Below are 57,671 nucleotides of genomic sequence, written 5' to 3'. Positions count from 1 at the left end.
AAGCGTTAGAAGAAAAAAAGAAAAAAATTCTTGCCGATAGAGAAACAGCGCGAAAAGCACAAGAAGAAAAATTAAAAGAAAAGAAAAATTAAAATTAATACACTAATAAATACTAAAATGATGAAACAGGTTAAAACTTTACTTATTGCAGCAATAATGATGTTAGGAGCAAATTCAATGAACGCTCAAGCTAAAACAGCGCATATAGATGTTCAAGAATTGTTATCTAAAATGCCAGAAATGACGACTGCAAAAGCGCAATTAGAAACGTTAAACAAAACTTTTGATGGTGAGTATTCTAAAATGGTGACAGAATACCAAACAAAAATGAAAAAATACGAAGGTGAAGCTGCTACCGCTGGTGATGCTGAAAATGAAAAGCGTGCGAAAGAAATGCAAGATATGGGGCAACGTATTCAACAATACAGCGAATCTGCTAGAAAACAATTATCTGATAAAGAAGCTGAAATCGTAAAACCAATCATGGATAAAGCAAAAGCAGCTATCGTAAAAGTGGCTAAAGCTAAAGGATTTCAATATGTAATGGATGCTTCTTCATTAATCGTTGCTGACGGTCCAAACTTATTCGAAGATGTGAAAAAAGAATTAAAATTCTAATTTTTACACAATAAAAAATTAAAAAACTGTACTATTATTTAGTGCAGTTTTTTTTTACATTTGTTTTATGAGTAATAACAATCCTATCGGTTTATTTGATTCGGGAATAGGCGGAACTTCCATCTGGAAAGAAATCCATCAATTACTACCAAACGAGAACACTATCTATCTGGCCGATAGTAAGAATGCACCCTACGGAAAAAAATCAAAGGAAGAAATCATCCAACTTTGTTTCAAAAATGTCGATTTTCTATTAGCTCAAAATTGCAAAATGATTGTTGTGGCTTGTAATACGGCTACCACGAATGCCATCAAGGAAATGCGAGCCAAATACGATATTCCCTTCATCGGAATCGAGCCAGCTATAAAACCAGCAGCGAATCAATCGGAAACGCAAACTATTGGTATTTTAGCCACTAAAGGCACTTTAAACAGCGAATTGTTTAACAAACAAGTAGAAAATTATTCCAACGTCAAAATACTGGAACAAGTAGGTTATGGTTTAGTCGAATTAATTGAAGACGGAAAAATCGATTCGGAAGACATGCGCAATCTACTCAAACTCTACCTTCGTCCTATGGTAGCCGCCAACATGGACTATCTGGTGCTAGGTTGTAGTCATTATCCATACTTGATTCCTGAAATCAAGAAAATCATCCCGGCACACGTCAAAATAATCGATTCTGGAGAGGCAGTTGCCAAACAAACAAAAGCCGTTTTAGAACATTTTAATCTTCTAAATACTTCCAAAAAAAAAGCCGAAACAGTTTTCTTCTGCAATAGCGACGACGAAGTGCTAAAGAATATTTTGGGGTTTTCCGAAAATGTTTTTGAAAAAGATTTTTAGGAGCACTACCCTGTTGATTCCCAAAACCACTTACCCGCTGTTGTTTCAATCTTTTCATTATGAGCTTGCAAAGCAAGCACATGCATAAAAAGGATTTACACTCCCATCAGGGCTAAATAAGCCGTTTATTTAAACCAACTAGAGTACATCACGTAATTATTGGAAATACGCTCTATTTCGCCAGCAAAATCACTCTGATCGATATCTTTTACCTTCTTAGCTGGAATACCTGCATAAATCGTTCCCGATTCGACCACGGTGTTTTGTGTCACCACCGATCCTGCTCCAATAATTGCATTGCTTTCAATCACACAACCATCCATCACAATAGCGCCCATCCCAATGAGTACATTGTCATGAATCGTACAACCATGCACAATGGCATTATGACCAATAGAAACATTATTTCCAATAATAGTTGGATGTTTTAAATAAGTACAATGAATGACAGCACCATCTTGGATATTCACTTTATTGCCAATTTTAATAAAGTGCACATCGCCACGCACCACTGCATTAAACCACACACTGCATTTCTCACCAAAAGAAACATCACCAACAATTGTGGCATTTTCAGCAACATAACAATCACTAGGAATTTGAGGTGCTTTTCCGTTTACTTCTTTTATAACCATAGTAGATTTCAAAAAAAATCCCGAAAAAATCGGGATGTTTATATTAATTAATTGCAGGACAATTACAATCGTATTTCTCTTTCTTACAACCAAAGTCGAACCCTAGTGTAAGTTGGTGATAACCACCAGTATCAAATTTAATATCACCCATTACATTCGAATAAGTATAAGCAAACATGAATTTTTTATAATTCACCCCAACTAAAGGCGTAATGTATTGTAATTTTTGATTTTTTAATTGATTACCATCAATATATTGCGAACTATCAAAACTTCTTCTGTAAGATAAACCACCCCAAATTTTTCCAAAATCAACAGCTTTGTACACTTTTAAGTTGGCATCAATTGATTTTTCTTTAGTTCTTTCTGTCAATTGGAACATTACAGATGGTTCCCATAATAATTTTCTAGAATCGCCCAAAGTATAACCAGCACTTAATAAATATTTTCTTAAGTTATCCGATTCGTACTCTGTATATAAATCTCTACTTCTAAACAATGCATTTTTTACCGTTGCATGCACATTGAAATCTAAAAAGTTATAGGATGCACCAAAATCAACATTAAAATAGGATGCCTTTTGTAAAATTCCAGCAATAATCGGATCAAAATCGTTCAAATCAAAACTAGTTTCATCCAATTGATTTTGAACTAATCCAGCACTTAAACCAAATGACAATTGATTTAAATCCACCGTACTTCTTGAGAACATAATGTGGTGCGCATAAGTAAGTTTAGCACCTTTTTGCGAATGGTACCCATTTTTATCATTAAAAAGGATAACCCCTAAAGCAGATCCTTTCTCACCAATTTTACCGTTATAACTTAAGGTCTGTAACGCAGGCGCATCTTCATTACCAAACCATTGCTGGCGAGCAGTTAATCTAATCTTAGAACAATTAGACGCTCCTGCCATAGAAGGGTGTAATAAATAGTAATTATCAGACAAATAATCAGAATAAACCGCTATACCCTCCTGAGAGATAGAAATTTGCGTTACAAAAAAAGATAACAACAAAAATATTTTCTTAAAATTCATGCTTTAGAAATTATTGCCTTCAAATGAAGACCATTTTTTTAATGTTTGACTCCAAAGATATAATTTTTTACATTTAATTAAACTCTTATGCAAACAATTTTAAAAAAAAATCAAAAAAGTTAATTTTAATGCAAAAAAACAATCTAAACAAGTAATGACAAAATTGTTTCTTAATTTTGAAGCAAAATTAAGATCATGAAACTTATCACCATAAAAGAAACTAATAATCCAAGCATATTAAAATTTGAATTCTCTTACTTTATTTGTCCAAATCAAAGTTATGAGTATAAAAATATAGACGAATGTGCCGATTCTCCATTAGCACAACAATTATTCTATTTACCGTTTGTAAAAACCGTTTACATTTCAGGAAATTTTATCGCAATCGAAAAATTCAGCATCGTAGAATGGGACGATGTAAAATTTGAAGTTGCCGAACAAATGGAAGCTTACGTAAACGCTGGCGGCGAAGTAGTAAAAGCGAAAGAAAATCCAAAAAAACTTCCTTTTACAGTATATGCCGAAAGCACGCCAAATCCTTCGGTAATGAAATTTGTGGCCAACAAAGCGCTAACAAAATCCATTGTAGAATGTAAAAACATCGACGAAACTGAAGCTTCTCCTCTAGCCAAAGAACTGTTTAAATTCCCTTATGTGAAAGAAGTTTTTATCGATGAAAATTATATTTCGGTAACCAAATATGCGGTAAATGAATGGCAAGAAATTACCAATGAAGTACGAACTTTCATAAAAGAATTTCTAGAGAACGGAAATATCGCGGTCGATGAAACCAAAGTAGCTTCTTCTGCAAATATTGAAAAACAACAAATTGCTAATTTTGACAATTTAGATGTCACTTCTCAAAAAATAATCAATATCATTGAAGAATATATCAAACCTGCTGTCGCTGCAGATGGTGGTAACATTCTTTTTGACTCTTTTGACGAGCAAGAAAAAAGAGTGAAAGTAATTTTACAAGGGGCTTGCAGTGGTTGCCCTTCTTCTACTTTTACGTTAAAAAACGGAATCGAAAACATGCTAAAAGAAATGCTTCACGACCAAGAAATTAAAGTGGAAGCACTCAATGGATAATTTTGTTTTGAGGTTTATAATTATTAACTTTAATAGCTAATAATCAATAAACTAAAAAACATGTCTGTATTAAAAGTAATCGAAGTACTTTCTAGTTCTGAAAATAGCTGGGAAGATGCCACAAGAAAAGCAGTAGAAAAAGCTTCAAAATCATTGAAAAACATTCGTTCTGTGTATGTGCAAGATCAAAGTGCGCAAATAAAAGATGGAAAGGTTACCGAATTTAGAGTCAATTTGAAATTGACTTTCGAATTGGAATAACACCATAAATTTATTTAAAAGTGGTGCGATGTACACCATTTTTTTTGCCTTCGACGCAAATATTTTGTAATATTACATTTATTAACAAATCAAAAAACAAATAAAATGGGAATTGGAAGTTTTATAAAGAACATCTTTGGTTCTAAAAAAGTAGACGAAATAGTTGACCAAGCAGAAACCTTTGCTGATGATGCCATTGCAAAAGCAAAAGAAAGCGCCGCACCACTTGTAGATAAAGTAGAAGAATTTGCAGAACAAGCGGGTGAAAAAGTAAAAGAATATGTTCCTCAAGCAGCGAGTGCCATCGACAGCGTTGTGGAGACGGTAAAAGAAAAAGCAGAAGTTGCAATTGACAAAGTAGAAGAAATAGCACACAGTGCTGTAGACTCTGCCAAAGAAAAAGCAGCGGAATTTGCAGATTCTACTGAAGAAGCAGCAGAAGAAACCACAGAAGAAACTAAATAATTTCACTATTATTTTTACCATACAAGGTTAGGGACATCCCTAACCTTTTTTATACTTAAAAAAATGGAAAATAAAGAATACTATATCAATACCCTTAAAAAATTCTTATTCGATTATTCGGCAAATATCATTACAGCACTCATCATTCTTTTTGTAGGGCTTTGGCTTTCCAAATTTATTGCCAAAAGTTTTAAAAGAATACTCTTAAGCCGTAATGTAGAACTCACTTTAGTAGAATTCCTAGAAGACTTGGTGTTTTGGGGAATTAGAGGACTAGTTTTTATTTCCGTAATTTCCAAACTAGGTGTCGAAACTTCTTCATTTGTAGCCATATTAGGGGCGGCTGGACTTGCAGTTGGCTTATCCCTTCAAGGTTCATTGGCTAATTTTGCAGGGGGTATCCTTATTGTTTTATTCAAACCGTTTAAAGTGGGCGATAAAATTGAAGTACAGGGTGAAATTGGCAAAGTAGAAGACATCCAAATTTTCTCCACAAAAATACTTACTGGCAACAACCACATGGTTTATATTCCGAACGGATTATTATCGAACGGAAAAATTAAGAACCTTTCCCAAAAACATACCTCGAGAACCGATTTCGAAATTGCCATTACCCACGAACAAAATGCAACCGAAATCAAATCGAAAATAGAACAATCTATAAAATCTAGTTCGATTATTTTAAAAGACCCGAAACCTGAAATTTACATCTCCAATTACTCCGAAACCGGCATTACGTATTTAGTGCGAGTTTGGACAGAAAACAACGATGTTACACAAGCCAAATCAGACATCTTGAGCGCTGTAAAATAATAATTGAGGCTGACATAGGAATAAAAAATCCGCTCACAAAACACGTGAGCGGATTTTTTATTTTCAGGTATTGAAGTAACTTAAAGCATCAACTAATTGGTCTAATTCCCAAAATTATAACGCAGGGTAAATCCTGCTCTAATAGTAGTTATAGGAAATGAAGTAGAGATAACTGCTTTCGTGAACGAATAATCAAAATAAAACAAAGTGGTTAAGTTATTACTAAACTTGTAATCCCCTGTTAACTTTGCCGAAATTAAGTTTTGCCCTCCTCCTAATTGATTGTTATCATAATCCAAGTTACGGACGATTGTTTTATTGTTCCGGAAGGATATATCTCCTCTTAAATTAATATCACTTTTAATAAGTCCTGTTGCATTATCAGCTATTCTTGATCGAATGGTTACGTCTTTGATTCGGTAACCTAACCCAAGCGTGTATTCCACTCCTTTTAATTCGGTTAGCAAACTATTATCGAAACTCAATGCTAAAGTTCTATCCTTTTTCATTTCGGCTAGTACTTTTATGGAATTTTTTAGTTCCATATCAAATCGCATTAATGGACTGAATTGCTCGGTTACATTGATATTTGAAATGATGTTTTTATTGTTAAAATTTCCGTTAGCATCTAAACCGTTCGGATTTTTATCGTATTCAAAATTGGAACGGAAAGAGTTAATCGTGTAGGCCGCTTTATACGTATGTTGCAGAGAAAATCGTCTGAATTTATCTTTGAAAAACTTATAACGCATCAATCCAGTGTATTTTACCGTCCAGTTAGGAATAGGCACACTTCTAAAAGCATCCAACGAAACGCCCGAAGCCTTAGTACCTGTATAAGCTGAAAGGAATGAAGGTAGTAAAACGGCTTGGCTATTTTTACTGTAACCTTCAGGGAATCCACTAGAGTCGAAAATATTCGGATTATAACTTGGGTCAAAAGCGGCTCGTTGTTGTGCCAATCTATTAGCAATTATGATTCTATTATCTCTAAAAGTTTGAAAAGCATCAGAAGTTGTTTCATCACTTTGTGAAAACGCTGTTCTAATTAAGTTAGTAGTAATCGAATAATTTCCAGTATTATATGGCGAGTGAGAATTATAAACTCCTCCCACAGCATCAAACTGTTCAGAAAAATTAGTTGCCATCGTTCTATCACCTACCAAATCAATTTTCAAATCAGGAAACAATTCAATATTTGCAGTAGCAGAAATTTGTTTGTTATTTATTCGGGTAAAATTCTGATTGAACTCCGGATAATTGGTTAACCAACCATTCCTAGCAGCTTCAAAACGTATATCATCTTGCATCCCAAATACAAATCCCAATGAAGGTTTTGAGGAGCCTAAAAAACCAATGGATGGCAAATAACCCGGCAACATGGTACCGTTGGTTTCGTTATAGATGATTTGTATGTTTTTAATACTCGTTGCCACCCCGATTAAACCATCCACTAGTACATTTGGCTTAATTTCCTTTTCTTTCGTTTTTGGTTTCGCCACAACTTTTTCTCCTGGTTTAGGGGCAACTGGTGGTGGAGGTGCTACAGCAGTTTTTGGTTTTTTCTTTTTCTCGCTTCTTTTTACAAATCCGATGTATTTATAAAAAGTATCCATAGTTAATGACGTATTCAATTTGTGCGTATTGGCATTTTGAATCGTGTTTCCTAAATTGTACACTGTCCCCAAATCATCTTCAATAGTTTGCAATGCTAAAGAAGCTTTTTGCCAACTATAATCCCCTGTATATGTATAATCCGATTTTACAAAGGACAAGAACGGTATTTTACTCAAAGGCAGTTCATAATTCACCGTTAATTGTTGTGCGTGTTGATTTGGCGTTCCAATGTTTAGATAATCATCCCAAATGGTAAAACTATCAATTGGATTGTTATTTTCATCCAAATAATTTCGAACCAAATTCGCCGAAGTGGCCGTATAATTCAGACGTAATGATTTGGCTAAATTGTAACCAAAACCATAATTATAATTGAACATATAATTACGTTTGTATAACGGATCTAAAGGAATCCCTTCCACTTCAACTTGACGGAATTGTTGTTTATTGTACTGACGTAAAATGGTCGAACTAAAATTAACATTGTTTGGTAAAAAGTTAAAATTGAAATCACTTAAAAGTTTCCAATAGGTACTTTTCTTCATGAATTTCGTTTTCTTGAAAGGCTCAATAGTTTTGGGTTTAAAGGTAAATGCATAATCGGCTGAAGTTCTTAACTGCTGGTCAATTAAACTCTCAATTTCAAAATCGTGGTGCTCTACTTCACTAAAGGAATATGACAACGTTAAGTTTTCAGGATCATAAAAATGCTGTTTTTGCTGAGCTGATCGTTCCCTTCTAACCCCTATTAAATTGAAACTAGTTCGCTTTGTAAAGTCTTGTGCTCTTTTCTTTAAATTATCTTTTTCAGCAGGATCGGCTGTAACTTCAATAAGTTGATCCAACTTGATATCCTGATTAAAAGGATCATATTCTGGTGTTATAACTTGTTCTCCAACAGCATAATTAAACGGCAAATTCATACCCCATTTTTTAGGCAATAATTTACCCACATTCACATTGGTAACGATGTCGTATTGCTTCATATCCTCACGACTTCTTTCGTTTGGTCCTTGCTCTAATGATCCAAAACCAATCGTTCCCATTCTTCCTGTAGCAGAAAGTGTAACTAAATCGGCCATATTGGTATCAAGACTAGCAATGGCTGCCATTCCGCCTTTGTTGTCCATATCAGCAAGACGCAATTCATTGAACCAAACTTCCCCACGAACATCACTAGAATGTCTGTTTTTTACCCCTACCATCAAGGTTCGTACTTGTCCAAAATTTGGATTACCTTTTATACCAAGTCGCAATTTATTTGGTTTCGTAGCTGCTGAAGGATCCAGTTCTTCTTCATTTCTGAAGAAAATACCATTGGCATCTACCGGTTGTGTCCCATTTAAATTTAAGATTTTAAGCTTGGTTAACATGGCCGTATTTAACTCTACTTCATTCGCCAATGGCCAAATTTGCTCAGCGGTGATAGCGGTTTGAGGGGTAACTTTTAAAGGAACTTCCACTTGGTAGAAGTTTTCAGTAAAATCATTTCCGAAACGAATAAATCCTACCATTTGGTCATCTTGAAGCGGACTTGTATCGCCTGGTAGAGCTTCTGCATGAAGGAACATTTTTAATTTATTGTACTGACGCATGTCTACGTCTACATTTTTGAAAGCCGCGCGCGAATCTCCTGATTCTAAACCTTCAAGCCCGGTTTCAGGATTGGTTTTATCGTAAACACGCAACGATAAAGATTGCTCGTTTTGATTTACTACCGAATTATTATTATACAATTGTTCTCTGGCTACTCCTGGAGGCATCACATAACGAATAGGAGTTCTATTACTGTTTTCTTCAAGATTTACTCCAACTACATCAAATCCAGTATTATCATCGGTTGGATCGGCATCTAGTGTTTCTAATGAAGCATTGAATCTTCTCCATTCACCACGCACTAAATCCAAAGCCCCTAAACGCAACGTAACTTTATCAGAAAAACCAGACATGAACATACGTATAAAACGAATCGACCTAAAATCGGAAATACCACCTTCTACATTGGCAGGTGTAATTTCTTGAATCGGAATTTTATACTGTATCCATCGCACGGTTGGCGAAGTGCCATCCGGTAATGGTGGTGAAACTTTGGTAGTTAAAATATTAGAAACGTATCGATCACTTTCAGTAACATTAGGTTTAATGTCAACCGAAAATTTATAATACGCATTAATGGTATTCATTGTATTGTCACGGTTAATATCTTCTACATCAGGAAGTACTGAATTTCCACGATTGGTATCTGACACTCCAATTGGTGAGTTTCCTTCTAAACCATTGTATTTTTTGTAGCGATCTAAAATAGTTCCAGTAGCACTTAAATAATACGAATAATTATCTTGAGCAGGGTCAACAACTCCCGAAAACGCAGGGTACTTGTTTGCCTCTTCTACGTCATTTAATCCATTCAAACCAACATCCTGAGTTGCTCTATTGGCTTCATTGGTATCAAAAGCATAAATAAGAGATTGTGAAGTCGGCACTTTACCCCAATTGGTACTTAATGTTGTCGTGGTTGAACCTGGCGTTGGCAATCCGTTTTCATATAATTTTCGCCCATCTTTTAAAACGTCTTCAGAAATTTCACCAAGATTGAAGGTCAATTCTCCCGTATTGGCTCCATTACTAATGACTCCATCTTTATAGTAAGGATCTTGCACCCAAAATTGAATGTACTCTACATTGGCTTGCTCAAAATTAGTAGAAGTAATCGGTCGCATAATTCCACCAAAATTAGTTTCCGGATTTGGCAATGTATTACTCACTCCCGCCGGATTAAAATTATAAGGACCTCTTTCTGTTGGATAAAACGTTAAATCTAATGTTGGCACTACAGTGGTTTCACCAATGGCAATATTCGTATTCGGATATAATTCTTGGCTGTAGACACGTCGGGCTTCTAAAGTAGAAAGATCATTATCATTCACTCCTGATGGGCGTTGGTTGGTATAAAATATCGGGTCTATACTGTACCAAGATAATTTGGCACGTTTGTAACCGTAGCTCAAATCTTCTTCTGGAATTTCTCCTCCAAAACCAATAGGTGCACTCGCTAAGGTCCATGCTAAAGGTGATTTCAAATCGATTGTAGATTGGGAACCTTCAAAATCATCTACATAAACCGTAGCTTCACCTTCAAATTGGTCATTTTTAGAAACGCCTGGCTTTAAGAAAGCAACTTCTCCTCTAAAAGATAAATTAGATGGGACATCGGTATCTACAAATGGTAATTTGTTAGCCATTCTGGTAAAAAATGGTACTTCTGTAGAAAAATTAGTATTGGCTCCGAAAATCGTATTATTGATGGACTCCTGACCGTAATTTGATTTTTGTGTAAAGGGACGTTCGGTCATTTTTAACCAGGTTGCTCCAATTTGAAATTTTTCCGAAAATTTATGTTCTACATTAATTCCCATGAAACGTCTGGTTTGTTGTCCGAAAACTGAATTATTTTCAACAGAAACCTGAATTGGCACCCCTGATGCTTGAATAGAGGGATCTAAAATTTGAACCCTACCCGCTTGATAATTAACACTATAATCAATTCCTTCTTGAAGTACTCTACCGCCTGCAGTTACTACTACTGAACCTCTTGGCACATTCGATGCCCCAAGCGAGATACCATCACCACTAGATGATTTAAATTTCCCTTTTAATAAGAACTTATTTTTTTCACTTTCTTGCAAGGCTAAGGCTTGTGTCTTTCTATATAAACTGGTAAAAACGTACTTCTTTTGGTTGTCATTATAACCCGAAATTGGATCAGAATAATCTTGAAGCGGAGAAGTTCTTAATTTTTCAAATAAATGCTTCCCGAATGGTTCTACCGTAGTAAAAATTAGTCGACCATTTTGAGGATCAACTGTCATTCCTGGAATAAAATCGAAGAAACCATCACCCCCATTTTGCGGATCATTATTCGCATTTAATTTATCTACATTAAATACTTTTAACAAAGGCGTTTCGGCCACACCTACTGGCAATGGACTAGAAACATTGGCAGGTGTAATATAATTTAAAGGCGAAGGATCGGTATAAACAATATTAAATTTGAAACCATCAGCTTCTAACTGATAAGCCCCAGGAATTTGATAAATATTTTTCATCATCAAGTTCCAAGAGGGTTTTGTGACACTGGTCAAATTCCCTTTCAGCATTTTTAAAATCAACGCTTGCGTAGTGGGTGTATTTGCAGTATTTACTACTGTTGCATCTACACCATCGGTACCGAACTCTCCTACTTGATATACATCGTCACCAATGGTATATTGATAGGCAACAGCCAATACTTCATCATTGGCTAATCGTTGGTTTAATGAAATGTACCCTAACTGTGGATGAAAGGTAAAATCGTTGGGTGTTAATTTTCTAGCGTTCTCTAGTTTGGCATAATCAGTACCTTCTGACATTATTACCCCACTAAAACCAGCTCCAGAAGTAGCAATTTCTCTAATTTGACTATTTAACAAACCAGTTCCTCCAGTAATTAAGGCTGGATCGAAACGGTTATTGGCATTTTTTGTCGGAGTATTTATAGGTGTAGTAAGGAAGAAGTTAGGGATCGATTGACCATAAACACCAACGGTCTGATCCGTAATATCGTTACCATTTTCATCAGACAATTCGGATTCTCCCAAATCCTGTAAAGCAATTATATTTCTTAAATTATTTCCTTCCGGAGATGTGTTAATTCTGTTTTGTCGGTTGGTTACCCAAACTTCCATTCTAGTAATTTGTACTCGAGAATTAATGAATGGATAATTTTTTAACGCTGCATCGTATCGATTTCTGAAGTACTGAGAAAGGAAGAAGTGACGATCCGCGTCATAATCTAGTCCGAACAAATCAAACTCTTGAATGGTTCCACCGCCTTGCGCTGTTACGGTTTTAGTTTGTGATTTTTGTTCCGAAAAAACACCCGTAAAAGTTGTTCTACCGAATTGAAATTGTGCTTTTACTCCAAATAAACTTTGTGCTCCTCTAATTAAGGTACTGTTTAGAGGCATGCTCACATTACCCACTTCAATTTTTTGAAGAATATCGTCTTCAGTTGGAGTATATTCTAATTTTATTAAATTTTGAAAAGCAAAAGTAGACTCGGTATCATAATTCGCTGTTACTTTAAGTCTTGTTCCTACTTGACCTAACAAACTAAGACTAATTCTTTGATCAAAATCGAAAGTAGTACTTTTTTGATTTCTTGGCGAAAAAGAGGGATTATCTTGTTTTGAAAAACGAACTCCTAAATCAATCTCAACAGATCCTGTTGGTTTTACATCGATGGTATTGCTTCCAAAAATAGATTCGAACAATCCTGATCGAATATAATATCGTGGCAACAAGTCTTTTTTCTTTTCTTCGGCATTTTTCTTTTGCCCTGCAACCGCATCCGATTTTTCTTTAAAGTATTTTTTTATCGATTCTTTTCGAATTAATTTTTCATATTCTTGAGGCGTTAAAACGATTGGATAATCAATATTAAATCCTTCAAAAGTCTTGGTGTAAATATAGCGATCTGTTGCCGGATCGTAAGTATAGGCTTCAAGTATACTGGTAGGGTTTGGAAGCTCTAAACTCCCGGTATTATATCCTTTTACAGTATCGGTAACTTCTTGCGCTTCAACATTATAAAAAACAAAGAAAAACAGCATAAAAAAACTGTTTTTTGAAAATATTTTTGGCAAGTTTCTATTAAAATCCTTCAATGTTATAAGTTTTTTAAGGCTTGTTTAATAATTGTTTCAACGGAAGCATCAGGCATAGCAGCTACGATTTTGTCGACTACTTTTTCGGAAGTTTTTCTAACAAATCCCAAAACCTCTAAAGCTGATAACGCTTCATCCTTGTTTGTATTGCTTTGCGAAAGGGAAACTTCTTCTAAGGCGTACAATTTTAACACTTTATCCTTTAAATCTAGAATGGCTCTTTGTGCTGTTTTGGCTCCAATTCCTTTTATGGATTGAATGGTGCCTACATCACCTGAGGCCAATGCGTTAATGATTTGCTTGGGTTCTATAGAGGAAAGCATCGTTCTAGCGGTATTGGCACCAATACCCGAAACAGAAAGTAATAATTTGAAAATTTCTCTTTCCGATTTTTCAATGAATCCATACAGGGAATGGCTGTCTTCTTTTACCAACATGTACGTGAAAAGCTTAATAAAATCGGTCGATGGTAATAATCCGAAAGTATGCAAAGAAATATTAACCTGATAACCCACTCCATTACAGTCTATTACAACTTCTGTAGGGCTTTTCTCTACTAATTTTCCTTGGATATGTGCAATCATAATACTCTCGTTAACCGCCAAATATAGTAATTTTCTTTAATTACGCTTCATTTCATAGACTAACTACTTGATTTTTCGATGAACATTAAATGTTTTTGTGAGTCTTTTGTCGTTTCTCTTTTTCTTGTGCATCAACAACCGCTACAGCAGCCATATTGACCATTTCCTCTACGCTGGCACCCAGTTGAAAAATATGCACAGGCTTATCCAAACCAAGCATAATTGGACCGATGGAATCTACCTTATACAACTCTTTAAGCATTTTATAGGTAATATTTGCCGATTCAAGATTAGGAAAAATTAAAGTATTGACTTTATGTCCCGCTAATTTAGAAAAAGGGAATTTGCTTTTTAACATCTCTGGATTCAAGGCAAAATCAGTCTGAATTTCACCGTCAACAATCAAGTCAGGGTAAAACTCGTGCAAGTGAGAAACGGCTTGACGCACCTTTTCGGCACTTGGCGTACTAGAAGACCCGAAATTAGAAAACGAAACCATCGCCATAATCGGTTCCATACCAAACAATCGAACTGTTTTAGCGGTCATTAAAGCAATTTTTGCCAAATCATCAGCTGTTGGATTAGGATTGATTGCCGTATCCGATAAGAACATAGGCCCACGGGTGGTCATCATCAAATTGGTTGTTGCAATGCGGCTTGCTCCCGGTGCTTTTCCAATCAATTCCATGATTGGTTTCACTACCGATGGATAACTTCGAGAATAACCAGTTACTAAGGCATCCGCTTCTCCTTCGTTGACCATCATGGCTGCAAAATAATTACGTTCTCGCATCCATTTTTGGGCATCTAATAAGGTAATACCACGACGACGGCGAGCTTTCCAATAAATTTCAGCAAAACGCAAACGACGCTCGTCTTCATCTTTAGTTTTTGGATCTAAAATAGCTACTTCGGCATCAAAGCCAAGTTCTTCTTTCAACTCCAATATAATTTCTCGATTCCCAAGTAAAATTGGAATTCCGATTCCTTCTTCGTGTACAATTTGAGCAGCTTTTAAAACATCGAAATGATCGGCTTCCGCAAATACAATTCGTTTCGGATTTGTTTTGGCTCTATTGGCCAACAAACGCACCATTTTATTGTCTGAACCCAATCGTTCCAGTAATTCTTCTTTGTATTTGTCCCAATCGGTAATTGGATTTAACGCTACCCCACTTTCCATAGCTGCTTTAGCAACTGCTGGCGCCACTTCCGAAATTAATCTCGGATCGAATGGTTTCGGAATGATATAATCCTTTCCAAAATTCAATTTGGTTTCTCCGTAAGCTACATTTACTTGCTCTGGAACTGATTGTTTGGCTAAACTAGCCAATGCTTTTACCGCCGCCATTTTCATAGCTTCATTAATCTTAGTCGCTCTTACATCAAGAGCCCCACGGAAAATATAAGGGAATCCAAGCACATTATTCACTTGATTAGGATAATCGGAACGACCTGTAGCCATAATGATATCATCACGAGTGGCAATTGCTAAATTGTAATCGATTTCTGGAACTGGATTAGCCATAGCAAAAACAATAGGATTTTTGGCCATTGTTAATAGCATTTCTGGCTTTAAAATATTGCCCGCCGAAAGACCTAAAAACATATCGGCTCCGACTAACGCTTCGGCCAGCGTTTTCGGGTTACATTCTTTTGCATACCTTTTCTGAAGGTCAGATAAATCTTCTCTGCAAATCGTCAACATACCCTCCACATCAAACATCGAAACATTTTCTGGCTTAATCCCTAATAAAACATATAAATTAGCACAAGCCAAAGCAGCAGAACCCGCTCCTGAAACAACTACTTTTACTTTGTCAATATCTTTTTCGGCAAGTTCTAACGCATTCAACAAAGCTGCCGATGAAATAATAGCAGTGCCATGTTGATCATCGTGCATAACGGGAATGTCAAGTTCTTCTACCAAACGTCTTTCAATTTCGAAAGATTCTGGCGCTTTTATGTCTTCTAAGTTAATTCCACCAAAAGTAGGTGCAATAGCCTTAACAGTTTCTACAAACTTATCGATGTCGGTAGCATCTACCTCAATATCAAACACATCAATATCAGAGAATATTTTGAAGAGCAAGGCTTTTCCTTCCATAACTGGTTTTGAAGCTTCGGGACCAATGTTTCCTAAACCTAAAACGGCAGTTCCATTAGAAATAACAGCTACCAAATTACCTTTGGCAGTATATTTATAAACTTTCGTTACATCTTTGGCAATTTCGATACAAGGTTCTGCCACTCCTGGTGAATAAGCCAATGACAAATCACGTTGGGTAGCATATTTTTTAGTCGGAACAACTTTTATTTTACCTGGAGTAGGCTTTGCATGATAAAGTAGTGCTTCTCTTCTTTTTTTATCGTCTGACATAAGTATTCTAAATAATTGGACTTACAAAGGTAAAACATGTAGCGTAAGAATGAAATTTTTAAAGGTAATCTTTTAGAAAGTTTACAAGATATAAAACATCAAACCAATATTCAATGTTTTCAAGTTTCCGTTGGGAGATAAAATGTCCTTATTAAAAATAGAGTTCAAACCGTAATAGGTATATAAATTCCAAGTATTGTATCCTGCTGAAATATAGGCTCCATATTGAAACTTATTAATATCTGGATTATTCACTACGGTATAGTTACCGTTATCCGCAATATATTTTGATCGGCTCATAATCACATAACTGGCTTTTATACCGGTATAAATTCTCCAAAACTTATGGGATTCAAATGTAGAAGTGCGCCATCGAAACTCAAGTGGCACATCAACCGAAAGAAAAGAAAGTTTATTTTTATCCAAAGCAACATCGGAAGCGATTAAACTATAACTGGTTGTGTTGGCCATTTCAGAAATCACCAAGTTTTGTTTGTAGTTGTTATAAGAAAATCCCAACCCGGGTGCAATGGCAACTGTTCTCTTTTTATTAATTGGAAAATCGCGGAGAAAACCTGTACTTAACCCAACGGAAAAGGAATTTTGTGACACTCCAGAAGGCTTTTTACTAAAAATATTATACGTAGTACTAAAATAAAATTGGTCTTCTCGATATAAAGAATCAATAGCTTCAAAATCTGGAACCGTTTGCGAATAAAAAGCACTCGCAAGCAGTAAGAGCAAAAATGAAAAAAGTTTTCTCATAATAAATTTTCAACGGAATAAAGGTAATAAAAAATGCCTTTCGTTACGGAAAGGCATTTTTTATAATTTATATGATTAAGCGTGGTGTAACTCTTCTTCTCCTTCTTTCATCGGAGTTGTCTGAGGCACAAAATCTTCATCATGACCTGGTTTACTATAATCATAAGGCCATCTGTGTACGTGAGGAATTTCTCCAGGCCAGTTTCCATGCATGTGTTCTACAGGCGCTGTCCATTCTAAAGTATTTGATCTCCATGGGTTTTGAACTGTTTTCTTGCCGTAGAAAATACTATAGAAGAAGTTCCACATGAACACTAATTGGAAAGCTGCACCGATTAAAGCAAACATTGTAATTAATACATTAACATCTGCTAAATCATCAAACAATGGGAAGTTAGTGTTGGTATAGTAACGACGTGGTAAACCAGCCATACCTATAAAGTGCATAGGATAGAAAACACCGTAAGCACAAACTGCAGTTACCCAGAAGTGGATATATCCTAAGTTTTTGTTCATCATTCTACCAAACATTCTTGGGAACCAATGGTACACACCAGCAAAGAATCCGTAAAGAGCAGAAATACCCATTACTAAGTGGAAGTGAGCGACAACGAAATACGTATCGTGAACATTGATATCTAAAGTAGAATCTCCAAGAATAATTCCTGTTAATCCTCCAGATATGAATGTAGAAACCAATCCGATAGAGAATAACATTGCAGGATTTAACTGCAAGTTACCTTTCCATAATGTTGTAATATAGTTAAATGCTTTTACCGCAGAAGGAATTGCAATTAATAACGTTGTAAAGGTAAATACCGAACCTAAGAATGGATTCATTCCAGAGATAAACATGTGGTGACCCCATACGATTGTTGATAAGAAAGCAATCGCTAAAATAGAAGCAATCATCGCACGGTAACCAAAGATTGGTTTACGTGAGTTCGTAGCAATAATTTCAGAGGTAATACCTAATGCTGGTAATAATACGATATATACTTCAGGATGTCCTAAGAACCAGAATAAGTGTTCGAATAATACTGGAGATCCCCCTTGGTAATGTAATACTTCACCAGAAATAAAGATATCTGACAAGAAGAATGACGTACCAAAACTTCTATCCATAATCAACATTAAAGCTGCTGATAATAATACTGGGAAGGAAACAATACCAATAACAGCTGTAATAAAGAAAGCCCAAACCGTAAGAGGCAATCTTGTCATTGTCATTCCTTTAGTTCTTAAGTTGATTACTGTTACGACATAGTTCAATGAACCCATTAACGAAGAAGCAATGAAAATCGCCATAGAAACCAACCATAAAGTCATACCTGTTCCAGAACCAGGAATTGCTTGAGGCAATGCTGATAATGGTGGGTAAATTGTCCATCCTGCAGAAGCGGGTCCTGACTCCACAAACAAAGAGCAAATCATAACAACTGAAGACAAGAAGAACATCCAGTATGAAATCATATTCATGAATCCAGAGGCCATGTCACGTGCTCCAATTTGCAACGGAATTAACAAGTTACTAAAGGTACCACTCAATCCAGCAGTCAATACGAAGAATACCATGATTGTACCGTGAATAGTAACCAACGCAAGATAAATATCGTTACGCATTACACCTCCTGGAGCCATTTTTTCACCTAATAAGAATTTAAAAATTCCAAAAGATTCCTCTGGCCAAGCAATTTGCATTCTAAATAGTAATGACATCACAACTCCAACGATTCCCATAATAATACCTGTAATAAGGTATTGCTTAGCAATCATCTTGTGGTCTATACTAAAAATATATTTAGTTATAAAAGTATCTTTATGGTGGTGTGCGTGATCGTGATCGTGTGCGTGATCGTGGTCATGTGCTGCTGCTGCCATAGTCTTTCTATTTATTTTTCTTAGTTCTTATTAATTATTTTTTCACAACTGTTGTATCCACAACTTCAGCTACAACGGTAGTATCTGCTTTTTTAGCTACTGGTACTACCACCGGAGTCGCCTCTGCATTCGCTTTCGCTTTCTCCTCTTTCACTGCATTTACAATCGTTCCTTTGTCTTTTAACCAAGCTTGGAAATCTTGTGGCGTATCTACCACAATTTTCATTTGCATGTTATAGTGAGAAGCTCCACAAATTTTGTTACATAACAATAGGTAATCAAAAGTATATGGGTCTAAAGGTGTTTTTCCTTCAGCTACTAATTGTGCGCTCTTTTTAGCTCTAATTTTATTGATAGTTGCTACTTTCTCTTGCATTTTAGCATCCTGACGCATTTCGTCAGTAGTCATAATTGGTTTGAAAGCAAACTCAGTCACCATTCCAGGAACACAGTTCATTTGCGCTCTAAAGTGAGGCATATACGCTGAGTGCAATACATCTTGAGATCTGAACTTAAAGTGTACTTTTTTCCCTTTAGGAATATGCAATTCAGAAACAGCAATATCATCTTGTGCATTTGGATCGTTAACATCAACACCCATCGTGTTAATTCCTTCGATTAAACGAACATTTGCTTTTCCTAATACATTGTCTTCACCTGCATAACGTGCTTCCCAGCTAAATTGTTTTGCATATAATTCGATTACAATCGTATCCTCGTCTTCATCAATAAACATGATGTTTGTCCAAGTATATAATCCGTAAAGGATTAAACCTGCTAAAACGATTACAGGAATAATTGTCCAAATGAATTCTAATTTATCATTATCAGCATAGTACAATGCTTTTCTGTCTTTATTTCCTCTATATTTAAACGCGAAATAGTGTAATAAAGCTTGTGTAATGGTTTGTACAAAGAAGATAATTGCGAATGAAATCCACATTAAATTATCATAATCTGCACCATGTTCAGAAGCTGGATTAGTTAACACTAAATGCCCCCATTTCAATAATCCGAAAATTATGAAGATGTTAAGGAATGCAAGAAAACCAAACATTAAATATCCTTGAACATTATTATCATTATCGGTAGCAACTTGCGAATCATCGCATTTTCTACCCACTTGAGTCAAGTCGAAAATTTTAGTCATTTGCCATACAGCAACTGATAATAAGACTAAAACTATAAGAACCAACAAAGTTGTCATCTGTTTTCTTGTTTAAATATTAATAATGAAAATGTTTACTTTCTTCGATAAGCGGATTACCTTTAGCTAATAATGGTGCTTTAGATAATGCTGTAAATACTACAAAGATGAATAATCCAGCAAAGAATGCTAAAGAACCTAGCTCAGCTGCACCAATAAACCATTGGTCACCTACTGTTGCAGGGAAAATCATATTGTGGAAATCTAAATAGTGACCTGATAGGATGATGATACCCGCCATAGTGATAATCCAAGGCACACGTTTGAAATCGGTGTTAATTAGGATTAAGATTGGGAATACGAAGTTCATCACTACCATTCCGAAGAAAGGAAGATTATAATGTTCAATTCTGAATTTGTAATAGGTTACCTCTTCTGGTATATTCGCATACCACATCAACATAAATTGAGAGAACCATAAATACGTCCAGAAAACTGAAATACCGAACATAAATTTAGCTAAATCATGGAAATGGCTGTTGTTAATATGTTCTAAATATCCTTTTGATTTTAAGTATAAAGTGATCAATGCAATAGTTGTGATACCACTTACAAAGAAACTTGCAAATACATACCATCCAAATAATGTAGAAAACCAGTGTGGGTCAACTGACATAATCCAATCCCAAGACATCATAGACTCAGAAACCAAGAAGAATGCTAAGAAACCGGCAGAAGCTTTAAAGTTCTTTTTGTAATACGTTTGATCGTTTGTTTCATCTAAAGCAAGCGAGTTTTTACGTGTGTACGTACGATATAACATCCAACCTCCTAAGAAAATAGCCGCTCTGATTAAGAAGAAAGGAACATTTAAATAACCTGATTTCCCTTGAATTAAATGATCTTTAGCCACTACTTCTGGGTCCATCCAAACAAATAAGTGGTTAATATGAACTCCTGATAATACTAATAATACAAACAAAATAATTCCTCCTGGAACAATGTATGCGGTGATCGCTTCCATTACTCTAAATAAACCTGGAGACCAACCTGCTTGAGCTGCCCATTGAATCGCATAAAATGCTAATACTCCTAAAGAAATTAAAAAGATAAACAAGGCACCAACATATAAAGCTGACCATGGTTTGTTTTGTAATTGATGAAAAACATGTTCCACATGTTCTTTGTGCTCGTCTGCATGTGCCTCTCCGTGAGCTGCTTCTACATGAGCTACTTCAGCATGTGCTTCCGTTGCAGGAGCCTCATGTGCTTCCGGTTTTGCAACTTCTGCTACATGAGCTTCTTCAACATGAGCTGCCACAGAATCTAATCCGTGTGCTGCTACTGCTGCAGAATCTTTAACGGCTTCAACCGCATGTTCTGCCTCTGTATGTGCAGCTGGAGTTGCTTCATGCTTTGCCTCACCGTGAGCGGCAGGAGCGGCATGATGTTCTCCATGAGCATCGGCTGCTAATATTTTTTCTACGTCCTCTGTATTTTTAGGTGCACTGAAAAAACCATAACCAATTCCTAATAGTCCTAAAACCATTAAGATGATCGCTAAGTTTTTTAATTTGCTTGAAAATGTATACATAACTTAATCGCGTATTTATTATTTTAATTCAGATTTAAGGCCTATTACATATTCAGCCACTTGCCATCTTTCTTTTTTAGTCAATTGGTTCGCGTGAGAACCCATTGCATTAAGACCGTAGGTTTCCACATGGAAAACACTTCCCACAGTGATTGCTCTGTCTTTATAGCTAGGAACCCCTAAGAATTTCTCTCTTTGTACTAATTTCCCTTTTCCATCCCCTTTTTCTCCGTGGCAAGAAATACAGTAAATATTGTATAACTCTTTTCCTTTTTCTACGTTAACAGAATCAGCAGCTAATGGGGAAACGTTCCCTTTTGACGCTTCATAACCTGCTGGTGTATTTGGCAATTCGTAAGGAACAAAACCTCTCTTGATAGAACCTTGAGCAGGCAATTGACCTTCTTTACCATTTTTAAAAGCATTAGATTCTGAATAAGTTTCATACGCAACCGATTCATACATGTTTGGGAAAAACTGATAATTCGGTTTCTTTGTATCTTGACATGAAAACAGCAATGAAGATAACCCCATTAAAGCCGTTAGTGTATATACTACTCTTCTCATAATTCTGATTAATGCTTTTCTACTACTTTAACTTCTACTGCACCTGTGCTTTGTAAAAATGAAGTTAATTCGCTTTCATTATTATTAACTGCTACTTCCATTAAGAAATGGTCATCAGTGGTACGAACATCAGGATTTTCAGCTTTTTTAAATGGCCATAATTTACTTCTCATATAAAAAGTAATTACCATTAAGTGAGCAGCGAAGAAAACAGTTTCTTCAAACATTACCGGCACGAAAGCTGGCATGTTTTGCAAATAACTGAAACTTGGTTTTCCACCAATATCTTGAGGCCAGTCTTGAATCATGATGTTATTCAATAACCAGATTGCAAAAGACAATCCAGTACAACCATACATAAATGCTGCAATAGCAATTCTTGTTGGTGCCAATCCCATCGCTTTATCTAAACCGTGAACTGGGAAGGGAGTATAAACCTCTTCAATATGGTGATGTGCTTTTCTTGTTTGCTTTACAGCATCCATTAACACATCATCATCATTATATAGTGCATGTATTACTTTATGACTCATGACTTATTAGTGATTATCGTGATTATGACCGTGTTTTTCTCTTTCTCTTTTGTAATTATCTCCTGAAGATTTCAAGATTGTTTTTACTTCTGCTTGTGCTACCACTGGGAACGATCTAGCATATAATAAGAACAATACAAAGAAGAATCCAATAGTACCTACAAAGATACCTATGTCTACAAATGTTGGTTGAAACATTGTCCATGAAGATGGAAGGTAATCACGGTGTAACGATGTTACGATGATTACGAAACGCTCAAACCACATTCCGATATTTACAACGATAGAAATAATGAAGGAGAACATGATACTTGTTCTTAATTTCTTGAACCACATGAACTGTGGAGAGAAAACGTTACAAGTCATCATTGCCCAGTACGACCACCAGTAAGGACCAGTTGCTCTGTTTAAGAAGGCATATTGCTCATACTCTACTCCTGAATACCAAGCTACGAATAACTCAGTAATGTAAGCACAACCAACGATAGAACCTGTAATCATGATTACAATGTTCATTAATTCAATATGTTGAATAGTGATATAATCTTCTAAGTTTGATACTTTTCTCATGATAATAAGCAAGGTATTTACCATCGCGAATCCTGAGAAAATAGCTCCCGCAACGAAGTATGGCGGAAGAATGGTTGTATGCCAACCTGGAACTACAGAAGTAGCGAAGTCAAACGATACAATAGTGTGTACAGAAAGTACCAATGGTGTTGCTAAACCAGCTAACACAAGAGAAACCTCTTCAAAACGTTGCCAGTCTTTTGCTCTACCTGACCATCCGAAAGATAGTATAGAATAGATTCTTTTGTTGAAAGGAGTTACCGCTCTATCACGAATCATTGCAAAGTCAGGTAATAAACCAGTCCACCAGAATACTAATGATACTGATAGATACGTTGAAATCGCAAATACGTCCCAAAGTAAAGGTGAGTTAAAGTTTACCCAAAGAGAACCAAATTGATTCGGAATAGGTAACACCCAGTATCCTAACCATGGACGCCCCATGTGAATAATTGGAAACAAACCTGCTTGAACTACCGAGAAGATAGTCATTGCTTCTGCAGAACGGTTAATTGCCATACGCCATTTTTGACGGAACAATAATAATACTGCTGAAATAAGTGTACCAGCGTGACCGATACCTACCCACCAAACGAAGTTAGTGATATCCCAAGCCCAACCTACTGTTTTATTTAATCCCCAAGTTCCAATACCTGTTGAGATGGTGTAAATCATACAGCTCATACCCCATAAAAAGGCTGCTAATGCTATATAAAATACTGTCCACCATTGTTTATTGGCTTTTCCTTCTACTGGCTTGGCTACATCAACTGTTACATCGTGGTAGCTTTTATCACCAAGAACTAAAGGTTTTCTAATGGGTGCTTCGTAATGAGACGACATAATCCTTTATCTTATTTCTTATTAATATTAATTTCTAACTTTTACGTGGTATACCACATTTGGTTTTGTTCCGATGTGCTCTAATAAATGGTAAGCTCTCTTATCTTCTGCTAATTTAGCTACGTGAGATTCTTTATCATTTACATCACCAAATACCATTGCTCCTGAAGTACATGCATTTGAACATGCCGTTTGGAACTCACCATCTTTGATTACTCTACCATCACGTTTTGCATCTAAGATTGTTTTTTGTGTCATTTGGATACACATAGAACATTTTTCCATAACCCCACGAGAACGAGCGTTCACATCTGGATTCAATACCATACGACCTAAATCATCATTCATGTGATAATTGAACTCGTCATTGTTATTGTATAAGAACCAGTTGAAACGACGTACTTTATATGGACAGTTATTTGCACAGTAACGAGTACCTACACAACGGTTATATGCCATTTGGTTTTGACCTTGACGACCGTGGGAAGTAGCAGCAACCGGACAAACAGTCTCACATGGAGCGTGGTTACAGTGCTGACACATTACTGGTTGGAAAGCTACTTGTGGGTTTTCTGAAGCATCTTCCATTCCTCTTAAAGTCGAAATAGAATCCATTAAACCATCACTAGCTGCTTTTGTTTTGTTATCACCTTCGAAAGTAGTTTCAGAAGAATAATATCTATCAATACGCAACCAGTGCATATCACGACTTCTTCTTACTTCCGATTTACCTACAACAGGAACGTTGTTTTCAGCGTGACAAGCAATAACACATGCTCCACAACCTGTACAAGCGTTTAAGTCAATTGATAAATTGAAATGGTGACCAATACTTCTATCAAATGACTCCCATAAATCTACTGAAGAGGCAGCCACTTCTTTGTGATCTAAAGATACTACTGGCATAATATTCCATTCTGCAGCATCTTTCGTATTGAATATTTCTAGGCTCGTTTCTTTGATGATATCACCACGACCCATTAATGTTTTTTGTAACTGAACACAAGCAAATTCATGAGAACCACTTTCTTTAGTCAACGATACTGATTGTACATTACTAAAGTTATTGTATAAAGTATAAGCATTTACACCTACTTGCATTTCTTCTTTCATAGCCGCTTTACGACCATAACCTAAAGCTAGACCAACAGTTCCTTTAGCTTGACCTGGTTGGATCATTACCGGAACATTTTCCAAAGTAACATTACCCACTTTTAAAGTTGCTAAACTTCCGTCAAGACCACCATTAGCCACATTCCAGTTTTCTAATCCTAATGCTTCTGCATCCGATTTAGAAACGGTAACATAGTTATCCCAAGAAGCTCTTGTAATTGGATCTGGAAACTCTTGTAACCAAGGATTGTTTGCTTGTTGTCCATCACCCATTCCGGTTTTAGTGTATAACACTAATTCCATTCCAGTTGATTTTGCATTGGCTAAAACAGCCGCCGCAGTATTAAAATCGGCACCAGCACCAGCTCCTGAAGCTAGTGTAGTAAATTCTACACCATCATGAACTAATTGATTCCAAGTTTTTGCACCCGCATAAGAAGAACGGATGTAATCGTAGTACGATTGAGTGCTTCCATTCCAAGACAATAAAGCATCTTGAAACTGAACCGTATCAAATAATGGACGAATAGTTGGTTGTGTGATAGCATAACTACCTTTCACAATACTTACATCACCCCAAGATTCTAAATAATGTGGAGTTGCCACAGCCACAGAAGAAGCTAAAGCAGTCTCATCTTCTTTCATAGAGAAAGTAGCGGACAATTTCACTTTTTTCAATGCTTCTGCAAATTCTTTACCGTTTGGCAAAGAATATACTGGATTCACTCCGTTCATAATTAAGGTATGCACAGCACCTGCTTTCATGTCAGCAATTAATTGCTTTACATCAGCATTGTTTCCTTTACGGATTTGACGTGTATTACCTGTATTGAAAGCTTCACTTCCTAAAGCACGGTTAATAGCTAGCACTAATAGTTGTGCATTTTTATCATCGATACCGCACACTAAAACTCCTTTGCTTCCGGCAGCTTTTAATTGTTGTGCTGCTTTTGCTACCGCTTCATCTTTGGCAGCACCAACAGAGGAACCTGTAACTACATTATATATTTGAACTAATGCTTGTTTTTGAGCTGAAACAGTCATTGGTACACGCTTATCAGCGGCAGCACCTGACAATGTCATATTCGCTTCGAATTGGAAATGACGAGACATTTTTCCATTTTGAGGAACACGTCCTTGCGCATAACCCGCATCGAAACCACCACCTTGCCAGTCACCTAAGAAATCGGCACCGATAGAAACAATTACATTCGCTTTTGAAAAATCATAATCAGCTAAAGCTCTTTCACCATAAACTGCTTGGAAAGCATCCAACGCTTCTGAAGAAGAAACCGCATCATATACTACATGTTTTGCATTTGCGTTAGCAGCTACAAACTGAGCAATTAAACGATCCGTTGATGGAGATGCAGAAGTATTGGTTAACACCACTACTTTTCCGCCTTTGGCTTTTGCTTCAGCTACACTCGCTTTAATTTTAGCATTAGCTTCAGTCCAAGAGGCATCTTTACCTGCAATTTTTGATGTTTTCAAACGAAGGCTATCATATAATGATAAAACCGACGCATGAACACGAGCATTTGCATGGAAATGAGCCCCTTCAATTTTGTTATTTTCAACTTTAATAGGACGACCTTCACGCGTTTTTACTAAAATATTAGCAAAATCGAAACCATCCGAAAATGATGTAGCATAATAATCTGCTATACCAGGAATGATTTCTTCCGGTTGAACTACATAAGGTATAGACTTATGCACTGGACCTTCACAAGCTGCAAGCGTAGCAGCCGCAGTACTAAATCCAACGTACTTAAGAAAGTCACGACGTGTTGTGTTAGAAGATGCCAATGAAGCAGCATCACCTAAGAATTCATCAGTAGGAATTTCTTCAACAAACTCGTTATTTCTAAGCGTCTCAACAATAGAGCTATTTTCGTTTAGCTCCTCAACACTTTTCCAGTATTTTTTGTTTGATGACATATTGTATATAAAAATTAGCTTCTTAATAATTTATTAGTAGTGACACTTACCACATTCAAGACCTCCCATTTGTGCAGCTGTTAACTTGTCTACACCATATTTCTTAGAAAGTTCGGCATGAATTTTTTCGTAGTACGCATTCCCTTCTGTTTTCACATTCGTTTCACGGTGACAATTAATACACCATCCCATCGTTAATGGAGAGTGTTGTTTCATGATTTCAAATGTTTCCACAGGTCCGTGACATGTTTGACATTCTAAACCAGCAACCGAAACGTGTTGTGAGTGATTGAAGTACACAAAATCTTGCAAATTGTGAATTCTAACCCATTTAACAGGTTTTTGTTTCCCTGTATATTTTTGCGTAGCCTTATCCCAACCTACAGCATCGTAAAGTTTTTGAATTTCAGCTGTGTAAAATTCTTTTGTATAATCTACATATGTAGAATCTTTATCGCCTTGGAATTCTGAAATGTTCTTATGACAGTTCATACAAACGTTTAATGAAGGAATACCTGCATTTTTACTTGTACGAGCCGCAGAGTGACAGTATTTACAGTCAATACCATTGTCTCCAGCATGAATTTTGTGCGAATAATGAATTGGCTGAATTGGCGCATAGTTTTGATCAACACCAACCTGCATAAAATATCCGTAGGCAAAATAAGCACTCATTAGCATTAGCAAAATCGTAGACACTAATACCAAAAATTGGTTTTTAGCAAACGATCTCCATAATGGCAATAAGGACAACTTACGATCTGCTACTTCTACACCATTGGCAGCCGAAATTTTTCGCAAGGTATTGTTCACCATAAACAATAAACCTACTAAAAGAGTAAGTATTACCGCTAACAGACCCAAAACCAAATTGTTTGAAATCCCCATAGCGTCACCCGCTTGAGCACCAGCTCCAGCAACACCAGCAACAGCTTTTGGCTCTTCTTTTGGTTGTGAAGTATATGCCAAGATATTATCTACATCAGCATCTGATAATTGAGGAAATGCCGTCATCGGCGTTTTGTTGAATTCTTCGAAAATCTTAACCGCATCAGCATCACCTGAAGCAATTAAATCTTTAGAATTCTTAATCCATTTCCCTAACCAAGCTCTGTCTCTTCTTTCTGCTACACCACGAAGCGCAGGCCCCGTCATTTTAGCATCTAGTTTGTGACAAGCCGCACAATTAGCATTAAACAAAGCTTTCCCCGCAGCAGGATCACCAGCGCCAGCAGCAGGAGCTGCAGCAACATCGGTAGCTGGTGCCGGAGCAGCAGCTTCTTGAGCGAAAGAACTTAAAGAAACAGATAATAAAAACGCTAGATTTAGCGTTATTACCTTTAAAATCGATTTATGGTTGCCCACTTTTTTCATACATTAAATGATTATCATCTAAATTTGGCACAGTATTTATAGTACTTCTAACATCAAAGTACAAGTAGCCATTTAAAAAACTCCGACAAAAATACGACTTATGAGCTATTCTCAAAACCTTAAATATATCTTAATTATTAATTTATATTTATTCTAAATAATATTTTTAAATTTCATAAGTCCATAAAATGTAATTTTGCTTAAAAATTAATTCATTATGAGAATTTTAACAAATTCAATTCGCCCAACACTAGCTTTATTTTTATTATTTATAAATTGGAATTCTTTTTCACAAGAAGCAAAATCGACCATTTCTCAAGACCCAAGATTTGAACAATTACTTTCAGAAAAAAGAAAAATCAACTCTTCTATAACGATTCACGATCGCTTTAAAATCCAAATCTTCACAGGAGATGCTGAAAACAGCAAAAAAACGCTAACAGAATTCAGAAAAACCAACAAAAGTGTAGATGCTACTATTGTTTTTCACACACCAATATATAAAGTATGGGTTGGGAGTTTTAAGACAAGAATTGAAGCTGAAAAAAAACTACAAGAATTGCGAAAAAAATTTCCTAATGCTTTCTTAATAAAACCCAACAAGTAATTAATTTTGTTATTTTTGATTCACAAATCTCATCTTATGAAAAACGCATTTTTTTTAGCTACTATAGTAGGTATTGCTTTCATTTCTTGTAAAGACGAATTAAAACCACAAGAAAGCTTTGTTGATTATTCTGCAAAAGCAAGCACGACTACAACTCAAAATCCAGCAACGAATGCTGGGTTAAATACCAATCAGCAAATAGCGACAACCACTTCTAAAGTGAACCCACCACACGGACAACCGGGACATGTTTGCGGCACTGAGGGACAACAACAAACCATTTCTACACAAGCACAACCAAATAACAATCAGCAATACACCATAAATCAGCCTGTTACGAAAACCATAACACCAACTCCGGCTAAAACGGCAAAAGGAATGAATCCGCCACACGGGCAACCGGGACACCGTTGTGATATTGCTGTTGGCGCTCCTTTAAATTCAAAACCAGCACCAGTAGCCATTAACAAAAGCTCGCAAGTGACTACCCAAACCAATACCACTCAAAATGGTGGTTTTAGCGTAACACCCGTAGATCCAACCAAACAAAACAATACTCCTGCATTATTAACACCAAATAGTGGGCAAACAGGCACAACTGATGTTGGAACAAATCCTCCTCACGGTCAACCAGGGCATGTGTGTGGCACACCAGCTACCACCACAACAACAGAAACTAAAGAGGTTAAATAAATAAAAGAAGAAAATAAATTCTATTTAAAACAAAAAACCATTCGTTTTCACGAATGGTTTTTTTTTAACAATATATAAATTTAGACTAGTATCTTCCTCCACCTCTATTGTTACCTCCGCCATAGTTTGAACCACCACCACGGTTGTTTCCTCCACCGTAACCTCCACTTGCTGGACGGCTACTGTTGAAACTTCTTCTTTCGCCTTCTGGTTTTGGTTCCGATTTGTTAACTACAATCGTACGCCCTTCAACAGTGGCACCATTTAATTCTTGAATTGCTTTAAGAGCTTCCTCTTCACTTGGCATTTCAACAAATCCAAATCCTTTACTACGACCTGTAAATTTATCAGTAATAATTTTTACTGATTCTACAGCACCATACACTGCAAAAGAATCTCTTAAGTCTGCTTCGTCAATTGAAAACGGAAGACTTCCTACAAAAATGTTCATATATAAATATTATAATTCGGCGTAAAGGTAAGCTATTTAAATGGTTATAAGAGTTTTATTATTTTCTTTTTTAAAAACACAAAAAAAGCCACCCTTTTAGGAGTGGCTCTTGTAATATTTAAAAAAACTATTGTAACGGAATTTTATAAAAAACACCTTGTCTACAACTTGCCGTTTGTTTAGTTACCTCATCGTACGCGATAAAACTAAAAGTTCCAGAAATAGTTACCCCAGTATTTTCTGTGATGGTCACTTTTCCATTACTATTAGCTACAGTATTAATTCTAACCAGTGCATCTTGATTGCCCCCAATAATAGTTACTATATCACCAGGCACATAACCCGTTCCAGAAGAAACAATAGACACTCCTGTAATTACTCCTGAAGCACTTACTGTCGTTTTTACTTTCAAACCAGTACCCGTTCCTCCGGTAGTAGATTCTGAATCAGAAGCTACATAATTTGAACCGCCAGCTGCCAAACTAATACTATTTGCAGGATTTGCATTTAGCCCAGTACCAAACTCGCTGCCTCCGTTTCCGATTTGCAAAAAGGTAACTTGATTGCTTTGATTAGTTGTTCCAAATTCATAAGTTCCAACATTAGCAGACGCTAAATCCAGTGTTAAATCACCAGTTTGTCCTCTTCCGTAAATTTTTAACGCTCCTGTAGCACTTTTAACCGCTGCAGTACTGTTCGATTTCCAGAACACATTATTAATAGAGGCTTGAAGTGCTGGATTATTAAACTCCACTTCGTTCTGACAAGAAGAAAAAGCCACTGCAAAACTCAATAAAAGAATTATTTTTTTCATTTTTAAAAACTTTAGTAAAGTACAAAAATAGAATTTTAGATAAAGTAAGCACTGTTTTTTTAAATTATTTACGTAAAAATCAATAGAATATCTTTTGATTTAAAAAAATAACTATATTTGCACCCTTAAATAACCGAGGTCGAGTACCTCAAATTAATCAATAAGATTATGTCAGTAAAAATTAGATTACAAAGACACGGAAAAAAAGGGAAACCTTTTTACTGGATCGTAGCAGCAGATGCTCGTTCAAAAAGAGATGGTAAATTCTTAGAAAAATTAGGAACTTACAATCCAAACACTAATCCTGCAACTATCGACTTAAATGTTGATAAATCAGTTACATGGTTATTCAACGGTGCTCAGCCAACTGACACTGCAAGAGCTATCCTTTCTTACAAAGGTGCTTTATTAAAACATCACTTAGAAGGTGGAGTACGTAAAGGTGCTTTAACTCCTGAGCAAGCTGAAGCTAAATTCAATGCTTGGTTAGATTCTAAAGCTGGACAAGTAGATGCTAAAAAAGATGGTTTAGCAAAATCGAAAGCAGATGCTAAAGCTGCAGCTTTAAAAGCTGAAAAAGAAGCGAATGCAAAACGTGTTGCTGCGCAAGCAGAAGCATTAAAAGCTGCGGAAGCTACTGAAGAGGTTGCTGAAGAAGTAGAAGAAGTTGCTGCAGATGTTGAGGCTACTGTAGAAGAAACTCCTGCTACTGAAGAAACTAGCGAAGAAACAGAAGCTTAATTATAACTAGCGGTGATGCGTAAAGACGATTGTTTTTATTTAGGTAAAATCGCTAAAAAATTTAGTTTCAAAGGAGAAGTTCTTATCTATTTAGATACGGATGAACCTGAAATGTATGAAGAAATGGAATCGGTTTTTGTTGAATTAAACAAAAACTTGGTTCCATTTTTTATTGTACACTCTCAATTACACAAAAACGACTTCCTAAAAGTCCGATTTGAAGATGTAGATACCGAAGAAGCGGCCGATGCCATCATGGGCTGTGAAGTCTACCTTCCGTTAAGCATGCTACCCAAATTAGAAGGTAATAAATTCTATTTTCACGAAGTCATAGGTTTTGAAATTGAAGACAAACGACTAGGTGTATTTGGAAAAATAGTTGCCATCAACGACAGTTCTGCTCAACCCCTTTTTGAAGTGTTAAACGGCGAAGCTGAATTGTTAATCCCAATGATTGACCAGTTTTTAGTTAAAATAGACCGCGCCAACAAAAAAGTCATCATGGATTTACCGGAAGGCTTGGTAGAAATGTACCTATAACAGATTTCTTAGACATCTCAGATTAGTTAGAATATTAGAAAAATTCATTTTTAAAAGATGTCCACTTTCAATTTCAAACAATTTACTATTACCCAAGACCGCTGCGCGATGAAAGTCGGCACTGATGGTGTTTTATTAGGCGCTTGGACTCCCCTGATTAACAATCCTTACAACATTTTAGATATTGGTACAGGAACAGGCGTTATCGCTTTGATGCTAGCACAACGCAGTCACGCCGAACAAATTGATGCGATAGAAATTGACGATGCTGCTTACGAACAAGCCACAGAAAATTTTGAAAACTCTCCTTGGAATGATCGTTTGTATTGTTATCACGCTGGTTTGGATGAGTTTGTAGATGAAGTGGAAGAAGAATTCGATTTGATTGTATCCAACCCACCTTTTTATACCGATGAATACAAGTCTGGAGACGAACAACGCGATACCGCACGATTTACCGATTCCTTGCCATTTGAAGAATTGATAGAGGCGGCCGATTTTTTCCTATCCGAAAATGGGATCTTTTCAGTGATTATTCCGTTTAAAGAAGAAACAGCATTCGTTGCACTTTGTCAAGAACGAGGACTATTTCCTTTAAAAATCACTCGTGTTAAAGGCACTCCAAACACTGAAATCAAACGAAGCTTAATGGCTTTTTCAAGAATAGAACAATCATCATTAATTGATGAACTTGTAATTGAAACTGCTCGTCATCACTACACACCTGAGTATATTGAATTGACCAAGGATTTTTATTTGAAGATGTAGTTTAATTGTATTTATTAATCAACTCTTCTTTACTGCTTACTTGTAATTTTTCGTATATATTTTTTACGTGTGTCTTAATAGTATTGATACTCAAAAACAATTCATCAGCAATAGAAGCATAACTTTTCCCTTTTGAAAGTAAATTTAAAACTTCATTTTCGCGCTCTGTGAGCTCATTATATTGTTTTTGTTGGAAAGATTCTACTACCATTCGTGCAATGTTTACACTCATAGGAGCACCACCAGCCTTTAATTGCTGTAAAGCTTCAATAACTTTTTGTTTACCAGAATTTTTAGTTAAATAACCAACAGCCCCCGCACATAAAGCATCAAAAACATATTGCGAGTTTTCATGAACTGAAACCACAATTATGGCTACATTTGGCAATATTAGCTTAATTTGTTTTATACCTTCAATACCATTTATACCTGGCAAAGTTATATCAGTTAGAATAACGTCAGGATTTAGGCTATTAATTATAGGCAATGCAAGTTCATATGACTCGAAATCGCCCACAATTTCATAACCATCTTCTTGGTTGATGATTTCTTTGAGAGAGTTTCTTAAAACTTCGTAATCTTCTATTAAAACGACTTTCATATTGCAAAAGTAAAAAAATGCCGACAGATATTGACGGCATTTCTATTGATATAAATTCTATTATTCAAATTATTTTTTGATTATTTTTTTAGTTAATACACCTTTTTCGGTTTCTAATTGAATGATGTAGATTCCTTTAGTCAGTGATGATAAATTGATCAAACTATCGTTTGATAATGTATTGGTATGTAAAATACGACCGTTTATATCAAGAACTGAATAATTTGTGATAGAAATATTATCAGGATTTTGAATACTTATATAATCTAAAACTGGATTTGGATACAATAATAAATTTGATTTATTAAAATCTTCAACTGATAATGAAGATGAAATTACCAAATTATCTACAAATAAATAATGAGAGCCAGTTCCTGTACTTTGAGAGCTATTTCTAATTGCAAAGCGATATACTCCAGAAGTTGGTGCTGTATAAGTTGCATTTTTAGCAACAAACATATTAGATGGTTGTGTGTTAAAATCGGTCCAAATAATATTATAATCAGACGGTGTTGTTGATGTTGGATTTGTTCCTACTAAAACTTCAATTTGATATTGTGTTGTATTACCAGCAGTTAAATAATCATTCAAATAAAAATTCACGTTATACGATTGTCCAGCAACTAAATTTATTGGTTTTGTATACAAATATGCATTAGTTAAAGTAGCTGAATCACTTATAGAAAAAACAGAATTTGTACCATTATAAACAAATGTGCTAGGGCCTCCTGTTTGAAACTTCCAATTTGCATTAGTAGTATCACTATATCTACCTAAACCTAAAAACGAAAAAACTGTTTCACTATCAAAGTTTTCTGCATAAGTTGGGGTTACAGGTGCAAAAGCAGTTGCAACAGTCAAAGGCCCTTCCCATAAACTCTCATCAGAAGCAGAACAATTTGTTTTAACATAAATATCATAAATTTTACCCTCTTGCAAACCAATAAATTGGAAATTAGTTTCAGTAGGATTTCCTGATTGAATTAAACCACCTGATAGCCGACCCCAATTTCGTAAACCTATTTGTGCTGTATAAGAATCGGGGGTAGAATCTCCATTTACTGGTGCATTCCATTGTAAATGAATACTATTTTGTGTTGTTGGCGTAACTAAACTGTATGTATTTGGCGTAAAACATGTTTTAGGTGTAAAAGTATAACTAAAATTCGTAGTGCTTGATACATATGTATTATCCCATACAATATAGTATGTGTTATTTGCGACCAATTCTAAACCTTGAATGTAAGAATTTAAATTGCCTGTACCTGTTGAAATATTATCGTTTGAACTCAGACATATTAATGCTCCACAAGTTCCCCTGTAAACAGCCAGTCTAGTATTATTAGATAATGAATTTTGAATTGTTTGAGAAGTAACATCTAAAACTCCATTTTGAGTAGGAGTAAATTTATACCAATTTGCCATTGGTACATTATTGGTGTAGTTATAACATAGGTTACTTCCAGTAGGAACATTGCCGTTATATGTTCCAATATCAACAAGCCCCGAATTTGCTGTCAGTGTTTGCGCATTTTCACAAGCATCATTAATTTGTACTCTTCTTATTTGATTATTATAACTATCACAAACTAATATAAAACTTGGACTGAATATTAAAATACCTGCTGGTGCATTATACAAAGATGAATTAGACCCACCATTTTGAAATCCAGTTAAAGTATCATTTCCGCTTAATGTTAAACCTGAAAGAGTTGATAAATTAATATTAAAAATACTTGATGATTTTGAAACATATAAATTATTACCGTCAATAGCCATTTTAGAGCCATTAATTGCCAATATATTCGAAACAGTTGATGAAGTGATTTTTTTTATTACAGTATTTGATTGGTCAAACGTATAAATATTTCCTGACGAATCTATTTCTAGGTCTTGAGGTAAATTAAATTGTGATCCAGCTATTGCCCCAATTACATTTCCAGAAGAATTAAATTGTCCTGCATATATAGTAGTTGTATTTGTTGAAGGAACTAATTTTCGTATGATATGGAAAGTTGGAATACTGTAATAAACAGCACCCGAGTTGTCAACTACAACCCCGAAAGCGCCACCAGCCGAAGAGGTGGTTAAGCCATTATCATAATAAGTGTTTAAAATATTTCCATTGGTATCAATTCGTAATAATTTCACTGAACTTGGAGTTGCTGCAACAATGAAAGTACCCGTTGTAGTATCATAGGCCATATCAGAAACAGGTCCGATTGATGAATATGGGATAATTGTTGTTACATTTCCGGTTTCATCAATTTTTCGAATACCATTGAAATCGGAAACGTAAATATTATTTAATCCATCCTTGGCAATACAGGTTGGTGTATTATAGCGAGCAATTGAAATGTTACCGTTTTGTGCTCCTAGAGTTGTGGAACCAGAGTAAGTTACTGAGCTTCCATTTTGCCCCAAAACACTCAAATGAATAAATGCTAAAAAAGAAAATAAAATTTTTTTCATAGTTAAGTTTGTTTTTTTGCAAATTTCTTAACTATAACCATTTTTTACTTCACCCGAAAAGGGTGATTTTTAATTTATTTCTCCAATAAATTTTACCGAAGTCCCTGAATTTGAGTTTATGATTAGTTGTGACTTTAGTTTATCAGCTCGCTTTTTAAGGTTATGCAAGCCATTTTTCCTTTGAAGTTTTTCAGTTATAAAACCAACACCATTATCAAGACATTCAATGGTAAGATTAGTATCATTAATCCTAAATATTAAATAAAGTGAGGTGGCATGACTGTGTTTAAAAGCATTTGTCATGGCTTCTTTGAACAATAATAGCAATTGTCTGTTCCAAAAGTTAGGCAACAAAAACTTGGCTTCGGTAATATTGTTTTCTACAAAAAAATTAATTCCCGAATTTTGAAATAGTTCTTCTCCAAAATCTGTTAAAGTAAAAATAAGTTCTTCTAAGGTGCCATTTTTACTATCTATAGCCCAAATAAAATCGCGAATTCCTTGAAATAAATCTTGACTATCTTTATTAATGCGTTCTATGGTTGCGTAATTTTGATTAGTTTTTAGATTTTCGTCGTGTAACAATTTATCTGAAAGCACCGAAATTCCAGCCAATTTATTTCCTAATTCATCATGAAAATCTTGAGCTATATTATGACGCATTTCGTTAAGCTGAAATTCTAATTTTTCATTTGAATCTAGTAATTTTTTTAAATTTTTATTTCGTTTATTAAGTTGTTGAATTCGTAAGTAAACTAAAACACCAATACCACTTAACAAAAATAAAAATGCGGGCAAAAACACAAACCAGCGCATGTACCAAACAGGTTCTTTTTTAATAAAATAAAGTCTTGAATACACATAATTAGTAAACGGATACTTAACTCGAAATTGAATTTGATAATTATCTGCTGTAAAATTTGTGAAATCGAAATAAAAAGTATTTAATTTTACCCATTTTTGATTATTTAAGTTGTACTCTAAAATTGGTTTTGAATTTTGAAATCCTACAACTTCTGCTTTTATCACAAAATTTTCTTGATACTTAATTATTGTGTTGGTTAAAATTGGTTTTTTAGAGTTTTTATTTGTTATGACTAAATTTGGTAAAGAAACATTGGGTTGAAAATAAGCATTAATAAAGTCAACCCCATTATTACCAAGTGCCACAAGTTCATTTTTCGAATTTATGAAAATTTTGGAGTAAAAAGAAGAGGAAAGTCCCTCGTTTCTTGTGAATTTTAAAAATAAATTATCCTTAAATTCAATTAATCCTTTTTGACAAGCAATCCATAAATTGCCATTTGGAGAAATAACAAAATCGTTAAAAGTATCATTGTCGTTATTGTTGTATTTAAAATTTTTAAATATCCTTTTTTCAAAAACCGAAAACCCTAAATAATTTAAGACATACAATTTATTTTGATAAACAACTGCTTTTATTATTTCATTTTGCAATAATCCGTTTTTAGAAGTGTAGTGTTTTATTTGTTTGTAGTTTTTATTATAAACGAATATTCCTAGGTTTGTAAAGACCCAGTATTCATTTTTATAAAACAAAACATCTTTTATTTTAAAAAATAGTTTTTCTTCATCTGAAATAATAAATTGAAAATTTTTCCATTCCCCATTTTCTAAATAAACTAATTCATTATCACCTTGCTCAAATTTTTGATTATTTACGACAATTTGATTTTTAAGATTACTACTTTTTATGTATTGGTTATGTATCTTAAAACTATAATTTTTGGTATTTTTCGTAAAAACAAAAACCGTATCATTTGCTCTGTTTCTAAAATGGGATACCGTTTCTATTGAATGTTTTGTATATAAATTTTTCTCTTTATTATTGATAATTAGTGTGTTTTCGGATAAAAAAAAGTTGTTTTTTATTTTTTCTAAATAGTCAAAAACATAATTTCCTTGTAAAATATTTTTAGCAACTTGAATAACTGGTTTTTGAATTATGAAAAGGCCATTACCATAGGTACTTACCCAAATAGAGTTGTCATTTGAAATTAAAATATCACTAATAGGCGATTTTAACGAAGAAGCTACAATTGTTATAATTCTTTTGGTTGTTTTGTCTTCAATTATAATTTCATGATTATTTTCTTTTTTATTTTGTAACAAAAAAACTCTAAAGCTATTGTTTTCAGAAAATTGCAAAATAGTTTTGTCTTCAAAATTTTTATTTTGGATACTTAAGATACCTTTTGTATTAAATTCAATGATTTTATTTGGCGTTACTGCTAGAAAATGATTTCTTTTTTTTTGCAAACCAATAATGTTATAAGTATTTAAAAATGGGAAAGGGTTTTCAGTTTTAAAATTTTCATTAAGTTTTACAATCCCTTTAAATTGAGGCGAATTTTTATCGGTATAACAATAAACGCTAGCATCGATTCTTTCAATTTGAAGATTACATCCAATTGTATTTGGATTTAATTTTGTCAACAATTTATTTGCATTCTTATCCGAACTCCACCAAACTAATTTACCTTCATTATAGACTAAACTATAAAATTGTGAAATTTTAGTTTTCGTATTATAACTATTTATTCGGGATCTGTTTTCTATAGAATAAATGACGTCTTTATTTCTAACAATTTGTTGCTGTTTAGAAAAATTTGATTTTTCTAAACCAATACTTTTGAATTCTTTACCATTAAAAACATAACAACCACCTCCCCAAGTAGCTACTAGTTTCTCATTTTCATTTTCAAATACATCAATCACAAAGCTATTTGTAAGCCCTTGATTTCTGTTATAATTTTGAAAAGTACTGCCGTTAAATTTCACCAAACCATTATCTGTACCTAGCCAAATAAATCCTTGCTTATCTTGAATGATCTGATAACACAAATCATGAGGCAACCCATTTTCGGAAGTGTAATGAGTTACTTTGAATTGGCTAAAAAGCAACACTGGAAATAATAAGAATAAAAGTCGAATCATAATTGCTAAAGTTCGACCAATTTATAAAAATGTAACTAAAAATTATAACATTCGTTCATTGAATTGTTAAAAATCTTTACTTACTTTTGCACTCTATAAAATCATAAAGATGAAACCAGATTTATTTCAATCGCCTGATTATTACATGTTAGACGATTTATTAACAGAAGAACATAAATTAGTTCGTGACTCAGCACGTGCTTGGGTAAAAAAAGAAGTTTCCCCAATTATAGAAGAATACGCTCAAAGAGCTGAATTTCCACACCAAATCGTAAAAGGTTTGGGTGAGATTGGTGGTTTCGGACCTTATATTCCAGTAGAATATGGCGGTGCCGGATTGGATCAAATTTCCTATGGATTAATCATGCAAGAAATTGAGCGTGGTGATTCTGGAGTACGTTCTACATCATCTGTACAATCATCGTTAGTAATGTATCCTATTTGGAAATACGGTAACGAAGAGCAACGTATGAAATATTTACCAAAATTAGCCACCGGAGAATGGATCGGTTGTTTTGGTTTAACAGAACCGGATCATGGTTCAAATCCTGGTGGAATGGTAACCAACTTTAAAGATATGGGCGACCATTATCTTTTAAATGGTGCTAAAATGTGGATTTCTAATGCTCCTTTTGCACAAATTGCAGTGGTTTGGGCTAAAAACGAAGAAGGACGTATTCACGGACTTATCGTAGAAAGAGGCATGGAAGGTTTTACAACTCCAGAAACGCATAATAAATGGTCTTTAAGAGCTTCTGCTACTGGAGAATTAATTTTCGACAACGTTAAAGTCCCTAAAGAAAACTTATTACCAAACAAATCGGGATTGGGAGCACCACTAGGATGTTTAGATTCAGCACGTTACGGAATTGCTTGGGGTGCTATTGGGGCAGCAATGGATTGTTATGATACCGCTTTACGTTACTCTAAAGAACGTATCCAGTTTGGCAAACCAATTGGAGCAACGCAATTGCAACAAAAGAAATTAGCCGAAATGATTACCGAAATCACTAAAGCACAATTATTGACTTGGAGATTAGGAGTATTACGTAATGAAGGAAGAGCAACATCCGCACAAATTTCTATGGCCAAACGTAACAACGTAAACATGGCAGTTGAAATCGCTCGTGAGGCCCGTCAAATGTTAGGAGGTATGGGTATTACTGGTGAATATTCTATCATGCGTCACATGATGAACTTAGAGTCGGTTTTAACGTACGAAGGAACACATGATATTCACTTGTTAATTACAGGAATGGACGTAACAGGTTTCCCTGCGTTTAAGTAATTCAACAATAGTTATTATTTATACAAAAAGCTTCACCATTGTGTGAAGCTTTTTTATTTTTGTACTATTAAATTCCCTACTTATGACAATTCAACATATCAACACTCAAATTCAACCTCAAAAAGACAAATTACTAAATCATTCATTGTACACCCAAATCAAATCTATCGATGATTTGCATTGCTTTTTGGAAAGTCATGTATATGCGGTTTGGGATTTTATGTCGTTATTGAAGGCTTTACAACAAAAATTAACCTGCACTACCACTCCTTGGTTTGCTACCCAAAATACCGAAACCCGCTACCTGATTAATGAAATTGTTTTAGCGGAAGAATCTGATTTGACATTAGACGGAAAAAGGCAAAGTCATTTTGAAATGTATTTAGACGCTATGAAATCATGTGGTGCCAACACACAACCGATGGAAGCGTTTTTAGAAGCAGTTGTGGAAACCAAAAATGTTTTCATCGCCATCAAACACAGTGATTTACATCCCAAAATCAAAGCTTTCTTGGATTTTACGTTCCGAATTATTGAAGAAGGACAATCCCACAAAATAGCGGCAGCTTTCACTTTCGGGAGAGAAGACTTAATTCCGAATATGTTTACGGAGATTTTGAAAAACTTTAAAATTAATTTCCCAGAAACCGATTTGTCGCAATTGATTTATTATTTCGAAAGACACATCGAATTGGACGCTGACGAACATGGACCGATGGCCATGCAAATGATTTCGGAATTATGCGGTGACGATGTTCAGAAGTGGAGAGACGTAGAAGAAACTTCCATTTTAGCCTTAGAAAAAAGAATGGGATTATGGGATGCTATCGAAGAACATATTCAAGCCGAGATCTCAAGCGCGATATAAGGTTTTTCATTTTTAAAATACAATTAATACAAGCAAAGCTTCTCAATTTGAGGAGCTTTACTTATTTTTAACAAAATTTGCAGCATGTTTTCCTCACAAGACCGATTAGACAGAGCGTACAAGAACGCCAAACGCATTCCGTTTGACAACAACTCTAAATTCATATTATTTAGCGATTGTCATCGCAGTGATGGAAGTTTTGCAGATGATTTTGCGAACAATCGAAATGTGTACTTTCATGCTCTAAATCATTACTTCAAAAATGGTTTTCATTACATTGAGTTAGGCGATGGCGATGAGCTGTGGGAAAATTTGTTTTTTAAAGACATTTTTGAAGCCAATAAAAACGTTTTTCTTTTGTTGCAAAAATTCTATTTGGAAGGAAGACTCGATATGATATGGGGAAATCACGATATGTTCTTTAGAAATAAGCATAATGTTGAAAAAAGTTTTACCGAATTCTTCGATCCAAACCTAGGTATAAAAGTCCCTTTAATGCCCGGATTAGAATATGAGGAAGCCATTGTACTCGTCAATTCCGAAACCCATCAAGAATTATTTTTAACCCACGGTCATCAAGCCGATTTTATGAATTATGTAGGTTGGAAAGTCAATCAGTTTTTGGTCCGTGTGTTATGGAAACCACTTCAAATATGGGGCATCAAAGATCCGACGAGTCCCGCTAAAAACTATGTAGAACTTATTAAAGTAGAACGTCGCATCAAAGAATGGATTGTAAACAACGGCAATAAAATTACCATCACCGGGCACACGCATCGTCCTCGATTCTCCACCCCAAACGATGGTCAAGCGAACTATTTTAATGACGGAAGTTGTGTACATCCTCGTTCCATTACCGGAATTGAAATTGAAAATGGAGAAATTACCCTAATCAAATGGTTTATAGACACCAAAGACGATGGCGTCCTTCAAATCGTAAAAGAAAATTTGCAGAAATCGGAAAAACTAGAGGATTACAAATAGTTAGGCTTCTGGCGCTAGTTCTACTTCTAACCCATCAATATCGGGTGTAATATGAATTTGACATCCCAAACGGCTGTTGTCTTTAACATTAAACGCTTCCCAAAGCATCGCTTCTTCGTCTTGTCCCATTTCGGGTAATGTTACATCGTTTAACACATAACATTGGCAAGAAGCACACATCGCCATACCGCCACAGATACCAATCGTGCCTTCAGGAGCCAATTCGTAGGCACGAACCAATTCCATGATATTCATGTTCATATCCGTCGGAGCTTGTACTTCGTGCGTAACTCCTTCCCTGTCGGTTATTTTAATAGTGATGTCTTGCGCCATGATGTAATAGAATGCTATCAAATAAAAAAACCTCTAAATATTTAGAGGTTTTTTAGTGCGGATAATAGGACTCGAACCTACACGCCTTGCGGCACCAGATCCTAAGTCTGGCACGTCTACCAATTTCGCCATATCCGCAAAAATTGTGAGTGCAAATATAGACATTATTTTTAAATTCCAAAAAGCAATTCACAAATTAGAATAAAATTTTCAAAATTGCCATTTGACTGAATATTTGTACATTTGACTTTTTACTATTTAAACTAAAAATGGAAAATATAAAGCAATACGTTCAGGCGAATAAAGAACGTTTTTTAAATGAATTAATAGAGTTATTAAAAATTCCTTCTGTAAGCGCTGATAGTGCTTATGCCCAAGATGTAATTGATACTGCAAATGCTGTAAAAGCAAGTTTGGAAAAAGCAGGATGTGATTTTGTAGAATTATGCGAAACACCAGGCTATCCAATTGTTTACGGTGAAAAAATAATCGACAAAACACTTCCAACGGTATTGGTGTACGGTCATTATGACGTACAACCAGCCGATCCAATGGAATTATGGACCTCTCCTCCTTTCGAACCTGTTATAAAAACCACGGCATTGCACCCTGAAGGCGCTATTTTCGCACGTGGTGCTTGTGATGACAAAGGGCAGATGTACATGCACGTAAAAGCTTTTGAATACATGATTCAAAACAATTGTTTGCCTTGTAATGTGAAATTTATGATCGAAGGCGAAGAAGAAGTAGGTTCTAAAAGTTTGGGTTGGTTTGTGGAAAGAAACCAAGAAAAATTAGCGAATGATGTGATTTTAATTTCCGATACGGGAATGATCTCCAATCAACAACCTTCTATTACCACTGGATTACGCGGATTAAGCTATGTAGAAGTAGAAGTTACTGGTCCAAACCGTGATTTACACTCTGGATTATATGGTGGTGCAGTAGCCAATCCTATCAATGTATTGACGAAAATGATTGCTTCGTTGCACGACGAGAATAATCATATTACGATTCCAGGGTTCTATGACAAAGTTGAAGAGCTTTCTGCAGAAGAAAGAGCTCAAATGGCAAAACGCCCTTTTAGTCAAGACGATTACAACAAAGCATTAGATATTGCCGATGTTTATGGTGAAACAGGTTATTCCACCAATGAAAGAAATTCGATTCGTCCTACTTTGGATGTGAACGGAATTTGGGGTGGTTATACTGGAGAAGGTGCTAAAACCGTAATTGCCAGTAAAGCCTATGCCAAAATTTCCATGCGATTGGTTCCGAATCAAGATTGGGAAGAAATCACCGAATTATTCAAAAACCATTTCGAAAGCATTGCACCAAGAGCTGTTAAAGTGAAGGTAACCCCACATCATGGTGGTCAAGGATATGTAACACCAATTGATAGCATTGGCTATCAAGCCGCTAATAAAGCCTACACCGAAACGTTTGGCGTACCTGCTATTCCGGTTCGTTCGGGCGGAAGTATTCCAATTGTTGCCTTATTCGAAAAAGAATTAAAATCGAAAACCATCTTGATGGGATTTGGTTTAGATAGTGATGCCATCCACTCGCCTAATGAGCATTTTGGCGTATTTAACTACTTAAAAGGAATTGAAACGATACCGTTATTTTATAAATACTTCACCGAAATGAACAAATAAGGTGAGTAAGAAAAAATTTATCTCAGAAGTTTTAAAATCTACAGGAACTATTGGCGCTTTGTCGCCAAGTTCCTCTTTTTTAGCTAAAAAAATGCTAGAGCCAATTCAATTCGACAACGCTAAATGCATTGTAGAATTTGGCCCTGGAACCGGAGTTTTCACCCACAAACTTTTAGAAAAAATGGATAAAAATGCTATTCTATTGGCATTTGAAATCAACCCCGTTTTTATTGAAGAACTCCAAAACATTAAAGACAATCGATTAGTCATCATTAATGATAGCGCTGAAAAAATTGAAGAGTATTTAGCAAAATACAATCAAAAATCGGCCGATTACATAGTCTCTTCTTTACCTTTTGCGATGATTCCAGACGAAGTCGTACACAACATTTTGACCAATTCCGACACTATGTTATCAGAAAATGGGAAATACATTCAATTTCAATATTCGTTAAATGCTAAAAAGAAATTGGAATCGTACTTTTCTAAAGTGGACATTAATTTCACTTTTCTAAACTTACCTCCAGCCTTTATTTATGTCTGTGAAAAGTAAAAAATACTAATTCAAAGCAAATGGAGCGCTTAAATTAAAAGTTGGCACCATTACTTTAAACGATTTTGTAGAGGTAAAATTAATCATGTTAAAATAGCCATTCATGCTGCCGTGAGGAGAGCAAAGCAGACAGCCTGAACTATAAGTATAGGTCTCCCCTGGCTTTAATACCGGTTTTTTACCTACAACACCTTCTCCATCAACCACTTCTTTAAAGTGTAGTGCATCATGGATTTCCCAATGACGCGACATAAGTTGTACAGAATCTTTACTTTGATTTTCGATAGTGATATGGTAGCCAAAAGCAAAGTGCATTTGATGGTTCTTAAAGTAAGTACCTTCAAAAGTAGTTTTGACTGAAATTTTTATGCCTCTTGTAATTTGAGTAACCATATAGCTATCATAATGATTTTAACAAAGTTAAAAAAAAGAAAAACACAAAAGATTTATATTCTTGTTAAATTTAATTGGTAATGTCGGTAGAATTGGCTTCACCTTTTCCTATCACGCGATCATAACGTTCACCGTTGGCACGATAATAGACTAAAGCGTTATACACGTTTTCGGTTTCGTAATAATTACCGTCCACTGCATTTTTCTCATCCATTACACCCGCTGCATTTAAAATGGTATAGTTATAATTTGTAAACCCTTGCTTGATTAGAATGGCTTTTTCAAAAACACCTTTCTCTGGATTGTATTCCATTTTATTTTCAGCAGAGAACACATTGTCATTAAACATTCCTGTCACATAAACCGATGTGATTGCTGGTGTTTCTGGCGAAAAAAGACTGAAATTCACCCACGAATAATCCGATTCTACCTCTTGATTGTTTTGTGAGATCAAATTTCTAACTTGAAAATTCCCATTGACATCTGGAAAAAAAGTATAACCTTTATTTCTTCTCGCCGAATTGGTATACAAATAAGCATTGTATAAACTTGATTTAGAATCTATTTTAGAGATTGAATTAGTAGCAACACGAATTTCTTTATTATCGAAATACAAGTATTCGTTTCCAGCCCAAAATTGAGTCTCTAGGTTGTATTTAAAAATCAAATCGTTACCAATGGTAAATTGTGGTTTTACATTCACAATCATATTGCTCCATTTTCCGTTTTGAAACAAGATTACTTTGACATTTTGCGCCGGATTTTGAAACAAAATAACATCCGATTTTACAGCAAAATCTAAATTATGCTTGTGTCGAATATCGGAAACATTTCTGGAGCGTTTCACCTGCATCGCTACTTCTGCCAATTCCTCATACACCACAAATTTTTTAGAAAAGACCAATTCTCTATTGGAATTCAAAATGGAAAGTAAATAATTGCCACTTTTGGTAATGCGACAAAAATTATTTGGGAATTTTAAGCGATAATGTGAGTAAATCTGAAGGGTATTGAACGAATTCTCATAATCCTGAATACGCTGATTGTCGTTTCCGTCAAGGTATTCGTTACGCGATAAATCAGATTTTGTCCAATTGTAATTGCAATGCGTTAGCGTAAAATAATAATCTTCTTCATTTCCAAACAAATCATCAAAACTAAATTGAAAACTTTCTCCTAGTCTAAAAAAGGGATATACGTTGGCTTCTCCTTGGGTAAAAGTGACTGTTTTGATATTAAATGGCGGGGCAGTATCAGAAATAGTTTGCGCCATGAAACCGTTTCCAAAGAAAGCAAAAAGGAGTAAAAAAAATAAACTTCGATTCATTATGAAATACTATTGAAGTAAAGGTATTATTTTACAACGAATATTGTGCCAATAAATTATTTAAAACAAACCGGAATTATCTCTCCTTTTGCCAAACAATACTTTTCGACGAATTCCGACGCTATTTTTGAAGTGTAATCTTCTTCGATTACTTTGAAGCCGATGCTTCTTAATTTATCGAAATAATCGCGACCATAGACACGAACGTGATCGTATTGCCCGAAAATTTTTGCACGTTCTTTGGCATCGGTAATACTATCATCCGAAAAAGTTGTAGCTCTCGACAAATCTTGTGGAATTTGAAAAATCCCCATTCCACCAGGCTTTAAAACACGGTACAATTCCTGCATCGCCTTAGTGTCGTCTGGAATATGTTCCAATACGTGATTACAGAAGATGATATCATAAGCATTGTCTTCAAATGGCAAATTACAAATATCTGCTTTTACATCTGCCAAGGGTGAAAACAAATCGGTCGTTGTGTAGGCTATATTAGTTTGCTTTTTGAAACGTTTGTAAAATTCTTGCTCGGGAGCAAAATGCAATACTTTTTTGGTTTCCGTCGAAGTAAAGAAATCGGTTTCGTTTTGCAAATACAACCACAACAAACGGTGTCTTTCTAAGGAAAGCGTACTCGGTGAAAGCACATTGTTTCGCTGATTCCCATACCCGTAAGGCAAAAACATTCGAAACCCTTTACCGTCAATAGGATCGATAAATCGATTCCCTCTTAATAAAAAAGCCAAAATGGGACGAACAATAATACTCAAACGAATTAAAATTGGTCTCGGAATCGTATTTAAGATGAATTTAAAAAGTTGCTTCATTAGAGTACAAGTGGTGATTTTCTGAATTCATTTTCTTCATCGGAAGTAATTCCTAAGGCTTTGTAGATATACGCAAAAGTGGATAGCAATTCTGGTTTTCCGTTTACTATCGCCACGTCGTGCTCAAAGTGCGCCGAAGGTTTTCCATCGGCAGTTGTAATGGTCCAACCGTCTTTGTGCTGTTTGATATTTTTAGTCCCTTGATTGATCATCGGTTCTATAGCCACCGTTAACCCTTCTTGCATTAGTTTTCCACGACCACGCTTTCCATAATTGGGCATTTCCGGCGCTTCGTGCATGGTTTTTCCTATGCCGTGCCCAACTAATTCACGCACTACACCGTAACCATGACTTTCACAATATTTTTGAATGGCATAACCTACATCTTCCGTTCTGTTTCCAGCTTTTATTTCTCGGATACCCACGTATAAGGATTCTTTGGTCACTTGAAGTAATTTTTTGGTCGCAGGATTGACTTCCCCTACTTCAAATGTATAGGCATGATCACCATAATAACCGTTTTTCAAAGCGCCGCAATCGACCGAAATGATATCGCCATTTTCAAGGGGTTTATCTGTAGGGATTCCGTGTACGACTTGCGAGTTCGGACTCATACAAAGCGAATTCGGGAAACCGTACATTCCTAAAAAGGCAGGTGTGGCTCCATGATCACGAATAAAAGTCTCGGCTAATTTATCCAAATATAAAGTACTCACTCCAGGTTTAATTTCTGAAGCAATCATACCTAGTGTTTTCGACACAATTAAAGCGCTTTCGCGCATTAATTCTATTTCTTCTGGTGTTTTTAAAATAATCATAACCTAAAATAAGGGAGCAAAAATACAACATTCTATGAATAAATGCGTAAAATACTAAAGGATACTGTTTTGTACATATTCCTCTCGTACGGCAGTCGAGTCGATTACTTTTAAAAATAATTCTCCTCAAGGCGCTTTTCACTAAATTTATCTCTTTACTTTCTGTATTTAATGGGACACAAAACTCAATCCAATTTCATCAATTCACCTGAACAAGTACTAATTATTTTAATCCTATATTTGCCACCAAATAATTAACCCCTTATCCCAAATGAAAAAAATTTTTGTCTTACTAGTTTTTTTGAATGTTTTAAATTCTTGTAGTAGCGGTAGTGATGATGCTACCCCTGTAATTCCAATAACTCCTACAAACCCTATAAATCAGGGGCGTGATGTTCCTCCTCCAAGATCTTACACAACCTATACGTCTCAGAATTCTGTAACCCTTAATGGTGTAATTGACAATACTAACAATCAATATCAGGGGCCAGGAACTTATAAAGTTGGATTTGTTTTTAGAACTGGCAGTGCAACTAATACCGTCGATCAACAAGTTATTGTAGTAGATAGCAATGTAGAATATCAATACCTTGACAGAGAATATTTTAAAACCAATATTACCGGTTTAACACCAAATACAAAATATTTTTACACTTGTTATACAGAAAATGGTACATACAAAAAGGATGATTGGGAAGAATTTACCACATCAGAAAACCCATGTACGTACGCACAAAACAACTATATTAGTATTAACGGAACTTGGCAAAATGTTTCTCCTACAATAGAGAGTAGTCCTATTTGCTGTTCTGATGGAAATTTTGGAATCAGATTCGGTTCGTGGCCTAATATTTATGAAGTAAACTTTAATGAATTAAACGACGGTTATCCCCGCACAGGACAATTTTTTGGTGTGGATTATGAATTTGACATTACAGACTATAATCAAGAAGTTGTAAAGTCTTCCAATCAGGTATTAATTGGAGATGAGTCTACACCTGCTACTAAATTATTTGTAAATAATAATGGCACCACCTTGACCGTTATTTTTTGCAATACAACTTTAAGAAGTGGTACTGTTTTAAACGGAAAAGTTTCAGTAGCGATACCTTAATGATATTGTTCTACAAACTATAAGTAAAAAACGGAGTTCAACTTAATCAAAAAGTGAAACTCCGTTTTTTTTTGACTAACATAGTTTATGATAAATTCCCGATTTTTGTTTTTATTCTTCTTGTAAAGCGTTCCAACCTCTTGCTTTTAGAGCAATTTTAGTATTGGCACGGGTCACCAAATGAATGCCTTCGCTGGCTTGAGTCATGTGTCCGATCACCGAAAAATTAGGATTCCCCTTTATTTTGTCGAAATCTTCCATTTTAATGGTAAATAACAATTCGTAATCTTCACCTCCATTTAAAGCAATGGTCGTACTATCGATGTTAAATTCTTCGCACACCGAAATAAATTGAGGGTCTAACGGAAGTTTGTCTTCGTATACATTACACCCGAGTGCCGATTGTTTGCACAAATGCATCACTTCTGAAGACAATCCATCAGAAATATCAATCATGGAGGTCGGTTGAATTTCTAGGGCTTTTAGAATCCCTTGAATGTCTTTTCTCGCTTCTGGTTTTAGTTGACGTTCTATTAGGTAGGTGTAATTATCTAAATCGGGTTGATTGTTCGGGTTGACTTGAAACACTTGCTTTTCCCTTTCCAACACCTGTAATCCCATGTAGGCCGCACCAATGTCTCCCGTTACGACTAATAAATCAGTTGGATTGGCACCATTTCTATAAACCAATTCTTCTGCATTAGCTTCTCCAATTGCGGTAATCGAAATAATTAATCCTTTTTGAGAAGAAGTGGTATCTCCACCAATAACATCTACATTATATTCTTTGGCAGCCAATGTAATTCCGGCAAATAACTCTTCTAACGCTTCCAAAGGAAAACGATTTGAAACGGCCACAGAAACGGTAATTTGTGTTGCTTTGGCATTCATCGCATAAATATCGGAAAGATTAGCTGTTACTGCTTTATATCCCAAATGTTTCAGTGGCATATACGCCAAATCAAAATGTACCCCTTCAATGAGTAAATCGGTAGAAACTACTGCTTTTTTATTGCTAAAATCTAAAACGGCCGCATCATCACCAATTCCCTTAAGAGTGGATTCATTTTTTATTTCGAAATGTTTGGTTAGATGTTCAATTAAGCCAAATTCTCCCAATTGTGAAATACTGGTGCGTTGAGGCGTTTTATCTTCTATCATAAATCTTTTATTTCTTTTAAGCCAACACTTCTCTAATTCTTCTGATCGCTTCAATTAATTGTGCTTCGCTTGTTGCATACGATAGTCGAAGGCAATTTGGATTTCCAAAAGCATCACCGGTAACTGTTGCAACGTTTGCTTCGGCCAATAAATACATTGAAAATTCTTCTGCATTATTAATCGTAGTACCACGAAGTGTTTTTCCGAAGAAAGAAGACACATCTGGAAACACATAAAAAGCACCTTCAGGCACGTTTAGTTTAATTCCTGGAATTTCTTTCATCAATCCCACTACTAAATCTCTTCGGCTTTTGAAAGCGGCCACCATCTCATTTAAAACAGAAGGGTTGGCTTCCACCGCAGCAATAGTAGCACGTTGTGCAATTGAATTGGCTCCACTGGTCACCTGTCCTTGCATTTTAGTACAAGCTTTGGCGATAAATTCTGGAGCACCAATATAACCAATTCTCCATCCTGTCATGGCAAAAGCTTTGGCCACTCCATTTACAGTAATTGTTCTATCAAACATTCCTGGAATAGAAGCAATACTGCAAAAGGTACCTGAAAAATTGATGTGTTCGTAGATTTCATCTGAAACGATGAATATGTTTGGGTATTTTTCTAATACTTTGGCTAATGCCGTTAGTTCTTCTCTGTTGTAAACCGATCCTGATGGATTACAAGGCGAACTAAACCACATCATTTTTGTTTTTGGGGTAATCGCCGCCTCCAACTGTTCGGGCGTAATTTTGAAATCGCTTTCTACAGAAGTGGGTACTTCCACCGGAATTCCTCCTGACAGTTTGATAATTTCAAAATAACTTACCCAGTACGGAGCAGGAAGAATTACCTCATCTCCATTATTTAACATTACTTGCGCAATATTGTATAAGGATTGTTTGGCTCCAGTAGACACAACAATATTAGCAGGTGCGTAGTCTAAATTATTATCACGCTTAAACTTTTTACAAATGGATTCCTTTAAATCTAAATACCCATCAACAGGTGTATAGGTACTGTAATTGTCATCAATCGCTTTTTTGGCAGCTTCTTTGATAAAATCAGGAGTATTAAAATCAGGTTCTCCTAAACTTAAACTGATGATGTCGATTCCTTGGGCTTTTAATTCTCTCGCTTTAGCGGCCATTGCCAAAGTCTGAGAGGTAGATAGATTGTTAATTCTGTCTGAAAGAAAATTCATTGTGTAAAATTTGATTGTGTTGTGTTTTATTTATGCTAAGGCTGGTTTTTGTCCCAATTCCTTTAAATGACGGAAATGAGAAACAACAGCTGCAGTCATGGTTTTATATTCGTAATAAGGCAAATTGCATTCTTGAGCCGTTTGCTTTACAATTTCAGCAATTTTCCCATAATGAATATGACTAATATGTGGAAAAATGTGGTGTTCAATCTGGTGATTTAATCCACCGGTATACCAATTCACCAACCAGTTTTTAGGCGCGAAATTTACGGTAGTAAACAATTGATGAATTGCCCAAGTGTTTTCTATTTCACCTTCATTATTCGGTTCTGGTGTTGTAGTATCTTCAATAATATGTGCCAATTGGAAAATAATACTTAAGATTAGTCCAGCGGTATAATGCATTACTACAAATCCAATTAAAACTTGCCACCATGCAATACCCAAAAGCATTGGAATTACCAACCAAATAGAGAAATAAATGATTTTAGTAATAATTAAAGTTGTCCAAAGTATTTTTGAACTACTTGGTTCTCCGTAAGACAATTTTCTTTTTAAGTAACTATACATTTGCTTAAAATCGGTGGTTAAACACCAATTAAAAGTCAATAAACCGTAAAGAAAAACAGAATAATAATGTTGGAATTTATGGAAGTATTTCCAATCGGCTGTTTTGCTGAAACGCATAATTCTACCCGCTTCTAAATCTTCATCATGACCCGGAATGTTCGTATAGGTATGGTGTAAAACATTATGTTGAACTTGCCAGTTGTAAACGTTTCCAGCTAAAATATATATACTTCCGCCCATGATTTTATTCAACCATTGTTTCGAAGAATACGAGCCATGATTTCCGTCATGCATCACATTCATGCCTACTCCAGCCATTCCAACTCCTATCACAATTGATAACAGTATATGTCCCCAGAAAGGTAAATCTAAGGTAAGAATTAGAAAATAAGGCGTCAAAAACAAAGCAAACATAACTATTGTTTTGAGGTGCAATTTCCAATTTCCTGTTTTTTGAATGTTATTTTCTTTGAAATAGTTATTCACTCTTGTATTCAAAGTTTTAAAGAACTTCATTGAATCCGTTCTAGAAAAAGTGGGGATATTTGTTTCCATAATCTTAACAATAAGCGCCAAAGGTAATTATTAAAAAATGTTTTTGACAAGGATTAACATAATTTTTCCAAACGAAATTGTGTAATTTTGTCAAAAATTTCAACTATGGAAGAAATACTAAAGTATTTTCCTAATTTATCTGAAGAGCAGATTTCTCAATTTCAAAAATTAGAAGCATTATATCACGATTGGAATGCCAAAATCAATGTTATTTCTCGAAAAGACATTGATGAATTGTACATAAAACACGTTCTACATTCACTAGCCATTGCAAAAGTTCAACCTTTCGAGCCTGGAACGTATGTATTAGATGTAGGTACAGGTGGCGGTTTCCCGGGTATTCCTTTAGCCATCTTGTTTCCTGAAACTCGTTTTTATCTAATAGATGTAATTGCTAAAAAAATAAAAGTAGTCCAAGCCGTAGCAGAAGGATTGGGCTTAAAAAATGTTAAGGCCGAACAACTTCGCGCCCAATTGGTAAAAGGAGATTTCGATTTTATTATAAGTCGTGCCGTGACCAACATGCCTGATTTTGTATCATGGATAAAAGACAAAATCAAAAAGCAAAACAAACACGAGCTATCCAATGGAATTTTATACCTAAAAGGTGGCGATTTATCAGAAGAACTAGCGGCGTTCCCAAAGGCAACTGAGTATAATATTGCCGAATTCTTTGCGCCCGAATTCTTTGAGACCAAAAAAGTGGTACATCTTCCTTTAAAATTTAAAGCTTAAAACAGATTTGCTTCACAACCTCTTAAAATCTCAATGATAATTAAATATTTTTTTTGTTAAAAAAATATGTTTAACTATTATTTTTGTGATTTTTTTAAAAATTATTTAAATTTGCTGCTGAAAAACCAAATTAATCATGAAACAAAAATTACTATTAATCTGCTTAACCATGTTAAGCATCAGTATTTATTCACAAAATAACTATTGGAAAAAAGCATCGGCCGAAAAAATTGCGTCGTTAGAAAAATTTGAAAGAGCCAATACTCCAGAAAAATTTGAATTATTTTCTTTGAATTTTCCGGCATTAAGAGCTTCCCTATTAAGCGCTCCATTAGACACTTCAGGTATGACGTCTACTACAGTGGTTGCTTTTCCTGATTATAGAGGAAAAATTTCTAACTATGTAATTTACGAAGCGCCAGTAATGGAAAAAGGTTTGTCGGACAAATACCCCGACATCAAATCGTATGTTGGAAAAGGTATTGATGACCCATCAGCAACCATTCGATTTAGTACTTCTCTTTTTGGACTACACTTAATGATGACATCAGGTGAAGCCGGAACGTATTACATTGACACCCAAACTAAAGACCTAAACAACTATATTGTGTATAGCAGAAATGACATTCGTAACTCAAGAACATTTACTTGTGAAGTTGAAGCTGGTCCTGAAGGAATGATCAATACTATTGATATCCCAACACAAAGAGCAACTGATGGTCGTTTTAGACAGTATCGTTTAGCAATGGCATGTACAATTGAATATGCTGCTTATCATGTTAATGCATCACCTCAAGTTGAAGTAACAGATGCAGAAAAAAAGGCAACCGTTTTAGCAGCTATGAACGTTACGATGACCAGAGTAAATGGTATTTATGAAAAAGACATGTCATTACGCATGAATTTAGTAGCAAACAATGATTTAGTAATCTTCATCAATTCAGATAGTTTTAGTAATGCCACTGCAACCTCATTGATTAATGAAAGTCAAACAGTAATTGATGCAAATATTGGTTCTGCAAATTATGATATTGGTCATACGGTTAGTACTGGTGGTGGTGGACTAGCACAATTAAACTCTCCATGTACTGCAAATAAAGCGAGAGGTATTACAGGCTCTCCTGCTCCTGTTGGCGATCCATATGATGTTGATTATGTAGCCCATGAAATGGGACATCAATTTGGTGGACCACATACCTTTAGTGGTACCGGAGGATCATGTACTGGTAATGGAAGTGCAGCAAATGCTGTAGAACCAGGTAGTGGCTCTACAATTATGGCCTATGCTGGAATCTGTACTAATAATGTACAACCAAACTCCGACCCCTATTTTCATGCAGTAAGTATTGCTAGTATGACTGCTTTTATGACGGGTACTGGAAATTGTGCCGCAAATGCACTGAACAACAACAATGTTCCTGTAATTGCTGCTTTAAGCAATTATAGCATTCCAAATGGAACCGCATTTGTTTTAACTGGAAGCGCAACTGATCCAGATGCTGGTGCAGCATTAACCTATTGCTGGGAACAAACCAATGCCGCTTCAGGGACAAATTTACCAACCTCTACTCAAACTACAGGTCCGATTTATCGCTCATTAAATCCTAGCACATCACCAAAACGTTATTTTCCAAAATTTTCCGATGTATTAAATGGAAATTTAAGTTCAGGTTGGGAAGTAACTCCAACTGTTGCGAGAACAATAAATTTCGCACTAGTTGTTAGAGACAATCAAGTACCAACTGGCGGACAAACAGCAAGAGCTAACATGACGGTAACAACTACCGCAAATGGACCTTTTACTGTAACAGCACCTGCTTCAGGGGCTTCTTGGAACACTAATAGCGCTCAAACCATTACTTGGAATGTAGCCAACACAACAGCCGCACCAATTAGTACCGCAAATGTTAATATTTTATTATCTACAGATAACGGAGTAACATTTAGCACCTTATTGGCGAATACTCCAAATGACGGAACACAAGTAGTAACCATGCCAGCTGTTCCTGCAGTAAATTGTAGAATATTAATAGAAGCAGTTGGAAATATTTTCTACGCAGTTTCTCCTAATTTTTCAATTGGATATACGGTAACCACAACTTGTAACACGTATACCGATTCTACAGCTTTACCATTTGTTGACCAAGCGCCTGGAAATTATACAACAAGAACGCTTAATGTTCCAATGACTGGATCAATAAGCTCTATAAAAGTAAGAAACGACATTACTCACACGTATTTATCTGACGTTCAAACTGACATCAGTAGCCCAGCGGCTCCAACTACTTTTGTTAAATTACTTAATAGAAGTTGTGGAAACACAAATGGAAGAGTAAATATGAATTTTGTTGATGGTGGTGGTGCAATTAATTGTGCTGGTGGTGCAACTTTACAAAATGTAGCACCAAGTGGCTCTTTAGCTTCATTCAATTCGCAAAACCCGAATGGAAACTGGACTTTTAGAGTATATGATAATTTCACTGGAGATACTGGAACTGTTAACACTTGGGCAATTGAAGTATGTACACAAGTAGTTGCCTTGTCAACTGAAAGTTTTGGAATCGATAATTTTGGAATTTTTCCAAACCCTAATAATGGAACCTTCACTGTTAAATTAACATCTAACAGCGCTAATAAAATAAAAGTTGGCGTTCATGATTTAAGAGGACGTTTGGTTTTTGAAAATGATTTTCAAAATACGGGTACATTCAATCAAGAAATTCAACTTGGAAATGTTCAGTCAGGAATTTATTTAGTGACTGTTCAAGATGGTGACAAAAAAGAAGTTAAGAAAATTGTAGTGGAATAATTTTATTATTTTCTATAAAAAAAACGCCCCCAACTGGGGCGTTTTTTATTTATCCTTTGTTTTGATCTTCGCAATTACTTGAGGCACTTCTTTTATTTTAAAATTGAAGTCAAAATCAACCGTTCCTTTTTTTTGAGACAATATTAAATTTCCTTCTTTTACATAGTAATAACCAGCGTACCCCTTACAAAAACAATGACGTCCATAAAGCATTTTTAGTTGTCCTAGCTCATTGTTTTTAAGATTGACTGAAGAAATCGAATGTTCAATCTCAAAGATAACTTCTTCTCTATAGGACCCATCTTGTAATCCTTCCGGAATATTTCTACTGTATTCAAATAGAACCACAGATTTAGACTTATTCGCTATAGTGTCAAAGTAAATTTTACCAAATTCATCTGCTTTGATAACTAATTCTTGATTGCTTAGCAATCGAACAGTACATTTTCCATCTTCAGGACATAAGGATTCTAAATCACTTATTTTTAATGATGCTTTATTGTTTTGTGAAGCGTCTAACTTACTTGATTTACAAGCCAACATCAGACTTGCAATGAACAGAACGTATAATGCTTTCATCCTTAAATTAATTTACTTTCCATTAAATTCAGTCATGGTATTGCCTAATCCTGCCAATACAAATGATTCGATCGCTTTGGAAGCCATTTCAAATCGTTCTGGGAGTTTGGCTTTTTCGTCTTCATCCCATTCGCCTAGAACATAATCAACTTGTCGTCCTTTTTTAAAATCGTCACTAATTCCAAATCGGAATCTTGGATATTCGGTCGTATTGAGCAATTGCTGGATACTTTTTAATCCATTATGACCTCCGTCGCTTCCTTTTGGCTTAATACGGATTGTTCCGAAAGGCAAATTCAAATCATCAGTAATAACCAGTATGTTTTCCTTGGCAATTTTTTCTTTTTCCATCCAATACGAAACGGCTTTTCCACTCAAATTCATATAAGTATTTGGTTTGAGTAAAATTAACGTTCTTCCTTTGATTTTTACTTCGGCAACCGCACCTAGTTTAGCGGTTTCAAATGCTGCAGCATGGTTTTTGGCCAAGAAATCAACTACTTTAAAACCAATATTATGTCGTGTATTCACGTATTCGGCACCTATATTTCCTAAACCAACTATTAAAAATTTCTTCATATCAATTACTACAGCCTTATCTGAATAAAAAATGCTATTCAACCAATTTTTCATCGTGCAAAAATAATTAAGTTCCCCTTGATTTTAAATTTAAATGATAAAAATTGTTAAAACATTATATTTCAATTAGTTAATTTACTAAATTTATATCTTTCAACATTGAGAACTTTTAAAATATTGTATCACTTAAAAATTAAAAGTTATGAATTTATCCAAAGAACTTAACAACGGAATAATGATTTTCATTGGAATAGGAATTTATTTCCTTTTGATGGAATTGCTGGGACTAT

Annotated in this window: 50 protein-coding genes and 1 tRNA gene (2 of these 51 running past the window's edge); 21 read left to right on the top strand and 30 right to left on the bottom strand. The window is 35.3% G+C overall.

Annotation, left to right across the window (positions count from 1 at the left end; all coding sequences use genetic code 11):
• The 3 genes from EQG63_RS04600 to murI all read left to right on the top strand — a co-directional run.
• Positions 1-92: the final stretch of an OmpH family outer membrane protein gene (locus tag EQG63_RS04600; RefSeq protein WP_129434890.1), read on the top strand. Its footprint begins 928 nt before the window's first position; only the last 92 of its 1,020 coding nucleotides appear in the window; the start codon falls outside the window, past its left edge; the stop codon is at positions 90-92.
• A gap of 28 nt (positions 93-120) precedes the next feature.
• Entirely contained in the window at positions 121-618 is a 498-nt protein-coding gene (locus EQG63_RS04595; protein ID WP_164974452.1) for an OmpH family outer membrane protein, read from the top strand.
• A 67-nt stretch (positions 619-685) separates the two neighbouring features.
• Positions 686-1,465 carry a glutamate racemase gene (gene murI, locus EQG63_RS04590; RefSeq protein WP_129434886.1) on the top strand — a complete coding sequence of 260 codons (780 nt, stop codon included), beginning with the start codon at positions 686-688 and terminating at the stop codon, positions 1,463-1,465.
• A 125-nt stretch (positions 1,466-1,590) separates the two neighbouring features.
• On the opposite strand, the gene EQG63_RS04585 is transcribed toward murI, so the two are convergent.
• Both EQG63_RS04585 and EQG63_RS04580 read right to left on the bottom strand, forming a co-directional pair.
• Entirely contained in the window at positions 1,591-2,100 is a 510-nt protein-coding gene (locus EQG63_RS04585) for a gamma carbonic anhydrase family protein (RefSeq protein ID WP_129434884.1), read from the bottom strand.
• A gap of 43 nt (positions 2,101-2,143) precedes the next feature.
• On the bottom strand, positions 2,144-3,139 hold the full coding sequence (locus tag EQG63_RS04580) for a PorP/SprF family type IX secretion system membrane protein (protein WP_129434882.1): 996 nt from the start codon (positions 3,137-3,139) through the stop codon (positions 2,144-2,146).
• Positions 3,140-3,334: 195 nt separating this feature from the next.
• Here EQG63_RS04580 and EQG63_RS04575 point away from each other — a divergent pair, with 195 nt between their 5' ends.
• From EQG63_RS04575 to EQG63_RS04560, 4 genes are all read left to right on the top strand, one after another.
• Positions 3,335-4,231, top strand: a complete 897-nt coding sequence (locus tag EQG63_RS04575) for a NifU family protein (RefSeq protein ID WP_129434880.1) — start codon at positions 3,335-3,337, stop codon at positions 4,229-4,231.
• 60 nt (positions 4,232-4,291) lie between these two features.
• Positions 4,292-4,492, top strand: a complete 201-nt coding sequence (locus tag EQG63_RS04570; RefSeq protein WP_129434878.1) for a dodecin family protein — start codon at positions 4,292-4,294, stop codon at positions 4,490-4,492.
• A gap of 105 nt (positions 4,493-4,597) precedes the next feature.
• Positions 4,598-4,957 (top strand): hypothetical protein, encoded by a 360-nt coding sequence (locus EQG63_RS04565; protein ID WP_129434876.1) that lies wholly within the window; start codon positions 4,598-4,600, stop codon positions 4,955-4,957.
• Between the two features lie 63 nt (positions 4,958-5,020).
• Positions 5,021-5,770 (top strand): mechanosensitive ion channel family protein, encoded by a 750-nt coding sequence (locus EQG63_RS04560; protein ID WP_129434874.1) that lies wholly within the window; start codon positions 5,021-5,023, stop codon positions 5,768-5,770.
• A gap of 101 nt (positions 5,771-5,871) precedes the next feature.
• Here EQG63_RS04560 and sov read toward each other — a convergent pair whose 3' ends face one another.
• The 12 genes from sov to EQG63_RS04500 all read right to left on the bottom strand — a co-directional run bounded on the left by sov (position 5,872) and on the right by EQG63_RS04500 (position 28,384).
• Positions 5,872-13,038: a T9SS outer membrane translocon Sov/SprA gene (gene sov, locus EQG63_RS04555; protein WP_129434872.1), complete on the bottom strand. Its 7,167-nt coding sequence runs from the start codon at positions 13,036-13,038 to the stop codon at positions 5,872-5,874.
• A gap of 56 nt (positions 13,039-13,094) precedes the next feature.
• Positions 13,095-13,676 carry a Holliday junction branch migration protein RuvA gene (ruvA, locus tag EQG63_RS04550; RefSeq protein ID WP_129434870.1) on the bottom strand — a complete coding sequence of 194 codons (582 nt, stop codon included), beginning with the start codon at positions 13,674-13,676 and terminating at the stop codon, positions 13,095-13,097.
• A gap of 85 nt (positions 13,677-13,761) precedes the next feature.
• A complete protein-coding gene (locus EQG63_RS04545) occupies positions 13,762-16,056 on the bottom strand; it encodes an NADP-dependent malic enzyme (protein WP_129434868.1) in 2,295 nt (764 codons plus the stop codon).
• Positions 16,057-16,137: 81 nt separating this feature from the next.
• A complete protein-coding gene (locus EQG63_RS04540) occupies positions 16,138-16,821 on the bottom strand; it encodes a porin family protein (RefSeq protein ID WP_129434866.1) in 684 nt (227 codons plus the stop codon).
• Positions 16,822-16,896: 75 nt separating this feature from the next.
• Positions 16,897-18,702, bottom strand: a complete 1,806-nt coding sequence (locus EQG63_RS04535; RefSeq protein WP_129434864.1) for a cytochrome c oxidase subunit I — start codon at positions 18,700-18,702, stop codon at positions 16,897-16,899.
• 34 nt (positions 18,703-18,736) lie between these two features.
• Entirely contained in the window at positions 18,737-19,909 is a 1,173-nt protein-coding gene (locus tag EQG63_RS04530; protein WP_129434862.1) for a cytochrome c oxidase subunit II, read from the bottom strand.
• A gap of 19 nt (positions 19,910-19,928) precedes the next feature.
• Positions 19,929-21,443: a quinol:cytochrome C oxidoreductase gene (locus tag EQG63_RS04525; protein WP_129434860.1), complete on the bottom strand. Its 1,515-nt coding sequence runs from the start codon at positions 21,441-21,443 to the stop codon at positions 19,929-19,931.
• A gap of 18 nt (positions 21,444-21,461) precedes the next feature.
• Entirely contained in the window at positions 21,462-22,010 is a 549-nt protein-coding gene (locus EQG63_RS04520; RefSeq protein ID WP_129434858.1) for a c-type cytochrome, read from the bottom strand.
• 8 nt (positions 22,011-22,018) lie between these two features.
• Positions 22,019-22,543, bottom strand: coding sequence for a DUF3341 domain-containing protein (locus tag EQG63_RS04515; protein WP_129434855.1), 525 nt, complete (start codon positions 22,541-22,543; stop codon positions 22,019-22,021).
• 6 nt (positions 22,544-22,549) lie between these two features.
• Positions 22,550-23,956, bottom strand: a complete 1,407-nt coding sequence (gene nrfD, locus EQG63_RS04510) for an NrfD/PsrC family molybdoenzyme membrane anchor subunit (protein WP_129434853.1) — start codon at positions 23,954-23,956, stop codon at positions 22,550-22,552.
• A gap of 27 nt (positions 23,957-23,983) precedes the next feature.
• A complete protein-coding gene (locus EQG63_RS04505) occupies positions 23,984-27,010 on the bottom strand; it encodes a TAT-variant-translocated molybdopterin oxidoreductase (protein WP_129434851.1) in 3,027 nt (1,008 codons plus the stop codon).
• A 33-nt stretch (positions 27,011-27,043) separates the two neighbouring features.
• A complete protein-coding gene (locus EQG63_RS04500; RefSeq protein ID WP_129434849.1) occupies positions 27,044-28,384 on the bottom strand; it encodes a c-type cytochrome in 1,341 nt (446 codons plus the stop codon).
• Positions 28,385-28,601: 217 nt separating this feature from the next.
• On the opposite strand from EQG63_RS04500, the gene EQG63_RS04495 reads away from it, so the two are divergent.
• Together EQG63_RS04495 and EQG63_RS04490 are read left to right on the top strand one after the other, a co-directional pair.
• A complete protein-coding gene (locus EQG63_RS04495) occupies positions 28,602-28,991 on the top strand; it encodes an SPOR domain-containing protein (protein ID WP_129434847.1) in 390 nt (129 codons plus the stop codon).
• Between the two features lie 36 nt (positions 28,992-29,027).
• Positions 29,028-29,684 carry a hypothetical protein gene (locus EQG63_RS04490; protein ID WP_129434845.1) on the top strand — a complete coding sequence of 219 codons (657 nt, stop codon included), beginning with the start codon at positions 29,028-29,030 and terminating at the stop codon, positions 29,682-29,684.
• An 85-nt stretch (positions 29,685-29,769) separates the two neighbouring features.
• Here the strand turns inward: EQG63_RS04490 and EQG63_RS04485 are convergent, their stop codons facing one another.
• Both EQG63_RS04485 and EQG63_RS04480 read right to left on the bottom strand, forming a co-directional pair.
• Positions 29,770-30,135 carry an RNA recognition motif domain-containing protein gene (locus tag EQG63_RS04485; protein ID WP_129434844.1) on the bottom strand — a complete coding sequence of 122 codons (366 nt, stop codon included), beginning with the start codon at positions 30,133-30,135 and terminating at the stop codon, positions 29,770-29,772.
• Between the two features lie 127 nt (positions 30,136-30,262).
• The gene (locus EQG63_RS04480; RefSeq protein WP_129434842.1) at positions 30,263-30,949 is read right to left on the bottom strand and encodes a DUF6252 family protein; all 687 of its coding nucleotides are present in this window, start codon (positions 30,947-30,949) and stop codon (positions 30,263-30,265) included.
• Positions 30,950-31,117: 168 nt separating this feature from the next.
• On the opposite strand from EQG63_RS04480, the gene EQG63_RS04475 reads away from it, so the two are divergent.
• The 3 genes from EQG63_RS04475 to EQG63_RS04465 are packed head-to-tail and all read left to right on the top strand — an operon-like array spanning position 31,118 to position 32,998.
• Complete coding sequence (locus tag EQG63_RS04475; protein WP_129434840.1) at positions 31,118-31,690, top strand: 30S ribosomal protein S16; 573 nt, start codon at positions 31,118-31,120, stop codon at positions 31,688-31,690.
• A gap of 15 nt (positions 31,691-31,705) precedes the next feature.
• Positions 31,706-32,230 (top strand): ribosome maturation factor RimM, encoded by a 525-nt coding sequence (gene rimM / locus EQG63_RS04470; protein ID WP_129434838.1) that lies wholly within the window; start codon positions 31,706-31,708, stop codon positions 32,228-32,230.
• Between the two features lie 57 nt (positions 32,231-32,287).
• Positions 32,288-32,998, top strand: coding sequence for a tRNA1(Val) (adenine(37)-N6)-methyltransferase (locus tag EQG63_RS04465; RefSeq protein WP_129434836.1), 711 nt, complete (start codon positions 32,288-32,290; stop codon positions 32,996-32,998).
• A gap of 1 nt (position 32,999) precedes the next feature.
• Here the strand turns inward: EQG63_RS04465 and EQG63_RS04460 are convergent, their stop codons facing one another.
• The 3 genes from EQG63_RS04460 to EQG63_RS04450 form a co-directional block, all read right to left on the bottom strand.
• Positions 33,000-33,599 carry a response regulator transcription factor gene (locus tag EQG63_RS04460; RefSeq protein WP_129434834.1) on the bottom strand — a complete coding sequence of 200 codons (600 nt, stop codon included), beginning with the start codon at positions 33,597-33,599 and terminating at the stop codon, positions 33,000-33,002.
• A 69-nt stretch (positions 33,600-33,668) separates the two neighbouring features.
• Positions 33,669-36,071 carry a T9SS type A sorting domain-containing protein gene (locus tag EQG63_RS04455; protein ID WP_129434832.1) on the bottom strand — a complete coding sequence of 801 codons (2,403 nt, stop codon included), beginning with the start codon at positions 36,069-36,071 and terminating at the stop codon, positions 33,669-33,671.
• A gap of 69 nt (positions 36,072-36,140) precedes the next feature.
• Positions 36,141-39,029: a sensor histidine kinase gene (locus EQG63_RS04450; protein ID WP_129434830.1), complete on the bottom strand. Its 2,889-nt coding sequence runs from the start codon at positions 39,027-39,029 to the stop codon at positions 36,141-36,143.
• A 109-nt stretch (positions 39,030-39,138) separates the two neighbouring features.
• On the opposite strand from EQG63_RS04450, the gene EQG63_RS04445 reads away from it, so the two are divergent.
• The 3 genes from EQG63_RS04445 (at position 39,139) to EQG63_RS04435 (ending at position 42,169) form a co-directional block, all read left to right on the top strand.
• Positions 39,139-40,317, top strand: a complete 1,179-nt coding sequence (locus tag EQG63_RS04445) for an acyl-CoA dehydrogenase family protein (protein WP_129434828.1) — start codon at positions 39,139-39,141, stop codon at positions 40,315-40,317.
• Positions 40,318-40,399: 82 nt separating this feature from the next.
• A complete protein-coding gene (locus EQG63_RS04440) occupies positions 40,400-41,185 on the top strand; it encodes a DUF3050 domain-containing protein (protein ID WP_129434826.1) in 786 nt (261 codons plus the stop codon).
• An 84-nt stretch (positions 41,186-41,269) separates the two neighbouring features.
• Positions 41,270-42,169 (top strand): metallophosphoesterase family protein, encoded by a 900-nt coding sequence (locus tag EQG63_RS04435; RefSeq protein WP_129434824.1) that lies wholly within the window; start codon positions 41,270-41,272, stop codon positions 42,167-42,169.
• Here the strand turns inward: EQG63_RS04435 and EQG63_RS04430 are convergent, their stop codons facing one another.
• Both EQG63_RS04430 and EQG63_RS04425 read right to left on the bottom strand, forming a co-directional pair.
• On the bottom strand, positions 42,170-42,502 hold the full coding sequence (locus tag EQG63_RS04430) for a 2Fe-2S iron-sulfur cluster-binding family protein (RefSeq protein ID WP_129435279.1): 333 nt from the start codon (positions 42,500-42,502) through the stop codon (positions 42,170-42,172). It lies immediately after the preceding gene.
• Positions 42,503-42,558: 56 nt separating this feature from the next.
• Positions 42,559-42,640 (bottom strand) — tRNA-Leu (locus EQG63_RS04425).
• A 131-nt stretch (positions 42,641-42,771) separates the two neighbouring features.
• Between EQG63_RS04425 and EQG63_RS04420 the strand changes: the two genes are divergently transcribed.
• A complete protein-coding gene (locus tag EQG63_RS04420) occupies positions 42,772-44,160 on the top strand; it encodes a dipeptidase (RefSeq protein ID WP_129434822.1) in 1,389 nt (462 codons plus the stop codon).
• A gap of 1 nt (position 44,161) precedes the next feature.
• The gene (locus tag EQG63_RS04415) at positions 44,162-44,713 is read left to right on the top strand and encodes a class I SAM-dependent methyltransferase (protein ID WP_129434820.1); all 552 of its coding nucleotides are present in this window, start codon (positions 44,162-44,164) and stop codon (positions 44,711-44,713) included.
• 6 nt (positions 44,714-44,719) lie between these two features.
• Here EQG63_RS04415 and apaG read toward each other — a convergent pair whose 3' ends face one another.
• The 4 genes from apaG to map all read right to left on the bottom strand — a co-directional run bounded on the left by apaG (position 44,720) and on the right by map (position 48,078).
• Complete coding sequence (gene apaG, locus EQG63_RS04410) at positions 44,720-45,106, bottom strand: Co2+/Mg2+ efflux protein ApaG (protein ID WP_129434818.1); 387 nt, start codon at positions 45,104-45,106, stop codon at positions 44,720-44,722.
• Between the two features lie 70 nt (positions 45,107-45,176).
• The gene (locus tag EQG63_RS04405) at positions 45,177-46,433 is read right to left on the bottom strand and encodes a type IX secretion system plug protein (RefSeq protein WP_129434816.1); all 1,257 of its coding nucleotides are present in this window, start codon (positions 46,431-46,433) and stop codon (positions 45,177-45,179) included.
• A gap of 56 nt (positions 46,434-46,489) precedes the next feature.
• The gene (locus EQG63_RS04400) at positions 46,490-47,260 is read right to left on the bottom strand and encodes a class I SAM-dependent methyltransferase (RefSeq protein WP_129434814.1); all 771 of its coding nucleotides are present in this window, start codon (positions 47,258-47,260) and stop codon (positions 46,490-46,492) included.
• Positions 47,260-48,078, bottom strand: a complete 819-nt coding sequence (gene map / locus EQG63_RS04395) for a type I methionyl aminopeptidase (RefSeq protein ID WP_129434812.1) — start codon at positions 48,076-48,078, stop codon at positions 47,260-47,262. The genes EQG63_RS04400 and map overlap by 1 nt, the downstream gene beginning before the upstream one ends.
• A gap of 271 nt (positions 48,079-48,349) precedes the next feature.
• On the opposite strand from map, the gene EQG63_RS04390 reads away from it, so the two are divergent.
• On the top strand, positions 48,350-49,192 hold the full coding sequence (locus EQG63_RS04390; protein WP_129434810.1) for a fibronectin type III domain-containing protein: 843 nt from the start codon (positions 48,350-48,352) through the stop codon (positions 49,190-49,192).
• Positions 49,193-49,303: 111 nt separating this feature from the next.
• On the opposite strand, the gene thiL is transcribed toward EQG63_RS04390, so the two are convergent.
• The 3 genes from thiL to EQG63_RS04375 are packed head-to-tail and all read right to left on the bottom strand — an operon-like array spanning position 49,304 to position 52,679.
• On the bottom strand, positions 49,304-50,353 hold the full coding sequence (gene thiL / locus EQG63_RS04385) for a thiamine-phosphate kinase (protein WP_129434808.1): 1,050 nt from the start codon (positions 50,351-50,353) through the stop codon (positions 49,304-49,306).
• Positions 50,354-50,369: 16 nt separating this feature from the next.
• Entirely contained in the window at positions 50,370-51,554 is a 1,185-nt protein-coding gene (locus tag EQG63_RS04380) for a pyridoxal phosphate-dependent aminotransferase (protein WP_129434806.1), read from the bottom strand.
• Positions 51,555-51,584: 30 nt separating this feature from the next.
• Entirely contained in the window at positions 51,585-52,679 is a 1,095-nt protein-coding gene (locus EQG63_RS04375; protein ID WP_129434804.1) for a fatty acid desaturase family protein, read from the bottom strand.
• A gap of 105 nt (positions 52,680-52,784) precedes the next feature.
• Here EQG63_RS04375 and rsmG point away from each other — a divergent pair, with 105 nt between their 5' ends.
• The gene (gene rsmG / locus EQG63_RS04370; protein ID WP_129434802.1) at positions 52,785-53,414 is read left to right on the top strand and encodes a 16S rRNA (guanine(527)-N(7))-methyltransferase RsmG; all 630 of its coding nucleotides are present in this window, start codon (positions 52,785-52,787) and stop codon (positions 53,412-53,414) included.
• 136 nt (positions 53,415-53,550) lie between these two features.
• On the top strand, positions 53,551-56,223 hold the full coding sequence (locus EQG63_RS04365) for a zinc-dependent metalloprotease (protein ID WP_129434800.1): 2,673 nt from the start codon (positions 53,551-53,553) through the stop codon (positions 56,221-56,223).
• 45 nt (positions 56,224-56,268) lie between these two features.
• On the opposite strand, the gene EQG63_RS04360 is transcribed toward EQG63_RS04365, so the two are convergent.
• Positions 56,269-56,802: a hypothetical protein gene (locus EQG63_RS04360; RefSeq protein ID WP_129434798.1), complete on the bottom strand. Its 534-nt coding sequence runs from the start codon at positions 56,800-56,802 to the stop codon at positions 56,269-56,271.
• Positions 56,803-56,814: 12 nt separating this feature from the next.
• Positions 56,815-57,381, bottom strand: a complete 567-nt coding sequence (gene pth / locus EQG63_RS04355) for an aminoacyl-tRNA hydrolase (protein WP_129434796.1) — start codon at positions 57,379-57,381, stop codon at positions 56,815-56,817.
• Positions 57,382-57,583: 202 nt separating this feature from the next.
• On the opposite strand from pth, the gene EQG63_RS04350 reads away from it, so the two are divergent.
• Positions 57,584-57,671, top strand: partial view of a hypothetical protein gene (locus tag EQG63_RS04350; protein WP_129434794.1) — the 5' portion only. Its footprint extends 356 nt past the window's final position; the window shows 88 of its 444 coding nt (coding positions 1-88); the start codon lies at positions 57,584-57,586; the stop codon falls past the right edge of the window.

It is taken from the genome of Flavobacterium amnicola (genome assembly GCF_004122165.1).
GTDB classification, from domain to species: Bacteria; Bacteroidota; Bacteroidia; order Flavobacteriales; family Flavobacteriaceae; genus Flavobacterium; species Flavobacterium amnicola.
The sequence above is the reverse complement of the archived record's forward strand: the minus strand, read 5'-3'. Positions and strand labels throughout refer to the sequence as shown.

Coding starts and splice junctions, on each gene's coding strand:
- EQG63_RS04525 (WP_129434860.1), bottom strand. CDS start 21,443: ATGTATACATTTTCAAGCAAATTAAAAAACTTAGCGATCATCTTAATG.
- EQG63_RS04435 (WP_129434824.1), top strand. CDS start 41,270: ATGTTTTCCTCACAAGACCGATTAGACAGAGCGTACAAGAACGCCAAA.
- nrfD (WP_129434853.1), bottom strand. CDS start 23,956: ATGTCGTCTCATTACGAAGCACCCATTAGAAAACCTTTAGTTCTTGGT.
- EQG63_RS04420 (WP_129434822.1), top strand. CDS start 42,772: ATGGAAAATATAAAGCAATACGTTCAGGCGAATAAAGAACGTTTTTTA.
- EQG63_RS04560 (WP_129434874.1), top strand. CDS start 5,021: ATGGAAAATAAAGAATACTATATCAATACCCTTAAAAAATTCTTATTC.
- EQG63_RS04505 (WP_129434851.1), bottom strand. CDS start 27,010: ATGTCATCAAACAAAAAATACTGGAAAAGTGTTGAGGAGCTAAACGAA.
- EQG63_RS04540 (WP_129434866.1), bottom strand. CDS start 16,821: ATGAGAAAACTTTTTTCATTTTTGCTCTTACTGCTTGCGAGTGCTTTT.
- EQG63_RS04495 (WP_129434847.1), top strand. CDS start 28,602: ATGAGAATTTTAACAAATTCAATTCGCCCAACACTAGCTTTATTTTTA.
- EQG63_RS04460 (WP_129434834.1), bottom strand. CDS start 33,599: ATGAAAGTCGTTTTAATAGAAGATTACGAAGTTTTAAGAAACTCTCTC.
- EQG63_RS04530 (WP_129434862.1), bottom strand. CDS start 19,909: ATGACAACTTTGTTGGTTCTTATAGTTTTAGTCTTATTATCAGTTGCT.
- EQG63_RS04490 (WP_129434845.1), top strand. CDS start 29,028: ATGAAAAACGCATTTTTTTTAGCTACTATAGTAGGTATTGCTTTCATT.
- EQG63_RS04485 (WP_129434844.1), bottom strand. CDS start 30,135: ATGAACATTTTTGTAGGAAGTCTTCCGTTTTCAATTGACGAAGCAGAC.
- EQG63_RS04455 (WP_129434832.1), bottom strand. CDS start 36,071: ATGAAAAAAATTTTATTTTCTTTTTTAGCATTTATTCATTTGAGTGTT.
- EQG63_RS04515 (WP_129434855.1), bottom strand. CDS start 22,543: ATGAGTCATAAAGTAATACATGCACTATATAATGATGATGATGTGTTA.
- EQG63_RS04575 (WP_129434880.1), top strand. CDS start 3,335: ATGAAACTTATCACCATAAAAGAAACTAATAATCCAAGCATATTAAAA.
- EQG63_RS04430 (WP_129435279.1), bottom strand. CDS start 42,502: ATGGCGCAAGACATCACTATTAAAATAACCGACAGGGAAGGAGTTACG.
- EQG63_RS04365 (WP_129434800.1), top strand. CDS start 53,551: ATGAAACAAAAATTACTATTAATCTGCTTAACCATGTTAAGCATCAGT.
- EQG63_RS04480 (WP_129434842.1), bottom strand. CDS start 30,949: ATGAAAAAAATAATTCTTTTATTGAGTTTTGCAGTGGCTTTTTCTTCT.
- EQG63_RS04570 (WP_129434878.1), top strand. CDS start 4,292: ATGTCTGTATTAAAAGTAATCGAAGTACTTTCTAGTTCTGAAAATAGC.
- EQG63_RS04535 (WP_129434864.1), bottom strand. CDS start 18,702: ATGGCAGCAGCAGCACATGACCACGATCACGCACACGATCACGATCAC.
- EQG63_RS04360 (WP_129434798.1), bottom strand. CDS start 56,802: ATGAAAGCATTATACGTTCTGTTCATTGCAAGTCTGATGTTGGCTTGT.
- EQG63_RS04380 (WP_129434806.1), bottom strand. CDS start 51,554: ATGAATTTTCTTTCAGACAGAATTAACAATCTATCTACCTCTCAGACT.
- murI (WP_129434886.1), top strand. CDS start 686: ATGAGTAATAACAATCCTATCGGTTTATTTGATTCGGGAATAGGCGGA.
- EQG63_RS04450 (WP_129434830.1), bottom strand. CDS start 39,029: ATGATTCGACTTTTATTCTTATTATTTCCAGTGTTGCTTTTTAGCCAA.
- EQG63_RS04565 (WP_129434876.1), top strand. CDS start 4,598: ATGGGAATTGGAAGTTTTATAAAGAACATCTTTGGTTCTAAAAAAGTA.
- EQG63_RS04500 (WP_129434849.1), bottom strand. CDS start 28,384: ATGAAAAAAGTGGGCAACCATAAATCGATTTTAAAGGTAATAACGCTA.
- thiL (WP_129434808.1), bottom strand. CDS start 50,353: ATGATAGAAGATAAAACGCCTCAACGCACCAGTATTTCACAATTGGGA.
- EQG63_RS04520 (WP_129434858.1), bottom strand. CDS start 22,010: ATGAGAAGAGTAGTATATACACTAACGGCTTTAATGGGGTTATCTTCA.
- EQG63_RS04375 (WP_129434804.1), bottom strand. CDS start 52,679: ATGGAAACAAATATCCCCACTTTTTCTAGAACGGATTCAATGAAGTTC.
- EQG63_RS04580 (WP_129434882.1), bottom strand. CDS start 3,139: ATGAATTTTAAGAAAATATTTTTGTTGTTATCTTTTTTTGTAACGCAA.
- EQG63_RS04400 (WP_129434814.1), bottom strand. CDS start 47,260: ATGAAGCAACTTTTTAAATTCATCTTAAATACGATTCCGAGACCAATT.
- EQG63_RS04595 (WP_164974452.1), top strand. CDS start 121: ATGAAACAGGTTAAAACTTTACTTATTGCAGCAATAATGATGTTAGGA.
- rsmG (WP_129434802.1), top strand. CDS start 52,785: ATGGAAGAAATACTAAAGTATTTTCCTAATTTATCTGAAGAGCAGATT.
- rimM (WP_129434838.1), top strand. CDS start 31,706: ATGCGTAAAGACGATTGTTTTTATTTAGGTAAAATCGCTAAAAAATTT.
- EQG63_RS04405 (WP_129434816.1), bottom strand. CDS start 46,433: ATGAATCGAAGTTTATTTTTTTTACTCCTTTTTGCTTTCTTTGGAAAC.
- EQG63_RS04465 (WP_129434836.1), top strand. CDS start 32,288: ATGTCCACTTTCAATTTCAAACAATTTACTATTACCCAAGACCGCTGC.
- ruvA (WP_129434870.1), bottom strand. CDS start 13,676: ATGATTGCACATATCCAAGGAAAATTAGTAGAGAAAAGCCCTACAGAA.
- sov (WP_129434872.1), bottom strand. CDS start 13,038: ATGCTGTTTTTCTTTGTTTTTTATAATGTTGAAGCGCAAGAAGTTACC.
- EQG63_RS04440 (WP_129434826.1), top strand. CDS start 40,400: ATGACAATTCAACATATCAACACTCAAATTCAACCTCAAAAAGACAAA.
- EQG63_RS04475 (WP_129434840.1), top strand. CDS start 31,118: ATGTCAGTAAAAATTAGATTACAAAGACACGGAAAAAAAGGGAAACCT.
- EQG63_RS04585 (WP_129434884.1), bottom strand. CDS start 2,100: ATGGTTATAAAAGAAGTAAACGGAAAAGCACCTCAAATTCCTAGTGAT.
- EQG63_RS04445 (WP_129434828.1), top strand. CDS start 39,139: ATGAAACCAGATTTATTTCAATCGCCTGATTATTACATGTTAGACGAT.
- EQG63_RS04390 (WP_129434810.1), top strand. CDS start 48,350: ATGAAAAAAATTTTTGTCTTACTAGTTTTTTTGAATGTTTTAAATTCT.
- EQG63_RS04545 (WP_129434868.1), bottom strand. CDS start 16,056: ATGTCAGACGATAAAAAAAGAAGAGAAGCACTACTTTATCATGCAAAG.
- map (WP_129434812.1), bottom strand. CDS start 48,078: ATGATTATTTTAAAAACACCAGAAGAAATAGAATTAATGCGCGAAAGC.
- pth (WP_129434796.1), bottom strand. CDS start 57,381: ATGAAGAAATTTTTAATAGTTGGTTTAGGAAATATAGGTGCCGAATAC.
- apaG (WP_129434818.1), bottom strand. CDS start 45,106: ATGGTTACTCAAATTACAAGAGGCATAAAAATTTCAGTCAAAACTACT.